The organism is Streptomyces sp. NPDC019396 (assembly GCF_040632375.1).
Taxonomy (GTDB): Bacteria; Actinomycetota; Actinomycetes; order Streptomycetales; family Streptomycetaceae; genus Streptomyces.
Map to the genome: position 1 here is coordinate 1 of NZ_JBEYBS010000036.1, position 47418 is coordinate 47418.

Annotated in this window: 35 protein-coding genes and 1 other RNA gene; 10 read left to right on the forward strand and 26 right to left on the reverse strand. The window is 70.4% G+C overall.

All coding sequences use genetic code 11. The features are described from left to right. Positions 1-140: 140 nt before the first annotated feature. The 13 genes from ABZ532_RS28670 to ABZ532_RS28730 all read right to left on the reverse strand — a co-directional run bounded on the left by ABZ532_RS28670 (position 141) and on the right by ABZ532_RS28730 (position 17363). Positions 141-422, reverse strand: a complete 282-nt coding sequence (locus ABZ532_RS28670; RefSeq protein ID WP_004571953.1) for an HU family DNA-binding protein — start codon at positions 420-422, stop codon at positions 141-143. Positions 423-809: 387 nt separating this feature from the next. Continuing rightward, the gene (locus ABZ532_RS28675; RefSeq protein WP_361289946.1) at positions 810-2267 is read right to left on the reverse strand and encodes an NAD-dependent malic enzyme; all 1458 of its coding nucleotides are present in this window, start codon (positions 2265-2267) and stop codon (positions 810-812) included. A gap of 449 nt (positions 2268-2716) precedes the next feature. Next, on the reverse strand, positions 2717-5059 hold the full coding sequence (locus tag ABZ532_RS28680; protein WP_361289949.1) for a UvrD-helicase domain-containing protein: 2343 nt from the start codon (positions 5057-5059) through the stop codon (positions 2717-2719). Between the two features lie 76 nt (positions 5060-5135). Next, a complete protein-coding gene (locus ABZ532_RS28685) occupies positions 5136-6095 on the reverse strand; it encodes a zf-HC2 domain-containing protein (protein WP_361289952.1) in 960 nt (319 codons plus the stop codon). After that, a complete protein-coding gene (locus tag ABZ532_RS28690) occupies positions 6092-6679 on the reverse strand; it encodes a sigma-70 family RNA polymerase sigma factor (protein WP_361289956.1) in 588 nt (195 codons plus the stop codon). Before ABZ532_RS28690 ends, ABZ532_RS28685 begins: the two co-directional genes overlap by 4 nt. 248 nt (positions 6680-6927) lie before the next feature. Further along, on the reverse strand, positions 6928-7497 hold the full coding sequence (locus ABZ532_RS28695; protein WP_361289959.1) for a CGNR zinc finger domain-containing protein: 570 nt from the start codon (positions 7495-7497) through the stop codon (positions 6928-6930). A gap of 149 nt (positions 7498-7646) precedes the next feature. Then, a complete protein-coding gene (locus tag ABZ532_RS28700) occupies positions 7647-8801 on the reverse strand; it encodes a uroporphyrinogen-III synthase (RefSeq protein WP_361289962.1) in 1155 nt (384 codons plus the stop codon). A 75-nt stretch (positions 8802-8876) separates the two neighbouring features. Next, positions 8877-10235: a nitrate/nitrite transporter gene (locus tag ABZ532_RS28705; protein WP_361289965.1), complete on the reverse strand. Its 1359-nt coding sequence runs from the start codon at positions 10233-10235 to the stop codon at positions 8877-8879. A 139-nt stretch (positions 10236-10374) separates the two neighbouring features. Continuing rightward, the gene (locus tag ABZ532_RS28710; RefSeq protein ID WP_361289968.1) at positions 10375-11721 is read right to left on the reverse strand and encodes a cytochrome P450; all 1347 of its coding nucleotides are present in this window, start codon (positions 11719-11721) and stop codon (positions 10375-10377) included. A 234-nt stretch (positions 11722-11955) separates the two neighbouring features. Further along, positions 11956-13137, reverse strand: a complete 1182-nt coding sequence (locus tag ABZ532_RS28715) for an acyltransferase (protein WP_361290034.1) — start codon at positions 13135-13137, stop codon at positions 11956-11958. Positions 13138-13220: 83 nt separating this feature from the next. Beyond that, positions 13221-15344, reverse strand: coding sequence for a bifunctional polysaccharide deacetylase/glycosyltransferase family 2 protein (locus ABZ532_RS28720; protein ID WP_361290038.1), 2124 nt, complete (start codon positions 15342-15344; stop codon positions 13221-13223). Between the two features lie 60 nt (positions 15345-15404). Then, positions 15405-16160, reverse strand: coding sequence for a hypothetical protein (locus ABZ532_RS28725; RefSeq protein WP_361289971.1), 756 nt, complete (start codon positions 16158-16160; stop codon positions 15405-15407). Positions 16161-16391: 231 nt separating this feature from the next. Beyond that, on the reverse strand, positions 16392-17363 hold the full coding sequence (locus ABZ532_RS28730) for a LysR family transcriptional regulator (protein WP_361289974.1): 972 nt from the start codon (positions 17361-17363) through the stop codon (positions 16392-16394). Between the two features lie 141 nt (positions 17364-17504). Between ABZ532_RS28730 and ABZ532_RS28735 the strand changes: the two genes are divergently transcribed. Further along, positions 17505-18755, forward strand: a complete 1251-nt coding sequence (locus ABZ532_RS28735; protein ID WP_361290041.1) for an MFS transporter — start codon at positions 17505-17507, stop codon at positions 18753-18755. 61 nt (positions 18756-18816) lie between these two features. On the opposite strand, the gene ssrA is transcribed toward ABZ532_RS28735, so the two are convergent. From ssrA to ftsE, 5 genes are all read right to left on the reverse strand, one after another. After that, positions 18817-19186: a transfer-messenger RNA gene (gene ssrA / locus ABZ532_RS28740) on the reverse strand. Positions 19187-19300: 114 nt separating this feature from the next. Further along, on the reverse strand, positions 19301-19780 hold the full coding sequence (gene smpB, locus ABZ532_RS28745) for an SsrA-binding protein SmpB (RefSeq protein ID WP_361289977.1): 480 nt from the start codon (positions 19778-19780) through the stop codon (positions 19301-19303). Between the two features lie 18 nt (positions 19781-19798). Beyond that, entirely contained in the window at positions 19799-20986 is a 1188-nt protein-coding gene (locus ABZ532_RS28750) for a S41 family peptidase (RefSeq protein ID WP_361289980.1), read from the reverse strand. A 67-nt stretch (positions 20987-21053) separates the two neighbouring features. Beyond that, positions 21054-21971, reverse strand: coding sequence for a permease-like cell division protein FtsX (gene ftsX, locus ABZ532_RS28755; protein WP_361289983.1), 918 nt, complete (start codon positions 21969-21971; stop codon positions 21054-21056). Between the two features lie 18 nt (positions 21972-21989). Beyond that, entirely contained in the window at positions 21990-22679 is a 690-nt protein-coding gene (gene ftsE / locus ABZ532_RS28760; protein WP_361289986.1) for a cell division ATP-binding protein FtsE, read from the reverse strand. 297 nt (positions 22680-22976) lie between these two features. Here ftsE and ABZ532_RS28765 point away from each other — a divergent pair, with 297 nt between their 5' ends. After that, the gene (locus ABZ532_RS28765; protein WP_361289989.1) at positions 22977-23177 is read left to right on the forward strand and encodes a hypothetical protein; all 201 of its coding nucleotides are present in this window, start codon (positions 22977-22979) and stop codon (positions 23175-23177) included. 142 nt (positions 23178-23319) lie between these two features. On the opposite strand, the gene ABZ532_RS28770 is transcribed toward ABZ532_RS28765, so the two are convergent. The 4 genes from ABZ532_RS28770 to ABZ532_RS28785 form a co-directional block, all read right to left on the reverse strand. Continuing rightward, positions 23320-24225, reverse strand: a complete 906-nt coding sequence (locus ABZ532_RS28770) for a hypothetical protein (protein ID WP_361289992.1) — start codon at positions 24223-24225, stop codon at positions 23320-23322. A gap of 358 nt (positions 24226-24583) precedes the next feature. Further along, positions 24584-25690: a peptide chain release factor 2 gene (prfB, locus tag ABZ532_RS28775; RefSeq protein ID WP_361289995.1), complete on the reverse strand. Its 1107-nt coding sequence runs from the start codon at positions 25688-25690 to the stop codon at positions 24584-24586. Between the two features lie 273 nt (positions 25691-25963). Next, positions 25964-27184: a serine/threonine-protein kinase gene (locus ABZ532_RS28780; protein WP_361289998.1), complete on the reverse strand. Its 1221-nt coding sequence runs from the start codon at positions 27182-27184 to the stop codon at positions 25964-25966. 129 nt (positions 27185-27313) lie between these two features. Beyond that, positions 27314-29038, reverse strand: a complete 1725-nt coding sequence (locus ABZ532_RS28785) for a serine/threonine-protein kinase (protein ID WP_361290044.1) — start codon at positions 29036-29038, stop codon at positions 27314-27316. A gap of 496 nt (positions 29039-29534) precedes the next feature. Between ABZ532_RS28785 and ABZ532_RS28790 the strand changes: the two genes are divergently transcribed. From ABZ532_RS28790 to ABZ532_RS28805, 4 genes are all read left to right on the forward strand, one after another. After that, positions 29535-32750 carry an FHA domain-containing protein gene (locus ABZ532_RS28790; protein WP_361290001.1) on the forward strand — a complete coding sequence of 1072 codons (3216 nt, stop codon included), beginning with the start codon at positions 29535-29537 and terminating at the stop codon, positions 32748-32750. Between the two features lie 174 nt (positions 32751-32924). Further along, on the forward strand, positions 32925-34316 hold the full coding sequence (locus tag ABZ532_RS28795; RefSeq protein ID WP_361290004.1) for an ABC transporter substrate-binding protein: 1392 nt from the start codon (positions 32925-32927) through the stop codon (positions 34314-34316). A 7-nt stretch (positions 34317-34323) separates the two neighbouring features. Continuing rightward, a complete protein-coding gene (locus tag ABZ532_RS28800) occupies positions 34324-35673 on the forward strand; it encodes a sugar ABC transporter permease (protein ID WP_361290007.1) in 1350 nt (449 codons plus the stop codon). Further along, positions 35670-36611 carry a carbohydrate ABC transporter permease gene (locus ABZ532_RS28805; protein ID WP_361290010.1) on the forward strand — a complete coding sequence of 314 codons (942 nt, stop codon included), beginning with the start codon at positions 35670-35672 and terminating at the stop codon, positions 36609-36611. Before ABZ532_RS28800 ends, ABZ532_RS28805 begins: the two co-directional genes overlap by 4 nt. 30 nt (positions 36612-36641) lie before the next feature. Here ABZ532_RS28805 and ABZ532_RS28810 read toward each other — a convergent pair whose 3' ends face one another. Beyond that, the gene (locus ABZ532_RS28810) at positions 36642-37253 is read right to left on the reverse strand and encodes a TetR/AcrR family transcriptional regulator (RefSeq protein ID WP_361290013.1); all 612 of its coding nucleotides are present in this window, start codon (positions 37251-37253) and stop codon (positions 36642-36644) included. A gap of 116 nt (positions 37254-37369) precedes the next feature. On the opposite strand from ABZ532_RS28810, the gene ABZ532_RS28815 reads away from it, so the two are divergent. Together ABZ532_RS28815 and ABZ532_RS28820 are read left to right on the forward strand one after the other, a co-directional pair. Next, a complete protein-coding gene (locus ABZ532_RS28815) occupies positions 37370-38287 on the forward strand; it encodes an ABC transporter permease (RefSeq protein ID WP_361290047.1) in 918 nt (305 codons plus the stop codon). Continuing rightward, positions 38280-39089 (forward strand): ABC transporter ATP-binding protein, encoded by an 810-nt coding sequence (locus ABZ532_RS28820; protein WP_361290016.1) that lies wholly within the window; start codon positions 38280-38282, stop codon positions 39087-39089. Before ABZ532_RS28815 ends, ABZ532_RS28820 begins: the two co-directional genes overlap by 8 nt. Positions 39090-39170: 81 nt before the next feature. On the opposite strand, the gene ABZ532_RS28825 is transcribed toward ABZ532_RS28820, so the two are convergent. Next, positions 39171-44117: an NAD-glutamate dehydrogenase gene (locus ABZ532_RS28825; RefSeq protein WP_361290019.1), complete on the reverse strand. Its 4947-nt coding sequence runs from the start codon at positions 44115-44117 to the stop codon at positions 39171-39173. A gap of 529 nt (positions 44118-44646) precedes the next feature. On the opposite strand from ABZ532_RS28825, the gene ABZ532_RS28830 reads away from it, so the two are divergent. Continuing rightward, the gene (locus tag ABZ532_RS28830; protein WP_361290022.1) at positions 44647-45213 is read left to right on the forward strand and encodes a DJ-1/PfpI family protein; all 567 of its coding nucleotides are present in this window, start codon (positions 44647-44649) and stop codon (positions 45211-45213) included. Positions 45214-45341: 128 nt separating this feature from the next. Here ABZ532_RS28830 and ABZ532_RS28835 read toward each other — a convergent pair whose 3' ends face one another. Beyond that, positions 45342-46004, reverse strand: coding sequence for an HAD family hydrolase (locus tag ABZ532_RS28835; RefSeq protein ID WP_361290025.1), 663 nt, complete (start codon positions 46002-46004; stop codon positions 45342-45344). Between the two features lie 50 nt (positions 46005-46054). Next, positions 46055-46561: a hypothetical protein gene (locus ABZ532_RS28840; RefSeq protein ID WP_361290028.1), complete on the reverse strand. Its 507-nt coding sequence runs from the start codon at positions 46559-46561 to the stop codon at positions 46055-46057. Positions 46562-46824: 263 nt separating this feature from the next. On the opposite strand from ABZ532_RS28840, the gene ABZ532_RS28845 reads away from it, so the two are divergent. Continuing rightward, complete coding sequence (locus ABZ532_RS28845; protein WP_361290031.1) at positions 46825-47262, forward strand: Rv3235 family protein; 438 nt, start codon at positions 46825-46827, stop codon at positions 47260-47262. Positions 47263-47418: the final 156 nt, after the last annotated feature.

The following is a 47418-nucleotide window of genomic DNA, read 5'->3' on the forward strand; positions in this document are numbered from 1 at the left end:
CGTGCCCCGTTCCCGCCCCGGGGCGCGCGCGGCGGCGGCCCCCGGGACCGGGCGCGGGCGGCCACCCGGAACCGGGTGGCCGCCCTCGCACGGTGCGCGCGGACGCGTCACGCGCGCATCGTGAGACGTCGTGTGGCGTCTTACTTGCCCTTGGCGGCTTCCTTGAGCTTGGAGCCCGCGGAGACCTTCACGCTGTAGCCGGCCGGGATCTGGATCGGGTCACCGGTCTGCGGGTTGCGCGCGGTGCGAGCGGCACGGTGGGTGCGCTCGAAGGTGAGGAAGCCGGGGATGGTGACCTTCTCGTCGCCCTTGGCGACGACCTCGCCGACGGTCTCGGCGAGAGCGGCCAGCACGGCGTCGGCGTCCTTGCGGGTCACCTCGGCGCGGTCGGCCAGCGCGGCCACCAGCTCACTGCGGTTCATGTTCTTACTCCCGTGTTCTTCTTGCCTATGAGGCGTGCCAAGCGGCGGAGCCGCATATCGGACACAGCGAAGCCGATGCTGCCAGGGTGCTCGGACATCCCCGGACCCGGGTCTGTTCGGCAGACCCTCCGCGTCCATGGGTTTCCCCCTAGGGCGCAGGCCCTCAGGGGAGCATCCTGCCCCCACCACCGGCGGGAAAGCCAATCCGGCACCCTCCGGAGTCACACGAAAAGCGCCACTGCTCGTCGTGGTGACGTTCCGTCGACTCCCTGGCGACTCCCCGGAGCCACGGGTTGCGACCATCCGCACGGCCGACCGCGGGCTCATGACCCGCCACCCTAGAGGGGCTCACCCGGCCCGCGACCCGCGACGCGCCGGACGCGCAGGTCAGACCGACGTGGGTTCCGTCACAGCCACACCCGTGGCAGTACCGGCTGTCGCACCGGCCGCCTTCGCGGCCTCGCGCACGGCTCCGGCCACCGCGCCCGCGACCTTGTCGTTGAAGACGGACGGGATGATGTAGTTCGGATTCAGCTCGTCCTCGGTGACGACATTCGCGAGGGCCTGGGCCGCCGCAAGCATCATCTCCGTGTTCACCGTACGCGACTGTGCATCGAGGAGACCACGGAAGACTCCGGGGAACACCAGCACGTTGTTGATCTGGTTGGGGAAGTCCGAGCGCCCGGTGGCCACAACTGCCGCCGTCTGGCGGGCGATTGTCGGCTCGACCTCCGGGTCGGGATTCGCGAGCGCGAACACGATGGAGTCGTCGGCCATGGCGGCGACATCCTCGGCGCCCAGCAGGTTGGGCGCCGAGACACCGATGAACACATCGGCTCCGACGACGGCCTGCTTCAGAGTGCCGGTGACACCTTCGGGGTTGGTGTTGTCGGCGATCCAGCGCAGTGCCGTGCCCGGTGCCGCCTCCACGAGGTCCTCGCGGCCGGCGTGCACCACACCGTGGATGTCGGCGACGACGGCGTGCTTGACGCCCGCCGCGATGAGCAGCTTGAGGATGGCCGTACCGGCCGCGCCCGCACCGGACATGACGACCCGTACGTCCCCGACCGCCTTGCCCACCACGCGAAGTGCGTTGGTGAGCGCGGCGAGCACCACGATGGCGGTGCCGTGCTGGTCGTCGTGGAACACGGGGATGTCGAGGGCCTCGCGCAGCCGTGCCTCGATCTCGAAGCAGCGGGGTGCGGAGATGTCCTCGAGGTTGATGCCGGCGAAGCCGGGCGCGATGGCCTTGACGATCTCCACGATGGCGTCGGTGTCCTGGGTGTCCAGGCAGAGCGGCCAGGCGTCGATTCCGGCGAAGCGCTTGAAGAGGGCCGCCTTGCCCTCCATCACCGGCAGTGCGGCCTTGGGGCCGATGTTGCCGAGGCCGAGCACGGCGGAGCCGTCCGTCACGACTGCGACGGAGTTGCGCTTGATGGTGAGGCGGCGGGCGTCCTCGGGATTCTCGGCGATCGCCATGCAGACCCGGGCCACGCCCGGCGTGTAGATCATGGACAGGTCGTCACGGTTGCGGATGGGGTGCTTGGACTGCATCTCGATCTTGCCGCCGAGGTGCATCAGGAACGTCCGGTCCGAGACCTTACCGAGGACGACACCCTCGATCCCCCGCAGCTTCTCGACGATCTCGTCGGCGTGCGTGGTGGAGGTGGCCGCGATCGTGACGTCGATGCGCAGCTTCTCGTGACCGGATGCGGTGACATCGAGGCCGGTGACCGAACCACCCGATGACTCGACCGCCGTGGTGAGCTGGGAGACCGCGGTTCCGCTCGCGGGCACCTCCAGCCGGACCGTCATCGAGTACGAGACGCTGGGCGCCGTTGCCATGGCCGACTTCCTCTGCTTTTTCCCTAGCCGGCTTCATTGCCGGCTTCAATGCTCGCCCGCCCGGCGACGGCCGGGCAGGCCTTCCGATCGTCGCACCTACCTGCGAGTAGCTGGTAATACTGGTCCTTTTGTTTTCGGAAAGTATTTTCCACGATACGAGAACGTCCGGGAAACGGGAAACGGAGAGGCCCGCGCCACCTGAGGTGACGCGGGCCTCTCCGAACGAACTCTCAGTGGCACCGACCCGCCATGCTCGCCTCGCGGCAAGTGGTCCCTCTAAGGGACGAAGGTTGGGCCCGGGGGCTTGGATCGAGCCGGTGCCACAGACAGGCTAACAAAGAGTCCCAGACGGTGATTCCCCCTGCGGGGAGTTGACCCCGAACGGAGCTGCGGCAGGCTCCGTACGGCCCTGCGACCCTGTCGTCCGCGGTCCCCCCGCAGTCTCCGTCTCAGCCCCTGAGCAGCGCCGGAACCCCGTCCGCGTCCGGCCGGTCGGGCTTCGCCGACACCACCGTGAGCTGCTGGGTGGCCCGGGTCAGCGCGACGTACAGCACCCGCAGACCCGCGGCGCTCTCGCCCCCGGAACCACCCCCGGAGCCGCTGTTCTGGGAGCTGCCCGCCACGATCTCCGCGGGCGACACCACGATCGTCGCGTCGTACTCGAGCCCCTTGGCCTCCAGCGAGCCGAGCGCCACCACCCGGTCGCCCAGGCCCTCCAGCCAGCGGGCCGCCTCGGCGCGCCGGCCCATCGCCACGACCACGCCGACGGTGCCGTCGACCTGCTCCAGCATCCGGCGCGCCTCCTCGCGCACCGTGCGCTCCAGATCGTCCCGGACGACGGTGAAGCGCGGCACCACACCGGTGGAGCGGACGGCGCGCGGGGAGCGTGCCCCCGGCATCGCGAGCGCCAGCACCCGGGCGGCGAGCTCGGCGATCTCCGAGGGGTTGCGGTAGTTCACCGTCAGCTCGAAGCGGCGGCGCGGACGGCTGCCCAGTGCCTCGTCACGGGCGGCAGCCGCCTCGTCGGGGTCCGGCCAGGAGGACTGCGCCGGGTCGCCCACGATCGTCCAGGTGGCATGGCGTCCGCGCCGCCCGACCATCCGCCACTGCATGGGCGTGAGGTCCTGCGCCTCGTCCACGATGACGTGGGTGTACTCGGTGCGCTCTGCCGCGAGCCGTTCGGCCCGCTCGCGCTGGGTCTCCTCGCGCTGCGGCATCAGCTCCTCCAGACCGGTGAGCTGGTCCAGCGGGTCGAGCTCGCGCTTCTTCCTCGGCCGGGCCGGGGTGCCGAGCAGCATCTGGAGTTCGTCGAGCAGCGCCACATCGTGGACGGAGAGTCCCTCACGGCCGAGGCTGCGGGCGAGTCTGCGCACCTCACCCGGATTGAGGATCCTGCGCGCCCAGCGCCCGAGCCGCTTCTCGTCGGCCATGGCGTCCAGCACGGAGGACGGGGTGAGCTCGGGCCACCAGGCGTTGAGGAACCCGAGGAAGCTGTCCTCCGAGGCGACGTCCTCGTCGAAGGAGGCCCGCAGCTCGGCGGCGAGTTCCGGGTCGCTGTGCCGGCCCGCGGAGCCGGACTGCGCGTACAGCGCGTCCAGCAGCAGCCTGCGGGCCCGCGGGCGCAGCAGGTTCACCGGCGCGGTGCCGCCCAGCACGTTGTGACGGATGCGCTGGAGTTCCTCGGCCTCCAGCTCCAGGCGCCGCCCGAAGGCGACCACCCGCAGCCGCTCGGGGGCGTCTCCCAGCTCCAACGCGGCCCGTGCGGCCCTGCGCAGGACCTTGAGCATCCGTGCGGACCCCTTGAGCCTGGCGACGGCCGGGTCGTCGTAGGCCGTGGCCTCCGTGCCGTCGACCAGGGAGCCGACCGCGCGGATGGCGACCTGCCCCTCCTCGCCCAGGGACGGCAGCACGCCCTCGGTGTACGCGACGAGCAGCGGGGTCGGCGAGACGATCAGGATGCCGCCCGCGTATCGCCGGCGGTCCTGGTAGAGCAGATACGCCGCGCGGTGCAGCGCGACGGCCGTCTTGCCGGTGCCGGGCCCGCCCTCGACGTAGGTCACGGAGGCGGCGGGTGCCCTGATCACCAGGTCCTGCTCCGCCTGGATGGAGGCGACGATGTCCCGCATGGTGTGGCTGCGGGCCTGGCCGAGCGCGGCCATCAGCGCCCCGTCGCCGATCGCGGGCAGCTCGGCGCCGTCGAGCAGCGCGGTGACCTCGGGGCGCATCAGGTCGTCCTCGACACCGAGCACCCTGCGGCCCTTGGAGCGGATGACCCGGCGGCGTACCACCCGGCCCGGGTCGATCGGGGTCGAGCGGTAGAACGGCGCGGCGGCCGGTGCGCGCCAGTCGATGACCAGCGGCGAGTAGTCGGCGTCGAGGACCCCGAGCCGGCCGATGTGGAGGGTCTCGGCGATCTCGGCGGTGCTGTCGTCGCCCACGGCGTCGTCGGCGGGTTCGACCGAGGTGTAGGCGCCGTCGGGGCCCTTCTGGCCGGTCTTGCCGCGCAGCAGATCGATCCGGCCGAAGAGGAAGTCCTCGAACTCGTTGTTGAGCCGGTTCAGGTGGATACCGGCGCGGAACACCTGGGCGTCCCGCTCGGCGAGCGCTCCGGGTGTGCCGACCTGGCCGCGTTTGGCGGCGTCATACATCAGGAACTCGGCCTCGTGGATCTTCTCCTCGAGGCGGCGGTAGACCTGGTCCAGATGTTCCTGCTCGACACCGATCTCGCGGTCGCGGACCGTGTCGACTCCGGTACCAGCCGGTCTGGTACCAGCAGCTTCCTGCGCGGACACCAAGGCCCCCTTCTGACGTGCACTGGGCAGCCGTCAACCGTACGCGAAGGGGGCCTCTCGTGTCAGGTACTGAAGGTCAGCCGTCGACCTCCACCAGGCGTTTTCCATCGAACGTACGGATCTCGAAGTGATCGATCTCGTTGCGCTCCATGGCTGTGACACCGTTGACGTACAGCGGCTTCTGCGCCTTCTCGTCCGTGGCGTCCGCGATGCCATATCCCCACTCGGGGACGTTCCAGGAGCCGACGACCTCTTCCTTGCCGGCCTTGGAGACGACGACGAGCTGGCACTTCTCCGGGCCCTCGACGTTCTTGAGCTCCATGACCGTACGGGTGCCGTACGGCTTCTGCTCCAGCCCGATGGTGGCGCTGACCTTGGTGGCCGCGTCGGTGTTCTGGACCTTCTCCTCCACCTGGTTGAAGAAGGCGTCCTCGGCGGGGCTGCTCGGATTCGGTGCGGCGACCACGCCCGCCTCCGCGTCGTCGTCGGTCACGACGACGGCGATGGCCGGACCACCCAGGATCAGGACCGCCGATGCGGCGATCATGAACATGCTCCGCTGCCGCTTCCTGGCCCGCTTGACGGCGACCTCGCCCACGAGCTTGTCCAGCATCTGGGGACTGGGCGCGGTCGGCACCACCGGGGCCGCGGGGCGACGCGGCGGCTCCATGAGGGTGCTGGAGAACGGCAGGTCGGTCACCGGTGGCTGCGAGGCACTCGACTGGCGCTGACGGGGCACCGCGCTCGGGGCCTCCGCCAGCATGGCCAGCATCGGCGCCATCCCGGCGAACTCCTCGAGATGGGCGGCGCAGATGTCGCAGCCCGCAAGATGCGCCTCGAAGGCGGTGGCTTCCGCGTCGTCCAGGATCCCGAGGGCGTACGCCCCGACGGTCTCGTGGATCGAGCCCTGCTCGGATGGTTCGGGCTGTGGGGGCCGACCGGAATGCCCGGACTGCCCGGGCTGATCAGACTGATACCCGTACTGACCGAACTGGCCGGACTGCCCGAACTGTTCGTATGGTTCCTGTGTGTTCATGCCGTGACCCCCCTCTCCTCCAGAGCGAGCTTCATGGAACGCAATGCATAGAAGACACGGGACCGGACGGTCCCGCTCGGTATGCCAAGCGTCTCGGCCGCTTCGTTGACCGTACGCCCCTTGAAGTACGTCTCGACGAGTACTTCCCTGTGCGCCGGGGTCAAATCATCAAGCGCATCCGAGAGCGTCATCAGCCACAACGCCTTGTCGATCTCGTCCTCCGCAGGCATGACCTCCAGCGGCGACGGGTCGACCTCCTGCGGCCGGGCCTGCCGGCTGCGGTGACCGTCGATGACGATGCGGCGTGCGACCGTCACCAGCCAGGGTCGGACAGAGCCGGTTGCCCTATTGAGCTGACCGGCGTTCTTCCAGGCACGAATGAGCGTCTCCTGCACCACGTCCTCGGCGCGCTGGCGATCGCCGGCGACGAGACGCAGCACATAGGCGAGGAGGGGTCCGGCATGCTCCTGATACAGCGCGCGCATCAGCTCCTCGTCGGGGACGGAGGAACTGGCGCTCGATGTCGCAGCTCGATGCCGGGCCTGCCTGGAACGGTCATCGGCCACGGCGGCATCCTTGCGCACCTGAACCTCCTGGTCGAGACCCTGTTGGATGTCTGGACTGCTTCCCTGTCGCTACTCACTACGCAGGCGCGCGATGTTCGTCTCAACGCAAACGCGATTTTCTTCCAGGATTTTTCGGCGAGGCGTCACGGGAGGGTGTCGTCGCAGGTCACAGCGACCGTCCGGGGACCACTGAATCCCCTGGTCACACAGCGCCCCGGCGACCCGTCCGGACTCGGCCCCGGAACCGCCGAGTTGAGGCCCCTGCCTCAGGTCCGCGCGAGAGCGGCCCTGCGCCGGTGCCGAGCCACGCGCTCCCGGTTGCCGCACATCTCACTCGAGCACCAGCGCCGCCGACGCCCGCGCGAGGTGTCCACATAGACCCGCCGGCAGCCGTCGCCTTCGCAACGGCGCAGTCCCGAGCGGGCCACGGGATCAGTGAGCAATTCCACAGCGTCGCGAGCCACGGCGGCGAGCAGCCCGGCGCACTCCGGCCGCGCGAGCGGGGCCCGCACCAGGCCCCCGTCGGCGGCCCGTACGGCCCTGACGGCGGGCGGGGCCGCTCCGGCGGCGAACGCGTTGAGCCGGGCGAGCGCGATGTCATCTGCACGGCCCTCGATATGAGCGTGCACCAGGCTCGCCACACAGGCACCCAGTTCGAGGAACGGCTGGACCCAGTGGGCGGTCACCGCGTCCAGTGGCGTCCCCGGCGGCAGCAGCCCGGCTTCCGCTAGCCAACGCCCGAGCGTCCCGGCCCTCTCCGGTACCACCGCCACCAGATCCAGGCAGACCCGCCCGGAGTCGAACCGCGCCTCACACCCAGCTGCCTCCGCGCCCATGACAACAGAGTGCCCCCGGCGCGGCGGCGCGGGAACCCCGCGTACCGGTCGGGCCGGGGCAGTGCCACGGCGTCCTACGCGTCGGCGTCCTGGGGGTCCGCGTGCGGCACGTCCGCGTCGCGGGTGCCCGCGCGTGGCGCGTCGGTGTCCTACGTGTCCGCGTACTTCGCGTCCGCCGCCGGGTCAAGTGCCAGCCGGTAGCCCCGCTTCACCACCGTCTGGATGAGGTTGGGGGTGCCAAGTGCGGTACGCAGCCGGGCCATCGCCGTCTCCACCGCGTGCTCGTCGCGACCCGCGCCGGGCAACGCGCGCAGCAGGTCGGGGCGGGAGACCACCCAGCCGGGGCGGCGGGCAAGAGCGTTGAGGAGGGCCATGCCCGCCGGAGGCACGGGGCGCAGCTCGGTGTCGACCAGGACCGCGTGGCCACGGATCTCGACGCGCCGGCCCGCGACGGGCAGAGTACGGGCGCGGGCGGGGAGTTCGACGCAGAGGAGCTGGACGAGCGGGCCGAGGCGGAAGCGCTCGGGCTGGACGGTGTCCAGGCCGAGCGCCTGGAGCGGCAGAGCGGTCACGGGGCCCACGCAGGCCGGGAGCACATCGTGGCGGAGGGCGTCGAGCAGCTCCGGGAGCAGGCCGCGTTCCTCGGCGCGGGAGAACAGCGAGGCGGCGGCAGGTGCGCTGGTGAAGGTCACCGCGTCGACCTGGCGGGCCACGGTGGTGTCCAGCAGCCGGTCCAGGGGAGCGAGGTCCTCCGGCGGCATCCAGCGGTAGACCGGGACGACGACGACGTCCGCTCCCCCGGCCCGCAGCGCCTCCACGAAGCCGGGCAGGGGCTCCCCGTGCAGCTGGAGGGCGACGCGGCGTCCTTCGACGCCCTCGGCGAGCAGCCGGTCCAGCACCTCGGCCATCGACTCGGACGAGGGCGACCACTCCTCGGTCAGTCCGGCCGCCCGGATCGCGCCCTTCACCTTCGGTCCGCGCGCCAGGAGTTCGACGCCGCGCAGACAGCCGAGCAGTTCCTCGCCGCAGCCCCAGCCGTCCGCCGCCTCCACCCAGCCGCGGAACCCGATCGCGGTGGTGGCGACCACCACGTCCGGTGCGTGGGCGATGAGTTCCTTGGTCGCGGCGAGCAGTTCACCGTCGTCGGCGAGCGGCACGATCCGCAGGGCGGGGGCGTGCTGCACCGCAGCGCCGCGGCGCTGGAGCAGCACGCCCAGTTCGTCGGCGCGCCGGGCCGCGGTGACGCCCACGGTGAAGCCGGCCAGGGGACCCACCGTGGGGACGTCGCGCTGTTCCTCGTACATGCCGACCGAGCCTGGCAAGGGAGCGTGACAGGCTCGGATCGGCGGTATTTCCGCGCCGTTACGGGGCACCTCGGCTCACACCTCGGCGTAGCTGAGCTGGGGCTTGGCCTCGGCACTCGCCACCGGTGCGGGCGCGGCGGCGGGTCGCCGAAGGTATACCGCCCAGGTGACGGTGAAGCACACGGCGTAGCAGAGGAGGAAGGCGACGAACGCGCCGGTTCCGGTGCCCGCCGTCAAGAACGACTGCCGGAAGGCGAGGTTGATGGCCAGCCCGCCGAGCGCGCCGATCGCCCCGATCAGCCCCATCGCGGCGCCGGACAGCCTGCGTCCGTATGCCTCGGCTGCCTCGCCGGCCATGCCCTTGGCCAGGGCCTTGGCCTTGAAGATCCCGGGGATCATCTTGTACGTGGAGCCGTTGCCGAGCCCGCTGAGCACGAACAGGGCGATGAAGCCGACCAGGAACACCGGCAGGGACCTGGCCATCGAGGCGTAGATGACGACCCCGGTGGCTGCGGCCATCGCCGCGAACGTCCACAGGGTGATCCTGGCCCCGCCGAAGCGGTCCGCGAGCGAACCGCCCACCGGCCTGATGAGTGAGCCCAGGAGCGGTCCGATGAAGGTCAGCGACGCGGCCTGGAGGGGCGTACGGCCGAACTGGGTCTGGAGGACCAGGCCGAAGGCGAAGCTGTAGCCGATGAAGGAGCCGAAGGTGCCGACGTAGAGGAACGACATGATCCAGGTGTGCGGGTCCCTGACGGCCTCCTTCGCCGCCCCGGTGTCGTTCTTCACGGGCGCCAGGTTGTCCATGTACAGCGCGGCGCAGAGCGCGGCCAGCACGATCAGCGGCAGATAGATGCCGAGCACGAGCCTCGGATGGGCGGCCCCCGCCATCCCGATCACCAGCAGCCCGGCGAGCTGCACCACGGGCACACCGATGTTCCCGCCGCCCGCGTTGAGCCCGAGCGCCCAGCCCTTCTTACGCAGCGGGAAGAAGGCGTTGATGTTGGTCATGGACGAGGCGAAGTTCCCCCCGCCGACCCCGGTGAGCGCCGCCACGGCGAGGAAGGTCCCGTACGACGTCCCGGGCTCCATCACCACAAAGGCGGCACCGGTCGGCAGCAGCAGCAGCAGCGCGCTGAAGACCGTCCAGTTGCGTCCCCCGAACCGCGCCACGGCGAAGGTGTACGGCACCCGGATCACGGCCCCGACCAGGGTCGCGGTCCCGATCAGGAAGAACTTCCCGGCCGGGTCGATCCCGTACTCGGGCCCCATGAACAGGACCATCACCGACCACAGGGTCCAGATGGAGAACCCGATGTGCTCGGAGAGCACGGAGAAGACGAGATTGCGCCGGGCGATGCGCTCGCCCTGCTCCGCCCAGAAGGACTCGTCCTCCGGGTCCCACCGCTCGATCCACCTGCCGCCACGGGCCATGTCACGCCTCCCTCGATCTCCCCCGCTGCTCCGGGTCGTGGCTTTGAAGGTAGGGAGGGCGGGTTTCAGGCCCGTGGCATCAGGTGACCGGTGTGGAACCTTGCTCTCACCGGGGGTGGGGGCCGGGTGTGAGCGCCGCTCATACCCGGGCTTCGCGCCGGCGGACGACCATCGGCACCCTCGTGGGGTGGGCCATGGACGACGTCGCCTCCCTCGGAGGCTTGCTGCCCGGCACCGGGCGCAGCTGCCAGCGCGGCAGAAGGGTGGCGAGCGTGATCGCGGCCTCCATCCAGGCGTACTTGTCACCGATGCACTTGCGGTTGCCCGCTCCGAACGGCACGACATGCTCACGCGGCCGGGCGGCGACCCGATCAGGCAGCCAGCGGTCGGGGTCGAAGCGGTCCGGATCCGGGTAGAGATCGGGGTTGCGATGCAGGGCGTAGAGGCTGAAGAGCACTTCGGTGCCGGCCGGGATGGGGTAGCCGGCGATGGTGACCGGCTCGGTCGTGCGGCGCATGACGATGACCACACCGTGCAGCCGGATCACCTCGTCCAGGACGCGGGTGACGGCGGGCAGCCGGGCCACGTCGGCGAAGCGGACGGGGCGGTCACCGACGGCCGCCTCTATCTCGGCGAGCAGCTCCCGTTCGACGTCGGGCCGCCGGCCCAGGTGGTACAGGGCCCAGGCGAGGGTGGAGGCAGTGGTCTCGGTCCCGGCGAACAGCATCGTGGTGAGCTCGTCGTGGATCTCTTCGTCGGTGAGTCCGGCTCCGGTCTCGTCACGTGCCGCGAGCAGCAGCGAGAGCAGATCGGTCCCCTCCGTCCGCGCGGCGCGGGTGGCGGTGATGACGTCGTGGATGACGGAACGCATCCGCGCCGCGGAACGGTCGAAGGCCCGCCACACGGGCAGGCCGTCGAACGCCTTGGGGGCGAGCGCCCGCCGCAGCATGGCTCTCTGGATGACCGGGAGGTCCTCCCGTACGGACTCGACGGCCCGGCCGCCGACCTCGGCGCTGAAGAGCGTGGCCGCCAGGGTCTCGATGCAGTGGGTGCCCATCACCTCGATCGCGTCGATCTCCTGACCGTCGCCCCAGGAGTCGGCGAGTGCCCCGGCCCGCTCGCTCATCACCGTCGCGTAGGCCTCGAGCCGTTCCTTGTAGAACAGCGGCTGGATCAGCCGGCGGTTGCGCAGGTGCTGGGGACCGTCGGAGTTGGCGAGGCCGTTGCCGACCAGCGGGCGGACACGGTCGAACATCCGGCCCTTCCGGAAGGACCTGGCGTACCTGGTCATGACCTCGTTGACGGCCTCGGGGCTGGTGGCCACGACCGTTGGCATGGTGCCGATGTCCAGCCGCACCAACGGGCCTTCGCTGTGCAGGGATCTGAGCATTCCCAGCGGGTCCCGCAGCAGGCGCAGCGCATGGCCGATTCCGGGCAGGCCGCCCTTGGCACGGGGTACGGCTTCCAGTGACGCTTCCAAAGACACAGTGCGTCCTCTCGCATGGCGATCGCACGCCACTGGGCCGACTCGCCGACCGGTGGCGTGGGTGGGGGGAAACGCAGGGCCGGCGCCGGTGGGTGGGGGGTGGGCGCGGGCCGACACGATCAACTAAGCGGTCGGCATGGTAGGCACGCCGGTCGTATGAAAGCCAGGCCGGCCGGATCCGGTCTTCGACCGGCCCCGGGCCGGCCGGTGCTGGGCCCTGGCAGGCGACGGGGGCTACTGGGACCTGGCGCGGCGCCGCTTCTTGCCCACTGCGCCGTTCGGCCACATCCGGGGCCGGCGCTTGGCCGCCACGTCCTCGAGCCAGCCCACGGAGACGATCATCAGGCCGATCAGCGGCCAGACCACGAGCAGCATCAGGTATTCGTACACCGACTCGACGAAGCCGCCCAGATGCGCGTCCACGTACGGGATGTCCCACAGGAGGTCGATGACCGGGATCGTCGCCATGATCAGCATGTTGTGCCAGAGGTAGATCGTCACGGCACGGTTGTTGGCGAGGGTGACCAGGCGGTCGAAGCGGGCCAGCTTCCCGGGCAGTTCCTGCCAGGACGGCGAGTAGACCAGCAGGATCACGCAGAAGCCGAACGACCAGGTCGCCTGCGCGAGCGGGATGTCGTTGAGGTCCCAGCCGTCCTCGCCCAGATGCCCCGAGGCCCACCACAGCCCGAAGGCCATGATCAACGAGGAGCAGGACACGATCAGATAGCGCGGGACCTTTTCGAACATGCCCTCCTGGTGGGCGAATCCGAGCACCCAGCAGGAGCCGAAGCAGGCGAAGTCGGTGATCGCGTTGCCGGTCTCGCCGGGGATCGTGAAGAGCCCCGAGCCCACGACCGCGGTCAGTCCGAGCGGCGCGAGGAGCGTCGCCCAGGGTGCTCTGCGGAAGGCCCACAGCAGCAGCGGCGAGGCGATCACGAACCACAGATAGGCACGGATGTACCAGAGGGGTCCCGCTGCCTGGACGGCCCAGGTCTCCTCGAGCAGTCCGGCGTTGTCACCGCTGGACCAGGGAAACGGGGGTGCGCCGACCGGGACGACGTACCAGGCGAGCTTCACGAACCACCAGACGCCCTCTTCCTTCAGCGGCTTCCAGCCGAAGTAGAAGATCAGCGGCAGCACGACGGCGGAGAAGGCCCACATCGGAGGCAGCAGTCGCCGTACGCGCCCCCGGATGACCTCCAGGGCGGGCCGGGAGAGCGAGCGCGCCATCAGCGAGCCCGCCAGCGCGAACATCACGCCCATGGACGGGAAGAGGATCGTCAGCCAGGCCCAGCCGAAGATGTGGTAGACCACGACGCGACCCAGCGCGATGGTACGCAGCAGGTCCAGGTAGCGGTCCCGGCCGGGCCGCTTGGGCTCCGTCGCGGGGACAGGGGCCGGGGTAGGGGCTGGCACTGAGGCCCGGTGCCGGGGTCCGTCCTGGAGCCCGCCCCGGGGGCTGCCCTGGGACAGACCGCCCAGGTCGATGGGCTGGGTGGTCACGCGACGGGCCTCCGGTTTTCACTGCTCTGCCGCGGGCTCGGAATCGAGCCGGGCGCCTCCACCACACCCGTGCGGCGAAGCTTCTGCCAGCGAAGCCGGCCGCCGGTGAGCGCGGTGATCCAGGACTGGAGCAGCACGACGTACATGAGCTGCCGGTAGAGGATCTGCTGGAGGGGCAGCGCGATCAGGTGCACCATGCGTTCCTTGTCCAGCCGGAACGCGTACGCGGCGCAGGCGACCTGGATGGCGAGCACGCCGAGCCAGGCGACCACGGTCTTCTGGGTGGGGCCGAAGACCAGTCCGTAGAGCAGGAACACGTCGATGAGCGGTGCGAGCAGCGGGAACAGCACCATGAAGAGCGAGACCAGCGGCAGGCCGACCCGGCCGAAGCGGCCGGAGGGGCCGCTGTCGATCACGGCCCTGCGGTGCTTCCAGATGGCCTGCATCGTGCCGTACGACCAGCGGTAGCGCTGGGACCAGAGCTGCTGCACGCTCTCCGGCGCCTCGGTCCAGGCACGTGCCCGCTCGGCGTAGACGACCCGCCAGCCGTCGCGGTGCAGCGCCATCGTGATGTCGGTGTCCTCGGCGAGGGTGTCGTCGCTCATGCCGCCGACCCGCTGGAGGGCCTCGCGCCGGAAGGCACCGACCGCGCCCGGGATGGTGGGCATGCAGCGCAGCATGTCGTACATCCGGCGGTCCAGGTTGAAGCCCATCACGTACTCGATGTGCTGCCAGGCGCCGATGAGGGAATCGCGGTTGCCGACCTTGGCGTTGCCCGCGACGGCGCCGACGTTCGGGTCGCCGAACGGCTGGACCAGTTCGCGGACGGTGGACGGTTCGAAGACCGTGTCGCCGTCCATCATCACGATGATGTCGTGGCGGGCGTTGCGTATGCCGTTGTTGAGGGCTTCCGGCTTTCCGGCGTTGGTCTGGCGGATCACCCGGACGTTCGGCAGCCACATGTCGTCGACAAGGTCGGCGGTGTCGTCGGACGAGCCGTCGTCGATGACGATGACCTCGATGGGGTGATCGCTGGCCATGAGCGAGCGCACCGTGTTCTCGATGCACTCCTTCTCGTTGTACGCGGGGACGAGCACGGTCACCGGTTCGGTGACGGCCGGACCCCAGCGGAAGCGGCGGCGGCGCACCTTGCGGGCGTGGCCGAAGGAGAGCAGCAGCATCATCCCGAAGCGCACGAAGACGAGCACGCCGATCACGGCGAGGCCCACGGTCAGGGCGCTGGTGGTGCGCTCCGAGACGGCGACCGCCCCCACCCAGGCCTTGCCCTTCCACAGCTCCGGTCCGGTGACCTTGGTGTGGGCACTCGGTGCGCCGAGTGCCTCGGTGAGGTTGGTGAAGGCGTAGCCCCGCTTCTGCATCCGGGGCAGGAAGCGGTCCAGCGCGGCGACGGTCTGGGACCGGTCACCACCGGAGTCGTGCATCAGCACGATGGAGCCCTTGGTGCCCTTGGGCGTGGCGCGCTCGATGATCGCGTCGGCGCCGGGGCGCTTCCAGTCCTCGCTGTCGGTGTCGTTGAAGGCCGTGATGTAGCCCTGGCTGCCGACGTACTCGGTCACCGGCCAGGAGTGGTCGTCCTGGGCTGACGAGAACGAGGAGTACGGCGGCCGGAAGAGGGAGGTGCGGATCCCGGCCGCACCGGCCAGGGCGAGCTGGTTCTGGGTGAGTTCCCAGTCGATGCGGCTCTTCGACTGGAAGGAGAGGTCGGGGTGGTTGAAGGTGTGCAGCCCGATCTCATGGCCCTCGGCCACGATCCGCTCGACCAGCTCGGGATAGCGGGAGCTCATCGTGCCGGTCACGAAGAAGACGGCGTGGGCGTCGTACTTCTTCAGCTTGTCGAGTACCTGGGGCGTCCAGACGGGGTCGGGCCCGTCGTCGAAGGTCAGCACCAGCTTCTTCTCGGGGACGCTCAGCGCCTTGGGCTGGATTCCGGCACGCGCGTCGATGACCGGGCCGCCCTTGAGGATGTTCGCGGGGACGTGGTCGCTCGAGTCCGGGGGCCGTACGCGGTGGTCGGCGAGGATCTCGCTGTGGACGTAGCCGCGCAGCATCAGCATCGCGAGCAGCGCGACGAGGAACAGCGAGGGCAGCAGATAGCGCATGGGCAGCCTGCGCCTGACGGCCGTGCGCTGTCTGCGCGCACGCCTGCCGGAGGTGGTCATTTACTGTGCGCCTTCCAGGCCCTGCTGGCCGCCGTCACCCGCGGGGGGATCGGTGGGTGGTTCTTCCGTGGGTGCCGTCTCGGTGTCCGTCGGAGGGGCGGGCGGCTCCTCCGGCTCGGGCTCCTCGCCTCCCGCTCCGCCGTCGACGGGCGCGGAGACGGTGGGGCGCGTGACGGGTTTTCCGGTGCCCGCGGTGGCGCCGCCCTTGCCGGGCACTGTGTCGCTGGGGCCGGTGGTGGCGCCGGGGTCGGCAGAGGCGCTGGCTCCCGCGCTGCCGCCGGCGCCGGTGCCGTCCGGCTGCTGCACGGGGGCAGCGCCGGTGGAACCGTCGAGGGCCGGGGCTCCGGGGCTGCTCCCGGGGGCGGCCGGATCCGTGGGGGAGCCGGTGGGAACGGGCTGCTCCTGCACGGTGCCCGTGTTCTGCTCGCCCTCGGGACCGGGTATCAGCAGCCAGGGTGCCCTGGAGTTGCCGCCGATGAGGGCGGCGACGAGGGTGATCGCGTAGCAGGCGCAGGCGATGGCGAGCACCCAGCCGATCCGGCGGAGCTTCCGGCTGCGCCGGCCGCTGGCGTCGACGAACACCGGGCCGTCGGAGGAGTCCTGCGCGGATGGGGCATCCGGCCGTTCCGTGTCCGCCGAACCCATGAGACGGTTACGTTCCGTGAGCTGTCGGCCAAGGCCGTCGAGCTGGACGGTGAGTTCGTTAAGGTCATCGAGCCCGCGCAGTTCACCGAGCTCGGTGGCAGCGAGCTGCACCGTGACCTCGTTGCCCCCAGCCTCGTTGGGCTTACGCGTAGGCCCGAAACGGGCAGCTTCTCGCCAATTTTCCACTGCAGAACGCACATCCCCCACTGAACGGAACCGGGCGCACGTATGGCCGGATCTCGGTCACCCGACGCGGTCCCCATCGCGTCCAAGCACACGTCAACCCATGTGGCACCCGGGACCATGAATGTAGCGCACAGTGCTTCCGCTTGGGTCGGTGTATCAGCGGTTGTCCGTAATAAGTGACCGGTCTGTGTCCGGGAGCCAGGCTCCAGGGATCATTTTCAGCCAGCCCTCTTCGGCGGCGAGCTGGGTGGCCGCGAGCCGCAGGGCGTCAAGGCCCGGATGCCTCAGTCCCCTGCGCCAGACCAGGGAAAGCGGCGACAGCGGCACGGGTGCGACGAGGGGGCGCAGCACGGTGTCCGGCATGGGCGGGAACTCGGTTACTGCGAGTACAGGGCTACGGGTTTTGGCCATGATGCGGCGGAACTCCTCCTTCCCCAGGGCCACCGGTGCCGGCGGGGCGATTTCGATCCCGCGCCCTTCGAACAGCCGTCGTGCCAGGTCGGTCCACTCCAGCGTCCTCGGATTGCCCGCACCGGCGTAGATCCGCTCGCCCGCCAGGGCATCCAGCTCCAGGCGCTCACATCCCGCCAGCGGATGGTCGGCGGGCAGCAGGACCGCCATCGGCTCGAACCGCACGAGCTGGTGTTCCAGATGCGAGCGCATGGACGATTCGAGTCCGGCGTACCGTCCGAAGGACACATCGAGCCGGCCGGCGACGATCTCCGCCGCCGCTCCGGTCAGCCCGCTCTCGAAGCGGGCCATCAGCTCGCTCCCGGGCGCGAGCGCACGGGCACGCTCCAGCACCCGCCCCGTCGTCATCCCCTCGCTGTTGAGATCGACGAGCAGCGGCCGGCTCGCGTCCGCGAACACGGCGGCCAGCTCGTCCTGGGCGTCGAGCACCCGGCGCGCGTACGGCAGCAGCCGCTCCCCGTCGGCGGTGAGCATCACCTGCCGGGTGGTCCGTACGAACAGCTCGGCGCCCAACTCCCGCTCAAGGCGCCTGATGTCCCGGCTCAGGGCTTGCTGGGCGATGAACAGCCGGGCAGCGGCGCGGGTGAAGTGCAGTTCGGTGGCGACGGCGACGAAGGCGCGCAGCAGCCGGGGCTCGATGTCCTGGGCCTGGGGCATGCGGGGGAATTTACAACAGAGATGCGTCAATGGGCTCCGAACAGGTGTTGGACCGCGGTGACGGCCCGCGGCGAACCTTGATCCATGCCTCAGACGACCACTCGGCACAGCACCGCACGACGCACCACGACCGCCCCGCGGATGACCACGGCGGGAGGCACGCTGGTGCTGGCGCCGCCCTACCGGGAGCCGGGCCGTTCACGTCCAGCGCGTCCGGCGGGACCGTACGCACGCCTCTTCCGTATCCCCGGCGCCCGCGCCTTCACCACCGGCAACCTCATCGCGCGCCTCCCCATGGGGATGTTCAGCGTGAGCGCCGTGATCATGATCGCGGGGGCGCGGGGCTCCTACGCCCTCGCCGGGGCCGTCACCGCGACCGGCCTCGCCGCCACCGCGCTGGTCGCGCCCTGGACGGCACGGCTGGTCGACCGGTGCGGGCAGGCGAGGGTCGCCGTACCGGCCACCGCCCTCGCCGTGCTCGGTGAGCTCGCCCTGGTGCTGTGCGTGCGGTACGACGCTCCCATCTGGACGCTGTTCGCCTCCTACGCGGCAACCGCCACCATGCCCAACACCGGTGGTATGTCCCGGGCCCGCTGGGCACACCTCCTGAAGGACGACCCCAGGGCGCTGCACACCGCCAACGCCTTCGAGCAGGCCGCCGACGAGCTGTGCTTCATGCTCGGTCCGGTGCTCGCGGCCCTGCTCTGCTCGGCCCTCTTCCCGGAGGCCGGCACACTGGCGGGGGCGCTCCTGCTGCTCACGGGCGTGCTGCTGTTCGCGGCTCAGCGGTCCACCGAACCACCGGTGGCGCCCCGCACCTCGGCAGGGTCACCCCTGCGGACCCCGGGGATGGCCCCACTGCTGGCTGTGTTCCTCGCGACCGGCGCGGTGTTCGGATCCATGGAGGTCGTGACGATCGCGTTCGCGGACGGCCCTGCGGCCGGTCCGGTGCTGGCCCTCCAGGCGGCGGGCTCGTGTGCCGCGGGGCTCGTCTACGGCAGGGCGCGGCGCGGCGCCGGACTGCGGGGGTGCCTGGCGGCGATGACGGGCCTGATGGCCCTGCCGCTGCTCGCCGCGGTGGCGACGGGTTCACTGGCCACCGTGGCGGCTGCCCTCCTGATCGCGGGCATGGCGACGGCCCCGACGATGGTGACGGGCATGGGCACGGTGCAGCGCCTGACTCCCGCGGGGCAGCTGAACGAGGGCATGACCCTCGCCGTGACAGCGCTGCTCGGGGGTATCGCGGTGGGGTCGGCGACGGGCGGCTGGACGGTGGAGCACGCGGGTGCGGCCTACGGCTACGCCGTGCCGGTCGCCGCGGCGGGGCTCGCGCTGGCGCTCGCGCTCTCAGCCCTGTCGCCGAAGGCGGGGACGGCAAAGGCCCGGCTGTGACAGCCGGGCCTTTGCCCACATGGGGTCCGGGATCCGGGGGTGACCCCCCGGAATCCTTCGGTGGTGGAGATGGCGGGAATCGAACCCGCGTCCAACGGTGCGGAATCAGGGCTTCTCCGTGTGCAGTCCGCTGCGCTTTTCTCAGCCCCGGAGATCACGCGGACAAGTCTCCGACGGGCTCAGTCACTGTGTGTTTTCCCTCTACACCCCGTGACCGGGCCTAGAGGTTGAGTTCCCTAGCTGATGCCAGGATCCGGGTCGGGAACAGCCCCGGGCTGACACTTCGCAAGTCGCTACTTAGGCAGCGAGGGCGAAGGAATCGCGCTTGGTGTTGGCGATTATTGGTTTCGGCGCGTGGTTTACGAGATCATTGCCGCTTCCTCGACACGCTTCCCCTGCTTCGACATCCGCTGTCGAAACCGATCATCCCCATGTTGTCACTATTGAATTAGGTACTGCTCAAAGCCGCCCCCTCGGGGAGGGCAGATGCCATCGTACGTGACCAACGCACCACGGTGCCAGCGTATTCCCCCGGCAGGGGCAGCTCAGGCCCGCTGGCGGCGGCGCGCCGCGGACATCGCACGGTCCGACTCGCGGCGATCCTGCTTCTCGCGGAGCGTCTGCCGCTTGTCGAACTCCTTCTTGCCCCTGGCAAGCGCGATCTCGACCTTGGCACGCCCGTCCTTGAAGTACAGGGCGAGCGGCACGATGGTGTGCCCCGTCTCCTGGGACTTGGACTCCAGCTTGTCGATCTCGGTGCGGTGCAGCAGCAGCTTCCGCTTGCGCCGGGCGGTGTGGTTGGTCCAGGTGCCCTGGCTGTACTCCGGTACGTGCACGTTGTGCAGCCACGCCTCGTGTCCGTCGATCTGGACGAACCCGTCCGCCAGCGAGGCCCGCCCCTGGCGCAGCGACTTGACCTCGGTACCCATCAGCACGAGACCGCACTCGTAGGTGTCGAGGATGTGGTAGTCGTGCCGCGCCTTCTTGTTCTGCGCGATCAGCTTGCGCCCTTTTTCCTTAGCCATAGTGCGGCCATTTTCGCACTACGAGCCGGTGCCGAGGCCACTCAATACTGTGCGGGCCCGCTTCTGTGCCTCTTTGCCCGCGGCGAGGTCCGGGGTGATGCCCTTGCCCTCCACATCGCGTCCGGCCGGGGTGCGGTAGTGGCCGACGGTGAGCTCGGCGACGGAGCCGTCCGGCAGCTTCTCGGGCATCTGGACAGAGCCCTTGCCGAAGGTGCGCGACCCCACGGTGACCGCACGGCCACGGTCCTGGAGGGCTCCGGCGACCAGCTCGGCCGCGCTCATGGTGCCGCCGTCGACCAGGGCGACCACGGGTCTCTCCGTGTCGCCCCCCGGGCGGGCGTACACGGCCTTCTGCTCCCCGTGCACGTCATACGTGGCGACCAGACCGCCGTCCAGGAACGCGGACGCGGCCGTCACTGCCTCGGACACCAGTCCGCCGCCGTTGCCCCGCAGGTCGAGCAGCACGCCCGCGCCCGCCGGAGCCTTCCTGACGGCGTCCCGCACCCGCTCGCCCGAGCCCTTGGTGAAGGCGGCCACCTTGATCATCACAGCGTTGCCGTCGAGCTTCTGGACCGTGACCGCCTCGGTGGCCAGCCTGGCCCTGCGCAGGGTCTGCGTCCAGGTGCGCTCACCGCGCTGGAGGCCGAGGGCGACGACCGAGCCCGCCGGGGCCTCCTTGCCGTCGCCGCGCAGCAGGGCGACGACCTCGCTGACCGGGCGCCCGTCTATCCGTGCCCCGTCGATGGTGCGCACCTGATCCCCGGTCCGGACGCCGGCACGCTCGGCGGGGCCGCCGCGCTGCACCCGGGCGACCTCGACCCGGCCGTCGGGCCCGCGCCTGGCCCAGAGCCCGACGCCGGTGTACGCGCCGTCGAGGGCCTGCGCGAACTCCTCGTACTCCCCCTTGTCGTACACCGCGCCCCAGCGGTCACCGCTGCGGCTGACGACCTCCTCGGCGGCGTCCGCCACGGACTTGCCGTCCGCCATGGCCCGAGCGGCGGCACGGGCCACTTCGTCGCGGTCGGCCATGGTGGCCGCGGCAGCGCGGGCCGCGGGGACGGGGTCCGGCTCAACCTCGCCGCGAGGCAGCAGACCGGTGGCCGAAGCGGTCGCGAGGACACCCGCGAACACCATGGTCAGGGCCGCCCCACGGCGGAATCCACGCGGGACTCCACGGGGCATCAGAGGTGATTCGGGGCCCAACATGGCGCCCACTCTAGGACAAGCGAAGGGCGCCGTACGGCCGTTGACCGTACGGCGCCCGGGGCGCTTGTCACACCTTGAGGTACTTGCGCAGCGCGATGAAAGCGGCAAGGGCGGGCATCAACAGGCCGATCACCAGCACCAGAGGCAACTTGGTGATCACGGCATCCCAGCCGATGAAGTTGACCAGTTGCATCTTCTCGGACAGTGCGAGGCCGTGGTCGATCAGGAAGTACCGGCCCACCAGCAGCAGCACACAGGCCACCAGACCGCCGAGGAGCCCCGCGAAGGCGGCCTCCATGATGAACGGCATCTGGATATAGAAGCTGGAGGCGCCGACGAGCCGCATGATCCCGGTCTCACGCCGACGGCTGAACGCCGAGACACGCACGGTGTTGACGATCAGCATCAGCGCGATGACCAGCATCAGCGCCATCACGAACAGCGCGGCGATGTTCATGCCGTTCATCAGGTCGAACAGGTTCTGAAGGATGTTGCGCTGGTCCTGTACCGACTGCACACCGTCCCGGCCCGCGAAAGCGGTGGCCACCACCTGGTATTTCTCGGGGTCCTTGAGCTTGACGCGGAACGACTCCTGCATCTGGTCCGGGGTGATCGTCGCGGCGATCGGGGTGTCGCTGTACTGCTCCCGGTAGTGCTTGTACGCCTCGTCGGCCGACTCCTGGTGCACGGTGTCGACGACGTCCATCTTCCCGAGGTCCGCCTCGATCTGCTCCTTCTGCTCGGCGGTCACCGCGCCCTTGGAGCACTTCTCGTCGGATTCCGCGTCGTTCTTGTTGCAGAGGAAGATGGAGACGTTGACCTTGTCGTACCAGAAGTCCTTCATGGTGCTGACCTGCTCACGCATGAGCAGCGCACCACCGAAGAGCGCGAGCGACAGGGCCACGGAGACGATCACAGCGAAGGTCATCGTGAGATTGCGGCGGAGACCGACGCCGATCTCCGAGAGTACGAACTGGGCGCGCATGGCGAGTCGTTCAGCCTTTCAGTGCTGGTAGCCGTAGACGCCGCGCGCCTGGTCACGTACGAGCCGGCCCTGTTCGAGCTCGATGACACGCTTGCGCATCTGGTCGACGATGTTCTGGTCGTGGGTCGCCATCACCACTGTGGTGCCGGTCCTGTTGATCCGGTCCAGCAGCTTCATGATGCCGACGGAGGTCTGCGGGTCCAGGTTGCCGGTGGGCTCGTCCGCGATCAGCAGCATGGGGCGGTTGACGAATGCCCGGGCGATGGCCACACGCTGCTGCTCACCACCGGACAGCTCACCGGGCATCCGCTCCTCCTTGCCACCGAGCCCGACGAGGTCGAGCACCTGGGGCACGGACTTGCGGATCTCACCGCGCGACTTGCCGATGACCTCCTGCGCGAAGGCCACGTTCTCGGCGACCGTCTTGTTGGGCAGCAGGCGGAAGTCCTGGAAGACCGTGCCGAGCTGGCGGCGCATGTTCGGCACCTTCCAGTTCGACAGGCGGGCGAGGTCCTTGCCCAGGACGTGGACCTGACCGTGGCTGGCACGCTCCTCGCGCAGGAGCAGCCGCAGGAAGGTCGACTTTCCGGAACCGGACGAGCCCACGAGGAAGACGAACTCCCCCTTCTCGATCTCCAGGGAGACGTCGCGCAGGGCTGGGCGGTTCTGCTTGGGGTAGCTCTTGGAGACGTTGTCGAATCGGATCACGAGTGCACCACGGTCAGCCGGGAGTAGGTGTGCGTGACCATACGCGAATGAGGATGGCCCGCGCAGTTACCGACCGGCGTTGCGGCCTTTGTCCGGCTTTGACTGTCGGGGCAGGGCGGGCCCGGGGCACGGCCACCCAAGGGGACGCGCCGAATCCCGCGGGAGCTGGCACAGTGGGAGGGGGAACGGACGCGTCCCCGTGCACGTTGAGCGGAGAAGACCACTGAGAAGCATCACCGGGAAACCCCGGGAGTACGACTCGGCCGACGGCTCCGCCGTGCGGGAGGAGGAGAGCGCATGACCTACGACCGACTGGTGTGCGCCAACTGCGCGGCACCCGTCAGCGAGGGCCGGTGCCCCGTCTGCCGCAGCAGCCGTGAGCGCCTGCAGCAATCGACCGGCGGCCCCCTGGCGGGCATGAGCCCGGTGGCTCTGCTCGCGCTTCTGGCGGTCCTGGTGGCCGCTGTGGCGCTGTTGGCGGCTCACCAGACCGTGTAAGACCGTGTAAAGCGCCAGACAGAGCCCCAGCAGCCTCAGAGCGCCCCAGACGCACCAAGGGGTCCGGACACCATTCGGTGTCCGGACCCCTTGGTGCGTACTGTTACGTGCGGTTACACCGCTCGCGTACGGCTACGGCCACTCAGGCAGCAGAACGACCGTTGCCGACGAGGCGCGGCAGCATGCGGAAGCCGATTCCACCCGCGATCATCGTCGCGGCGCCGACCAGCAGGAACGTGGTCTCCGTGGCACCGGTCTCGGCGAGCTCCTCCTTGGCCTGGCCCTGCTCGACCGGCGTGGAGCCCGCGTTGTTGGTGTCGGTGTTGTCGGCGCACTCGGCACCCTCGACGTTCACGGTGCAGTCGCCGGAGCCACCGACGGTGCCATTGCCGTTACCACCGGCGGTGCCATTGCCGTTACCACCGGCGGTGCCGTTGCCGTTCCCACCGGCGGTGCCGTTTCCGTTCCCACCGGCGGTGGTGGCGGAGCCGCCGGACGTGGTGGCGGAGCCGCTGGTGTTACCACCGTCCGTGGCTCCACCATCGGTGGCGCCACCATCAGTGACACCACCATCAGTGACGCCACCATCCGTGACGCCACCATCCGTGACACCACCATCAGTGACACCACCATCAGTGACACCACCATCAGTGACGCCACCATCCGTGACACCACCATCAGTGACGCCACCGTCCGTGACACCACCATCAGTGACGCCACCGTCCGTGACACCACCATCAGTGACGCCACCATCCGTGACACCACCATCGGTGGTCCCGCCGTTGGTCGGGTCGGTCGGGCAGGAGGCGTCACCGGGGATGCACGGGTCGTCGCCGTTGCCCCCGTTCTTGTTGCCTTCGGAGTCACCGCCGACGCCGAGGCCGACCTCGACGCCTTCCCTGGAGACCCCGGCCTCAGCCTTGATCCCCACGACGTCCACACCGATACCGGCGGCCTGAGCGGCACCCGCGGCAGTCAGGGACGCACCGGCGGCGATCACCGCACCGGCGGCTATTCGTGCCACACGGACCCGCGTCTTCTTGGTCATCTGTGTGCTACCCCCAGTAGCTCTATGTCATTGATGCAGCGTCGAGGGGCATCGGCCGCTGGGGGCGCTTTCGCGTTCCCCACACACACGCCCCGGAAACACGCGTGCCGCGCCAGCCTTCCCCAGTTTTCCCGAACACGTCAAGGACGTTGCGCGTGCGATGCCCGGAATAGGGGGAGTTGACTGAGGCCAGGGCCTGTAACTGTGACGTAAAAGGGGAACTGGCGCCTCGAAGAGGGCAGTTCCCTTGTCGACAAAGCGAGTGAACGGCTCCCGTTCCGCTTGCTCCAGCGAACGAACGGCGCCGGATCCCAGAGGACCCGACGCCGTTCGGTCATACGAGAGTGCCGAGGAGCGGCTACTTCTCCTGCTGCTTGCGCCAGCGAATACCCGCCTCCAGGAAGCCGTCGATCTCGCCGTCCAGCACCGACTGAGGGTTACCGACCTCGTGCTCCGTGCGGAGGTCCTTGACCATCTGGTACGGGTGCAGGACGTACGAACGCATCTGATTGCCCCAGGAGTTGCCGCCGTCGCCCTTGAGGGCGTCCATCTTGGCCTGCTCTTCCTGGCGGCGGCGCTCGAGGAGCTTCGCCTGGAGGACGTTCATCGCGCTCGCCTTGTTCTGGATCTGGGAGCGCTCGTTCTGGCAGGAGACCACGATGCCGGTCGGGATATGGGTGATGCGAACCGCGGAGTCCGTGGTGTTGACACCCTGGCCGCCGGGGCCGGACGCACGGTAGACGTCCACACGCAGCTCGGTCTCGTCGATCTCCACGTGGTCGGACTGCTCGACGACGGGGAGCACCTCGACACCCGCGAAGGAGGTCTGGCGGCGGCCCTGGTTGTCGAACGGGGAGATACGGACCAGGCGGTGCGTGCCCTGCTCGACGGAGAGTGTGCCGTAGGCGTAGGGCGCCTTGACCACAAAGGTGGTCGACTTGATGCCGGCCTCTTCCGCGTACGAGGTCTCGTAGACCTCCGTGCCGTAACCGTGGCGCTCCGCCCAGCGCAGGTACATACGCTGAAGCTGCTCGGCGAAGTCGGCGGCGTCGACGCCGCCGGCCTCGGCGCGGATGTTCACGAGCGCCTCACGCTCGTCGTACTCGCCGGACAGGAGGGTGCGGACCTCCATCTCGTCCAGTGCCTTGCGGACGGCCTGCAGCTCGGCCTCGGCCTCCACGAGGGTGTCCGGATCGTCCTCGGCCTCGGCGAGCTCGAAGAGCACTTCGAGGTCGTCGATACGCCCGCGCAGCGCCTCCGTCTTGCGGACCTCGGCCTGGAGGTGCGAGAGCTTGCTGGTGATCTTCTGCGCCGCCTCGGGGTCGTCCCACAGGGACGGTGCCGCCGCCTGCTCCTCGAGCACGGCGATGTCTTCCCTCAGCTTGTCGAGGTCCAGGACGGCCTCGATCGACCCCATGGTCGAGGAGAGGGACTTCAGCTCTTCGGATACATCGACGACTGCCACGGGTCCAGCGTAACGGCTGGGCGGAGCGTACCGTCCCGCCCGTCCGGGACAAACAGGTTCTTCAGGGTGCTAGGGCGTGTTGCGAAAGTAGCGCCGTCCGCCCGGAGGGCGGGGCTCGCGGCGTCTGGTGCGTGCGATCGCAAGGCGGAGGGTCGTCCTCGTACTGGACGTACTTGGATGAGTCCGACAACGCAGCGAGTGTGCGTGCTGGGGGCACCTCCCAGGCGAAGCTCTGGGGGAGTCGCGTGCCAGGCGGGACTTTCGCAACACGCCCTAGGGGGCCGACTGCTTGGAGTCCTGGGGCGGCACGCCTTCGTCGTCACCGCCGGTCGCGAGCCAGCCGCCGACCCCGACGGCCGCAGCCAGCGCCAGGCCGGCGATGCCGAGGGTGATCCGGCGTCTGCGGACCACCTTGTGGCGGGCGGAGCCGGGGCGGCGCTGGCCCGGGGTCCGCGGGGCGCGGGCCGTGCCGCGGGCGCCGCCGGCGAGCTCGTCCGGGCCGGGCACACGCATGGAGGTGTGGGTGTCCCGGTTGGAGTCCGTGGCCGCGCCGGGCACCAGCGGGACGGCCGCCCTGCGGGGCGTGCTGGGGATGGCGGGGTAGCCGGGTTCGTCGTCGGCGTCGAAGGACGGTTCGGCGTCCGGCTCGTCGACGTCGAGCGGGGGCATGCCCTTCAGCAGCGGCTGGAGGTCGTGCAGCCGGGCTGCGAGCTCGGATGCGCGCAGCCGGGACGCGGGCGCCTTGGCCAGGCACTGCACGATGAGCTGCCACAGCTCGTCGGGGATGCCGGGCAGGGGCACCACGGTCTCGGTGACGTGGCGCCGCAGGACCGCTCCCGGGTGGCCGCCACCGAACGGGGTGAAGCCCGCGAGCAGCTCGTAGAGGACCGTCGCGAGGGCGTAGATGTCGACGGCCGCTCGGGGCGGCAGGCCCTCGACGATCTCCGGGGCCAGATAATCGGGTGTCCCGATGATCCTGGTGGCCCGGGTGCGGCGCGGGGTGTCGATGAGCTTGGCGACGCCGAAGTCGGTGAGCAGCGCCGGGTGGGCGCCGCCGGGACCGAGCGGGCCCTCCATGTCGAGCAGGATGTTCTCCGGCTTGACGTCGCGGTGGACCACCCCCGCGGCATGGGCGGCTGCGAGGCCCTCGGCCACATCGGCGGCGATGGCGACCGCGGCAGCGGGCGCGAGCCGTCGCTCACGGTCGAGGCGGGTCCGCAGGTCCGTGCCGCGCACCAGGTCCATCACCAAGGCGAGGTCGTTGCCGTCCACGACCAGGTCCCGGACCCCGACGACCCGCGGATGGTCCAGCCCGAGCAGAGCCGTGCGCTCCTGGACGAAGCGCCCGACGAGCTCCTCGTCGGAGGCCAGGTCCTCACGCAGCAGCTTGATGGCGACAGGACCCTCGGGCCCCTCGCCCAGCCACACCGTGCCCGCGCTGCCCCGGCCAAGGATCTGGTGGGCGGTGTACCGGCTGCCGATATTCCGTGCCAAAACTGCTCCCTCAGCGGCTGGCGTTGCCCACAAACTACGCGGGTGTCGGGGGGTTCAGTGCCCCGAATGGCGTCAGCCGTCACTTCTGCGGGGCTATTTCCCAGCACGGATGTCGACAAAGCGACAGAGTCACTGCCCGGTGGTGCCCGTCCCGCCGTTGCCGCCCGTGCCCGGGTCCGAGCCCACGAGCTCCCCGATGAAGTCGCTCACCTTGCCGATGCCGTCACCGATGGCGTTCCAGTAGCTCGTGCCCGTGCCGATCCACTGCTGGAGGGGGGTGAGTTCCCAGATCAGCCAGCCCGCGACGAACAGCAGCACCAGGGTGAACAGGCAGCCCTTGAGACAGCCCAGACCGGGAATCCGCATCGGGTTGGCGCCGCGCTGGCGTGGCGGGCGCGGTTCGCGCTGCGGACGCTGGGCCGGCTGCTGGGGCGCCTGAGGCTGCGGCGGGGCGTACTGCTGCCGCTGCGGCGGGTAGTGCCGGGGTGGTACGGGGGCGTACTGCTGCGGAGGGGGCGCGTACTGCTGGCCGCGCTGCGGCTGCGGCTGGCCCTGGGGGCGCTGCCTCGGTCGCTGCGGAGGCTGAGGCGGTGGCGCCTGGCGCTGCGGGCGACGGCGCAGCGGGTCCTCACCCGGGTCCAGGTACTGGATCTGGGTCTGCTCGTTGCGGTCCCGGGCCGCCTGGAGCTGGGACTGCCACGGGTGCGGGTCCTCGGGTCCGGGCCCCTGGGGAACGGGTGGCATGACCGACGTCGGATCGGGCGCGCCGCCGTAGCCGCCGTTGCCGCCGCGCGGCAGGACGCTGGTCGGGTCGGCGTCGCCGCCCGGCCCACCGGTGTGCGGCAGGACGCTGGTGGCGGCCCCGGGGTCGTACTGCGCGGCGTTGCTGGGCAGCACCTGGGTGGGGTCGGCGGCACCCGGCGTCTGCGGGACGGCGGCGGGGTCGGGGTCGGGTGCCAGCAGCGCTCCGACGCCTTCCGCGGCCTCGATCTGCGCGGGCGTGGAGTGCACGCCGATCCCGGCGGCGACGGTACGCAGCCCGCGGGCGAGGTTCTCGGCGCTGGGCCGCTCCCCCGGCTCCTTGCGCAGACAGCGTTCGATGACCGTCCACAGCGGTCCCGGGACGGTCGAGGGGCGACGGGGCTCCTCGCTGAGGTGGCGGTGAAGCACCTCGAGCGCCGTGCCGCCGGCGAACGGCGGACGCCCGGTGACCAACTCGTACAGCAGAATCCCGGCACCGTAGATGTCGACGGCCGAGGTCTGCGGACGGCCCTCGGCGGATTCGGGGGCGACATAGGCGGGCGTGCCGACGAACTCGTGGGTACGGGTCAGGCCCGGGGAGTCCGCGAGGCGCGCGATGCCGAAGTCGGTGAGCATCGGGTGCATCTCGCCGTGGCGCTCGGCCAGCAGCACGTTCGCCGGCTTGAGGTCGCGGTGCACGACGCCGTCGGCGTGGCTGGCGGCGAGCGCGTCCGCGATCTGCGCGGTGAGCAGGGATGCCCCCACCGGGGAGAACGGGCCGCTGTCCCGGAGGTAGCGGTGCAGGTCGGGGCCATCGATCAGATCCATCACCAGGGCGAGCAGATCGCCCTCGACCACCAGGTCGCGCGTGCGGACGATGTTCGGGTGGGTGAGCCGGAGCAGCACGGAGCGCTCGCGCAGGAAGCGCATCACCACGTCCGCGTCGTTCGCGAGCTCTTCCTTGAGGACCTTGATCGCCACGGTCTCGCCCGGCTGGCCGGCGACGGCCGCCTCGGCTCCGGCGGTCTCCCGCTGGCGGGCTCGCCAGACGGTGCCCGTGGCACCGCGGCCGAGCGGTTCCTCGAGCAGGTACTTGCTGCCTACCGGCCGCACGTCATGCGCTCCCTGCTGATCGTGGTTCTGGTCGTACGGGTCGTACGAGTAGTACGGGTGGTACTGGTCACACTGGCCCCCGACCGCGTGTCCGACCCACTGTAGTGCCGCTGATCGGGTCAACGGCGGGCTCACCGGATGTGGACGGTGGGCCGGGTAAGACGCACCCCACGGGCCGATGGTTGCCGGGGGAGCACCGGGTCACCGCCGGGTCACTGCCTGGTCACCGCCGGGATCACCACCGCGTCGACCGCCGAACAGCTGTGCCGATGGCGGCAGAGGCGATCCCAACCAGGCACTTTTGCACCCAGAGCTGACCAATCAAGATCACTTGAGGCCGGGTGGCGGGCAAGTTGTCAGCGGCAGGTGCGAGGATGCCTCCAGCACGCCGTATGGGGTGGGGAGTACCCCGCGGCCGTGCCGACCTGCCGGGTGGGGGGATTCACAAGGCCGCTCCCCTGCCGGGCACCCCGCGCAGAAGGGACCGCTGACGGCGATGCAGATCCGGCTGACCGTCCTCGCGCCGCGCAGCGGCCAGTCCACACCATCCACGCCCCCCGCGCAGTCCGCCGCCACGCCAGGCCCGGCGTCCGCGCCGGAAGCCGCGAGACGCGCGTGTGACGTGCTCGTCACCGCTCCGGCCGGCACGGCGCTGGCCGCGGTGGCCTCCGGCCTCGCGGCGGCCGTGGCCGGTCAGGACGTCGGTCAGGTCGTGCTGTACGCGGGCGGCGAGCGACTGGACGCCCAGCGCTGCGCACTGGGCGAGCCCCCGCTGGTGGACGGGGCCGTGCTGGCCCTCCAGACCCCCGTCGAGGGCGACGCGGACGGCGAAGCCGATGCGGCGGCCCGGCTTCATGTGATCGCGGGCCCGGACGCGGGCGGTGTGCATCTCCTGCACAGCGGCCGGATAGTCATCGGGCGCGCGGCCGAGGCGGACGTCCCCCTCGACGACCCGGACGTCTCCCGGCTCCACTGCGCGGTGACCGTGGCCGACGACGGCCGGGTCACCGTCGCGGACCTCGGCTCCACCAACGGCACCACGCTGGACGGCTCCCCCGTGAGCTCCGGTGCGGTCAGGCTCTCCCCCGGCGCCCTGCTGCGCCTCGGTGAGTCCACTCTGCGGCTGGCACCGACGGCCGCGCCGGAGGCGCTGACCACCACCCCGGACGGAGAGGGGCACCTGCGGGTGCGCGGGGAGCCGGCCAGTGGTGAGGCGGGTGCCCCCACCCCCGAAGCGGAGCAGACCCATGACCCGGGCCCGTACGGCCATGACGGTCGTGAAAGCCATGATGGCCGTGAGCAGGGGGAAGCAGCCGCCGGGCGGCGGCCGGTCCCGTCCTGGGTCCGGGACGAGGTGACGATCCCCGGGCAGGTCCGGCGCGACACCGGCAGCGGGGCGCAGGGCGTGCCGCACGGCGACACCACCCACGGCAGCGGCATCTGGGCCGTCCCGACGGAGCCCGAAGCCCCGCTATCCGGTGATCGGGAACCAGCCGACGAGAGCCCCCCGGGCGGAAGACGCGGCCGGGGGGACGGCGGGTCGCGACGGCGCGGGATAGGGGCGTGGGCGCGACGGTTCACCGGCACCCGGGACGGGGTCGCCGCCGAAGGCGCGGCCGAGCCCGGAGAGCCGGTGGCTGCCGTCACCACCCCGCTGCTGGAGACCTGGCCCGACCCCGCCACCGTGCTGCTCAGCGCGCTGGGCCCCGGGCCCCGTCTGTGGGAGCGGCAGCCAGGGCACCCGGAGGAGCTCGTGGTACGGCTGGGCACGGTGGATCGCGCGGACACGCCGTCCGTACCGGTCACCGTGGGGCTGCGCGAGGCGGGATCGCTCGGTCTCGCGGGGCCCAGGGCCCGGCTCACCGGGCTCGCCCGGTCCGTCGTGGCCCAGCTCGCCGCGCTGCACGCACCCACCGGGCTGGAGATCGTGCTGGTCTGTGCGGACCGCGCGAAGGCGCTGGAGGAGCGCAAGCGGGACTGGAGCTGGCTAGGCTGGCTGCCGCATCTGAGGCCCGCGCACGGGCAGGACTGCCGGCTGCTGGTCGCCTTCGACCGGGACCAGGCCACCGCCCGGACCGCTGAACTGACCCGGCGGCTGGACGACGGCTCGCTCGGACCCGGCTGGCCGAGCGCCGACCGCCACGCGGTGGACGAGGCGGCGGCCCGCCACAGCGGTCCGCGCACCGTGCTGCTGCTGGACGGCGACCCTGGTTCGGCCGCGCTCCGTGAGACCACCGCGCGGCTGGCCGGAGCCGGAGCGGCCGCGGGCATCCATGTGATCTGCCTGGCCGAGACCCCGGCCGCGTCCCCGTCCTCGCCGGTCGCCGCCACCTACGAGGAGGCGTGTGCGGTGTCCCTCGCCTTCCGGGAATGCGGGGCGGTCGCGCTGCTGAGCGGTGATGTGGCGACGGCGCTGCGGCTGCTGCGTACGGCAGGAGGGCAGCCCGCGGGCCATGGCACGGTCGCGGCGGTGGACGCGGTCTCCACGGCCTGGGCCCAGCGCTTCGCCCGGGCGCTGGCGCCACTGCGCGCGGCCGAGCCGCACGGCGGGGGTACGGACTGCCCGGGCGCGCGGCCCATAGCGGCCCCGCTGCCGCGGTCGGCCAGGTTGCTGGACGAATTGGGCCTTGCCCGGGCCACGCCGACCTCGCTGATGGCCCGCTGGGCATCGGCCTCACCCGGCGCGGCGGTGCTGGGCGCGGGCCCGCGCGGACCGCTCGCGGTGGATCTCACCGCCGATGGGCCCCACGTGCTGATCGAGGGCCCGGCCGGCAGCGGCCGTACGGAGCTGCTGCACGCGATCGCCGCTTCACTGGCCGCCGCGGGCCGCCCTGACCAGCTCGGTCTGCTGCTCGTGGACGGCGCCGGCGGCGAGCGAGGTGACGGGCTGGCCGCCTGCACCGACCTCCCCCACGTCGGCGAGCATCTGGTCGCGGCCGATCCGGTCCGCATGCGCGCTTTCGCCCAGGCGCTCGGAGCGGAGCTGAAGCGGCGCGCCGAGCTGCTGGACGGCGAGAGCTTCAGCGAGTGGCACACCCGCCGCGCGGTCCCGGTGCGGCTGGTGGGCCAGCGTCAGCAGGGTCCGGCCGACGGCGGCGGCGCAGTCGGCGCCGGGAGCACTGGCACCCCTCAGGGAGGCGGGACCGCCGACACGGCAGCCGGACGGGCCGCGCCAGCCCCTTCTCTGTCCCGGCTGGTCGTGCTCGTCGACGACTACGACGCGCTGGTCGCCCCCGCGCTCGGCAGCCCCGGCCGGCCCGCTGCGGGTTCCGTCGTACGGGCGCTGGAGGCCGTAGCCAGGGACGGGGAGCGGCTCGGTGTCCATCTGGTCGCGACGTCCGCGCGTCCCGACCGCACTGCGGACACCCAGCTCGCGCGCGGCGTCCGGCTGCGGGTGGAGCTCGACGCCCCCGCGGTGTCGCCTGGTCCGGATGACCCCGTCCCGGGTCGCGGTCGCCTCGCCCATCCCGACGGTGCCACGACCCCGTTCCAGGCGGGCCGGGTGACGGGCCGTATCCCTCGTACGGCGACCCAGCGGCCCACCGTCGTGGAGCTGGAGTGGGAGCGGATGGGCGATCCGCCCACCCGTCGCCCGGTCCGCGAGCTGGGCAACGGCCCCACCGACCTGGCCCTGCTGGCCAGCGCCCTGGACCGCGCCGCCCGCTCGGTCGACGCCGCCCGGCTGCCCCGGCTGACCTCGTCCCCTGCCTGAGAGAGTCACCTGACTCTACGTCACGAGCCCATCACGATCGGCGGCTTGACGGCGATGGCGCTCTTGCCTCCCCTGGGCACCGGGCGTAGACCTGACAGCACGGGACGAAAGCGGTGCTGCCCGCGTCACGGCCGGGCGCGCCCTCCGGAAGCGCACGGCAGAGACGGGGCAGTGATGCGCTCAACGCGGACAGTCGCACGTGGTCGTACGCACAGGGGCACCAGGACGGCCAGGGCCGCCACCGCACTCGTCGCCACGGGGGTGCTCGCGCTCACCGGCTGCGGCGGCGACAGCGACGGCAGCAGTGCACCGGACCGGACAGGCGGCAGCGACTCCGCGCCCACGGTCCAGCTGCCCAGGCTGAACGGCCAGAAGCTCGAGGTCGCGGCGGTCTGGACGGGTCCCGAGCAGGAGAACTTCACCAAGGTCCTCAAGGAGTTCGAGAAGCGCACAGGCGCCAAGGTCACCTTCGTCCCCGCTCAGGACCCGATCGTGAACTTCCTCGGTACGAAGATCGCAGGGGGCAGCCCGCCCGATGTCGCGATGCTTCCGCAGGTAGGCGCGATCCAGCAGGCCGTGGACCAGAAGTGGGCCAAGCCGCTCGGTCCCGAGGCCAGGGCCCAGCTCGGCAGGAACTACGCCAAGGGCTGGCAGGACCTCGGCTCCGTCGACGGCACTCCCTACGGCGTGTACTTCAAGGCCGCCAACAAGTCGCTCTTCTGGTACAACAACGCGGTCTTCGAGAACGCGGGTGCCACCGTGCCCACGACCTGGAACGACCTGCTGAAGACCGCCGAGACGATCTCCGCCTCCGGAGTCACCCCGGTCTCGGTCGGCGGGGCCGACGGCTGGACGCTCACCGACTGGTTCGAGAACGTCTATCTCTCCCAAGCGGGCCCGGAGAAGTACGACCAGCTCGCCAAGCACCAGATCAAGTGGACCGACCCCTCGGTGACCCAGGCCCTGTCGACGCTCGGGGAGCTGTTCGGCAAGCCGTCCCTGATCGCCGGTGGCGCGGATGGCGCGCTCCAGACGGAATTCCCCAAGTCCGTCACCCAGACCTTCACCGGCGGCGACCAGCCCAAGGCGGCGATGGTCTTCGAAGGGGACTTCGTCACCGTCAACATCGCGCAGACCGACGCCAGGATCGGTACGGATGCAAAGGTGTTCCCGTTCCCCAGGGTCGGCGCGGAGCCGCCCGTGGTGACCGGTGGCGACGCTGCCGTCGTGCTCAAGGACTCCAAGGGCGCGCAGGCGCTGCTGACCTTCCTGGCCTCGCCGGACGCCGCGAAGATCTGGGCCGAGTCCGGTGGTTTCATCTCCCCCAACAAGAAGCTGGACCCGGCCGCGTACCCGAACGGTGTGCAGCGGGAGATCGCGAAGGCTCTGATCGCCGCGGGCGACAACTTCCGCTTCGACATGTCGGACCAGATGCCGCAGTCGTTCGGCGGGACTCCCGGCAAGGGTGAGTGGAAGGCGCTCCAGGACTTCCTGAAGCACCCGAAGGACATCGCGGGTACGCAGGCGCGGCTTGAGGCCGACGCGGCCAAGGCGTACAAGGACTGACGCCGCCGTGACCGCTCAGCCAAGCGAAGGGCCACGACGGGAACGGCGCTCGCCGAAGGCACGCAGGAGCGTGACCGGGACCCGGAGGCTGGTCGCCGCCGGCTTCCTGCTGCCGGCACTCGTGCTGCTGGGTGCGCTCGTGGTGTATCCGATCGGGTACTCGGTCTACCGCTCGTTCTTCGACAGGTCCGGGAGCGGGTTCGCCGGGCTAGGCAACTACGTCGAGATCTTCACCGACGACACCATCTTCACCGCCGTCAAGAACAACGCGATCTGGGTCGTGGTCGCTCCGACCGCGGCCACCACGCTCGGTCTGGTGTTCGCCGTGCTCACCGAACGGGTCCGCTGGGGCACCGCGTTCAAGCTGGTGGTCTTCATGCCCATGGCGATCTCCATGCTGGCCGCGGGCATCATCTTCCGGCTGGTGTACGAGCAGGACCCGGAGCGCGGCGTCGCGAACGCGGTCTGGGTGGGGGTGCATGACACCTTCGCCGAGTCGGCCGGCTTCCCGAACGCCCACCCCCTGCCCGCCCATCCGCTGGAGGCTGCGGGTGGCGGGGCGTTCATCACGAAGGACCCGGTCCCGGCGGGCGGAGCCGCGGTGCTGCTGCCTCTCGTAGGGGTGGCCCCCGCGAAGATGCCGGCCGACGCCCGGCCGGCCCGTACCCCTGCCCCGGAACCGGGGAAGATCACCGGCACCGCCTGGCTGGACTTCACCCGGGGCGGGGGCGGCAGGCCCAACACCGTCGACCCGCAGGAGCTGGGCCTCAGCGGCATCAGGATCGAGGCGGTGAAGGACGGCAAGGTCGTCGCCACGGCCACGGCGGGCGCCGACGGTACGTTCACTCTCCCCGCACAGGCGGACGGTGCCCGGCTCCGGCTGCCGGAGAGCAACTTCCGGGAGCCGTACAACGGAGTCGACTGGCTCGGTCCCTCTCTGGTGACCCCGGCGATCATCGGCTCGTACCTCTGGATGTGGGCGGGCTTCGCGATGGTGCTGATCGCCGCAGGGCTGGCAGCCGTGCCACGGGAGCTGCTGGAGGCCGCCCGGGTGGACGGGGCCAGTGAGTGGCAGGTCTTCCGGAGGGTGACCGTTCCGCTGCTGGCGCCGGTCCTCGCCGTGGTCATGGTCACGCTGATGATCAACGTACTGAAGATCTTCGACCTGGTCTTCATCATCGCGCCCGGCTCGTCCCAGGACGATGCGAACGTGCTGGCGCTCCAGCTCTACCGGTCCTCCTTCGGCACCGATGCCGACCTCGGCGTGGGCAGTGCGATCGCGGTACTCCTCCTGCTGCTGGTGATTCCGGTGATGCTGTTCAACATCCGCAGGATGCGAAGGGAGACGCGCCGATGACCGCGACGGGCCCGGACGGCGCCGGTGGCACGGCCGAGGCGGCCCGGAAGACCCATGCGTCCGCAAGCGCCCGGTCCGGGAGCGGGAGGCCCTCGCTCGCCTCGCGGATCGCCGCCCGCACGGGTGGTGGCGCCCTGCGGGTCGTCCTCGTCCTCGCCGGGCTGTTCTGGCTGATACCGGCGATCGGCCTGCTGCTCTCCTCGCTGCGCTCACCCGCCGACATCAATGCGAGCGGGTGGTGGGAGGTCTTCGCCCAGCCCGCCCAGCTCACCGCCGAGAACTACACCAGGCTGCTCCAGAACGACACCATCACCCACTCGCTGCTCGCCACGGTCCTGATCACCGTCCCAGCGACGGTCCTGGTCGTGGTGATCGGCTCGCTCGCCGGTTATGCCTTCGCCTGGATGGACTTTCCCGGGCGTGACTGGTGGTTCCTGGCAGTGGTCGCCCTGCTCGTGGTCCCGGTGCAGGTCGCCCTGGTCCCGGTCTCGAGGCTGTTCGGCGAGATCGGGATCTTCGAGACGACGGCCGGGGTGGTGATCTTCCATGTCGCCTTCGGCCTGCCCTTCGCGATCTTCCTGCTGCGGAACTTCTTCGCGGAGATCCCGAGGGAGCTGCTTGAGGCGGCCCGGCTCGACGGGGCGGGTGAGATCCGGCTGTTCACCCGGGTGGTGCTGCCGCTGGGCGCTCCGGCGATCGCCTCGCTGGGCATCTTCCAGTTCCTGTGGGTATGGAACGACATGCTGGTCGCACTGATCTTCGCCGACTCCGAGTCACCGCCGATCACGGTCGCCCTTCAGCAGCAGGTGCGGCAGTTCGGCAACAACATCGACGTACTGGCCCCCGGGGCGTTCGTCTCGATGGTGATCCCGCTGGTGGTGTTCTTCGCGTTCCAGCGGCAGTTCGTGTCCGGGGTGATGGCAGGGGCGGTGAAGTAGGGAGCGGGTCCCCGCCGGCCGGGCAGGTCCTCAGCTCTGGCGGGTGAGGGCCGCCACAGCCGAGGCCGCCAGGTCGTCCAGATAGCCCTCGGGCAGGTCACCCCGCACCACCACCAGCCGCCAGTACAGCGGTCCGACGATCAGGTCGAGGGCGCGGTCGGGGTCGGCCGACTCCGGGAGTTCGCCGCGCGCCACCGCGTCGCGAACCACGAGCGCCGCGACTCCCTGCTGGCTGTCGAACAGCGCTGCCCTGACCGCCTGGGCGATCTCCGGGTTACGGGCGGACTCGACCAGCAGATCGGGGATGACCTGGGACGCCACCGGGTGGCGCAGGGCGTGCGAGGCGACTTCGAGCAGCGCGCGGACGTCCCCGTACAGCGAGCCGGTGGCCGGGGCGGGCAGCCCCTGGGCGGCGAACGCCGAGACGAGGTCCAGGACCAGGGACAGCTTGGACTTCCAGCGCCGGTAGACCGCGGTCTTGCCGACTCCCGCCCGCCGGGCGATGCCCTCGATCGACATCCGGGCGAAACCGACCGTCGCCAGCTCCTCGAAGACGGCGGAGCGAATCGCCTCGGTGACGTCCTCCCGGAGCACTGCGGCTCCCGCGGGGGTGCGGCGTGGGTGTCCCGGCTCCGTGGTCATGTCCACGAGCATAACCCGTGACGACGAGACGGTTGCGTTGCGACGTCGTAACGCCCTACTGTCGCCGTAACGACGATACGGTTGCGTTGCGACGGTGAGGGAGCGTGTACGTGAGCGTGGGCAGCAGCCAGACGATCTCCAGACCGCCCGGGGCACCGGCGCCCGGCGACAGCCTGAGCGCGCTCGCCGCCCGGCACGGGCTGAAGGTCAGCGGCGCCCGCCCAGCGCTCCCCGAGTACGTCCGGCAGCTCTGGTCGCGTCGCCACTTCATCACTGCGTTCGCGACCGCCCGGCTCACCGCTCAGTACAGCCAGGCGAAGCTGGGCCAGGTCTGGCAGCTGATGACCCCGCTGCTCAACGCGGCGGTCTACTACTTCATCTTCGGAGTGCTGCTCAAGACCAGCCGCCATGTGTCCGACTTCGTGCCGTTCCTGGTCACCGGGGTCTTCATCTGGACCTTCACGGCCAACTCGATCACGACCGGGACGAGGGCCATCTCCGGCAACATCGGCCTGGTACGGGCCCTGCACTTCCCACGTGCCGCCCTGCCCATCGCGCTGGCGCTCCAGCAGCTCCAGCAGCTGCTGTTCTCCATGGGCGCCCTGATCGTGATCCTGATGGGCTTCGGGCAGTTCCCCAAGGCGTCCTGGCTACTCGCGCTGCCCGCGCTGCTGCTCCAGGCGCTCTTCAACACCGGGGTCTCGATGGGCATGGCGCGGCTCGCCGCGCGTACCCCCGACATCGCGCAGCTGATGCCGTTCATCCTGCGCACCTGGATGTACGGGTCCGGTGTGATGTGGAGCATCCACGCCGTGCTGAAGGGCCGGCACCTGCCGCACGCGGTGGAGCTGGCAATCCAGTGCAACCCGGCAGCCGTCTATATCGACCTCGTCCGCTTCGCGCTCATCGACAGCTACACGTCGGCCCAGCTGCCACCGCATGTCTGGGCGGTCGCCCTCGGTTGGGCCGTGGTCTTCGGGGTGGGCGGATTCGTGTACTTCTGGAAGGCAGAGGAACAGTACGGCCGTGGCTGACCACATCGCAGGGGATCCGCGGACACGGGACAGGATCCCCACCGTCGTCGTCGACGGTGTCCACATCACCTATACCGTCAACGGCGCGAAGAGCGCCCCGGGCCGTGGCGCCGCCACCGCCGCGCTGAGCCGGCTCCTCTCCCGGCGCCGGGACCCCGACGGCGGCGGGCGCAAGGTCCACGCCGTCAAAGGAGTCAGCTTCACCGCCTACAAGGGCGAGGCCATCGGCCTGATCGGCTCCAACGGCTCGGGCAAGTCCACCCTGCTGAAGGCCATCGCGGGGCTGCAGCCCACCGCCAAGGGCAGGGTCTACACCCACGGCCAGCCGTCGCTGCTCGGCGTGAACGCCGCCCTCATGGGGGATCTGACCGGCGAGCGCAATGTGATCCTCGGCGGTCTCGCGATGGGCATGACCCGCGAGGAGGTCCGCGAACGCTACGAGGAGATCGTCGAGTTCTCCGGGATCAACGAGAAGGACGACTTCATCTCCCTGCCCATGCGGACGTACTCCTCCGGTATGGGCGCCCGGCTGCGCTTCTCCATCGCGGCGGCCAAGAACCACGATGTGCTGCTGATCGACGAGGCCCTGGCGACGGGCGACGCGAAGTTCCAGCGCCGCAGCCAGGAACGGATCGCCGAACTGCGGGAGCAGGCGGGCACTGTGTTCCTGGTCAGCCACAGCAATGGCGCGATCACCCAGACGTGCGACCGCGCGCTGTGGTTGGAATCGGGGACGCTACGGATGGACGGGCCCGCCGCGGAGGTCGTCGCCGCGTACGAGGCGTTCACTCGCAAGAAGTAGCTCCCGGCACACGTACGGGCACACGTACTGAGGGGGCGCCCACCGCCGTGGTGGGCGCCCCCTCAGTCACTCCGAGCAGCGTCAGGTGTGTGCCCGCAGCAGCTGCCGCATCGTCCGCATCGCCACCGACAGGTTCGCCAGGTCGAACGTGTCCGAGCCCTGGATCTCCTCCAGCGTGGTCCGTGCCCTGCCCAGGATCGCCGCGTTCTTCTCCTCCCAGGCCGTGAAGCGCTCCTCAGGCGTGGCACTGCCGTTGCCCGCGGCCAGCACGTCCGAGGTGAGCATCGCGTGCGCCGCGTACAGGTCCTCGCGGATGGACGCCCGGGCCATGGACTGCCAGCGGTCGGCCCGCGGCAGCTCGATGATCCGGTCCATCAGCTCGGTGATCCGCAGCCGGTCCGCCAGGTCGTAGTAGATCTCGGCGACGGCCAGCGGGTCCTTGCCGGTGCGGTCGGCGATCGCCACGATGTCGAGCGTCGGGAAGGCCGAGGAGAACCCGGCGACCCGTGTCGCCAGCTCGTCGGGCACGCCCGCGGCCGTGAACTCCTCCAGCAGCCCCTCGTACCACTCCAGGTCGTCGCCCCGGAGCATCTTGGGCAGCTCGGCCCAGACCTGCTCGACGCCCGCAGCGAAGAAGTCGATCGTCTCCGTGAGCTCGAGCGGCTGCGGACGGTTGCCCAGCAGCCAGCGCGTGCCGCGCTCGACGAGCCGGCGCGAGTGGAGCCGGATACGGGTCTGGACGTCCGCCGCGACCTGGTTGTCGAGCGCCTCGACGGCGTCCCACACCCCACCGAGCCCGAAGATGGCGCGGGCCGCGGTCTGCGCCCGGACGATCTCCTCGATCGAGGCCCCGGTCTCCTCGCGCAGCCGGTGGAGGAAGGTCGATCCGCCCGTGTTGACGGTGTCGTTGACCAGGACGGTGGTGACGATCTCGCGGCGCAGCGCATGGCCGTCGACCGCGTCGGTGAACTTCTCGCGCAGCGCCTTCGGGAAGTACGCGTACAGCAGGCGCCGCAGATACGGGTCGTCGGGCAGCGAGGTGCCGATCAGCTCCTCCGCCACAGTGATCTTGGTGTAGGCGAGCAGCACGGCGAGCTCGGGCTGGGACAGGCCCTGCCTGTTGTTCAGCAGGTCCCGGATCTGCCGGTCGTTCGGCAGGAACTCCAGCGCCCGGTCCAGTGCCCCGTCCCGGCCCAGCCTGCGCATGAAGCGCTGGTGGGCGTGGAGCAGGCTCGGGGACTGTGCGACGGCGTTGGACAGGGCCACGTTCTGCGCGTAGTTGTTGCGCAGCACCAGCCTGCCGACCTCGTCGGTCATCTCGGCGAGCAGCTTGTTGCGCTGCTTGACGGTCATGTCGCCGTCCGCGACCAGACCGTTCAGCAGGATCTTGATGTTCACCTCGTGGTCGGAGGTGTCCACGCCCGCGCTGTTGTCGATGGCATCGGTGTTGACCCGTCCGCCGCCCCGGGCGAACTCGATCCGGCCGAGCTGGGTCAGGCCCAGGTTTCCACCCTCACCGACCACCTTGGCCCGCAGTTCGTCGCCGTTGACGCGGATCGGGTCGTTGGCCTTGTCGCCGACGTCGGGGTTGGACTCGGTGACGGCCTTGACGTACGTGCCGATGCCGCCGTTCCACAGCAGGTCCACCGGGGCCTGGAGGATCGCCTTCATCAGCTCGGCCGGGGTCAGCTTGGTGACGCCCTCGTCGATGCCGAGGGCCTCCCGGACGTGCGAGTTGACCGGGATCGACTTGGCGGTTCGGGGGTGGATGCCGCCGCCCGCCGAGAGCAGTTCCTTGTTGTAGTCGGCCCAGGAGGAGCGGGGCAGCTCGAACAGCCTGCGGCGCTCGGCGTACGAGACGGCCGCTTCCGGGTCCGGGTCGATGAAGATGTGACGGTGGTCGAAGGCCGCGACCAGCCGGATGTGCTCGGACAGCAGCATGCCGTTGCCGAACACGTCACCCGACATGTCGCCGACCCCGACGACGGTGAAGTCCTCCGTCTGGGTGTCGTGCCCGAGCTCGCGGAAGTGCCGCTTGACGGACTCCCAGGCGCCGCGGGCCGTGATGCCCATGCCCTTGTGGTCGTAGCCCGCGGAACCGCCGGACGCGAACGCGTCGCCGAGCCAGAAGTTGTAGGCGACCGCGACCTCGTTGGCGATGTCCGAGAAGGTGGCGGTGCCCTTGTCGGCGGCGACGACGAGGTAGGTGTCGTCCTCGTCGTGGCGCACCACGTCGTGCGGCGGCACGACCTCGCCCGCCACCAGGTTGTCGGTGATGTCGAGCAGCGCGGAGATGAAGGTCTTGTAGCAGGCGATGCCCTCGGCGAGCCAGGCGTCGCGGTCCACGGCCGGGTCCGGCAGCTGCTTGGCGACGAAGCCGCCCTTGGCGCCGACCGGCACGATCACGGTGTTCTTCACCATCTGCGCCTTGACCAGGCCGAGGATCTCCGTACGGAAGTCCTCACGCCGGTCGGACCAGCGCAGACCGCCGCGGGCGACCTTGCCGAAGCGCAGGTGGACACCCTCGACACGCGGGGAGTACACCCAGATCTCGTACGCCGGGCGGGGCGCGGGCAGGTCCGGGATGGCCTGCGGGTCGAACTTCATCGACACATAGCCGTGCCGTGTACCGCCGCCTGCCTCCTGGAAGAAGTTGGTGCGCAGGGTGGCCTTGATGAGGGTGAGGAAGGAGCGCAGGATCCGGTCCTCGTCCAGCGAGGCGACCTGGTCGAGCGCGAAGTCCAGCTCCTCGAGCAGTCCGTCGATCAGCTCCGTACCGGCGTGCTGGCGGTCCGGTGACATCCGGGCCTCGAACAGGTTGATCAGCAGCCGGGTGGTGTGGACGTTGTTGAGGAGGGTGTCCTCCATGTAGTCCTGGCTGAAGGTCGAACTGGCCTGGCGCAGGTACTTGGCGTAGGCGCGCAGCACCACGGCCTCGCGCCAGTTGAGCCCGGCGCGCAGCACGAGCGAGTTGAACGAGTCGTTCTCCGCGGCGCCCGTCCACACGGCGGCGAAGGCGTCCTGGAAGCGCTCGCGGGCGTCGTCGCCGAGGAAGTCCCCACCGCCGTTGCCACTGGGGAGCGGCATCCGCAGACCGAAGTCGTAGATCCAGGCGTGGGTGCGGTCGGCGCAGCGCAGCTCGTACGGGCGCTCGTCGATGACCTCGACGCCGAGGCGGTTGAGCACCGGCAGCACGACGGACAGGGAGACCTGCTCGCCGAGCCGGTAGATCTTGAAGCGGCGCTCACCGGGGGCGGCGCCGACCGGCTCGTAGAGGGAGAGCGAGAACTCCTTGCCGGAGCTGCTGAGCTGGTCCAGATGGGAAAGGTCGGAGACAGCGGCACGCGGGGAGTGGTCGGCCTTGTAGCCCTCGGGGAAGGCGTTGCCGTACTTGCGCAGCAGCTCGGCGGCGCGCTCCTCGCCCGCCTCGGCGTTGAGCGCCTCGGCGAAACCGTCGGCCCAGGAGCGGGCGGCCTCGACGAGCCGGGCCTCGATCCGGTCCTTGTCGGTGTCGGTGAGGTGGGTGAGCTCGCTGCCGGGTGCGACGCGCACGACGAAGTGCAGCCGGGTCAGCACCGACTCGGTGCTCATCAGGGTGAAGTCGACGCTGCTGCCGTCGAGCTCCTCCTTGAGGATTCCGGTCAGACGTTCCCGGACGGTGGTGTTGAAGCGGTCGCGCGGCAGGTAGACCAGGGCCGAGTAGTAGCGGCCGTACTCCTCCTGGCGCAGGTAGAGCCGCAGCCTGCGGCGCTCCTGGAGGTAGAGCACGCTGGTGACGATCTCACGGAGCTGGTCCGGCGGAGTCTGGAACAGCTCGTCGCGCGGGAAGGTCTCCAGGATCTGGAGCAGGTCGCGGCCGTCGTGGCTGTTCGGCGAGAAGCCGGCGCCCTCCAGGACCTCGACGACCTTGCGCCGGATGACCGGGACACGGCGGACCGACTCGGTGTAGGCGGCCGAGGAGAAGAGCCCGAGGAAACGCCGCTCACCGATGACGTTGCCCTTGTCGTCGAACTTCTTGACGCCGACGTAGTCGAGGTAGGACGGGCGGTGCACGGTGGAGCGGCTGTTGGCCTTGGTGAGGATCAGCAGCTTGTGCTCGCGGGCCTTGGCGCGGGCGTCGGCGGGGAGCCGGTTGAAGGAAGGGCTCACCGGGTGGCCGTGGGCGTCGTCGCCGCTGTGGTGCGGGTCGGAGCGGAGGATGCCGAGCCCGGTGCCGGGCACGGCGGACAGCGCGTCACCGTCCACGAGGTTGTACTCGCGGTAGCCGAGGAAGGTGAAGTGGTCGTCGGCGAGCCAGCGCAGCAGCTCACGGGCCTCGTCGACGTCCTCGTTGCGGATGTCCTCGGCGATGGGCTCGCGGGGCAGTCCTTCCGCGATGCGCAGCGCGGCCTCGCGCATCTTCTCCCAGTCCTCGACGGCCTCGCGGGCGTCGGACAGCACCCGCAGCAGGTCGGTGGTGATCTGCTTGAGGTCGGCGCGATCGGTCTCGCGGTCGATCTCGACGTGGATCCAGGACTCGACGAAGGCGTCGTGGGGGAGCGTGGCGCCGTTGGACTCGGCGCGGAGCACCTCGATGAGCTTGCCGGTGACGTCGCGGCGGACGGTGATCTGCGGGTGGATCACGACATGGATGCCGCGGCCCTGGCGGGTGAGCTCGTTGGTGACCGAGTCGACCAGGAAGGGCATGTCGTCGGTGACGACCTCGACGACGGAATGGCTGGAGGTCCAGCCGTTCTCCTCGACCGTCGGGGTGTGCACCCGGACGTTGGCCGTGCCCTGCGGGCGGTTCTCCGCCAGCCGGAAGTGCGAGACGGCGGCGCCGTAGACATCGACCGGGTCACGGTCGGTGAGGTCCTCGGGCGCGGTGTGCAGGTAATAGCGCTGGAGGTACGCGAGGAGCGTGGCCCGGTCAGGGCGCTCCCCGCCGTCGGACCCAGTCGGAAGTTGCCCCCCGCCCGGGCTGTTCTCAGCTACCCGAGCGGCCCTCTCGAGCAACTCGGCCTTGGCTTCGTCCAGCTTGGTCTGCATGTCCTCTGGCTCCTGTCGCGCGCCGTTGCGTGACGTAGGTGGAAACGTAGGCACAACGCCACGACGCGGGGTGTCCGGTCAGGGTCGACGCTATGCCGAAATGAGAGATGCCCGAGCCGCGTTCGGCCGATTCCGGCTGCGACGGGCCCGGGGTGTACCGCGGGCCGCGACTATGCGGGCCGCAGGGAAGATCAGCTCGCACCCGGCCGCTGTGGCGTCCCGGGCGCGGTCCCCCAGCTGTCACTGGGCGGAGCCCGTCGGGGGCTGCACTGCCCCCGCGGCGTATCGCGCTGATCACGGGACAAGGCTATCGCCCCCGACCCCGTAGCCGTCATGAGCCGTATGTGTACAAAAGCGGGGCCGGAAGTTTGACACTCTGGACAGCGACACATGGCCTCTTGGCAAACCCGCCGCGGATGGGCAGGTTGACCCCGTGGACCAAGGACCACAATCAACCCTGAAGCATTGAACAACCTCAGACCCGAACGATAGCGACAAATCAATACATCGATTCCGGGGAGCAGCAGCCATGACTGTGCAGATCCTGATCGTCACCGGCGACGCGGCCGAGTCACTCGAAGTGCTGTATCCGTACCAGCGACTCCGCGAGGAGGGGTACGAGGTCCATATCGCGGCCCCCTCGCGCAAGAGGCTCCAGTTCGTGGTGCACGACTTCGAGCCCGGCTTTGACACGTACACGGAGAAGCCGGGGTACACCTGGCCCGCCGATCTGGCGTTCTCCGAGGTCGACCCGGGCCACTACGCGGCGATCGTCATCCCGGGCGGCCGGGCGCCCGAGTACCTCCGCAACGATCCCGAGCTCCGCAAGATCCTCAAGTCCTTCTTCGACGCGGACAAGCCCGTGGCGCAGATCTGCCACGGCCCCCTGCTGACGGCGGCCGTCGGCAGCCTCACGGGCCGCCGCGTCACGGCATATCCGGCACTCGAACTCGACATGCAGTCGGCCGGCGCCTCGTTCCGCGACTCGGAGGCCGTGGTGGACGGCACCCTGGTGTCATCCCGGGCCTGGCCGGACCACCCGGCGTGGATGCGTGAATTCCTGAAGGTCCTGCGGGAGAAGGCCCCGCTGAGCTGACACGTCATGCGACACGAGGTCCGGCCGCCGTGCCCGCCGGTGGCCGGACCGGGCGCCGCGGGCCCGCCGAGCGGCGAACACGTGACGACCGGCGAAGGCCATGGCCGCCGTGCGGCCCGTCGCCGCCGTTACGCCAGCAGCTCCTCGGCCACCAGCACGGCCTCGGCGAGGGTGTCCACCACCGGGACCCCGGCCAGCCGCAGGCTGGCCGTACTGTGCGACCCACCGGAGTACAGCACCGCCCGGGCCCCCACATGATGGGCGGCGACGGCGTCGTCCACCGCGTCGCCGATCACCACGATCCGGTCCGCTTCGATGCCTTCCAGCGCCGCCAGATGGCGCACCATGTGCTCGGCCTTGCCGGTATGGGAACCGCCGATCCGGCCGTCGACCCGCGTGAAGCGCGCCTCGATGCCGTGCCGCCGCACGATGGGTATCAGGTGCTCATGCGGGGCCAGCGAGAGCAGCGACTGCGTACGGCCCGCCGCCTGGCGCCTCGCGAGCAGCTCGGCGGCACCCGCCGCGAGTCCGCAGGCGTCCGCGCGCTGCCAGTAGTGCCGGTGGAACACCTCGTCCATGACGGCCCACTCGGCATCCGAGGGGAGCCGGCCCATGAGACGTTCGTAGAACCGGGGCACCGGCACGCAGTACAGGTCCCGGTAGCGCTCCAGCGTGATCGGCTCCAGGCCGATCTCCGCGAAGGACGCGTTGGTCGCCTCGATGACGGCGTGGATGTCATCGAGGAGTGTGCCGTTCCAGTCCCAGACCAGATGCTCGCTGTGCTTCCCCATGGCAGGAAACGGTACCTTCCGGGTCCGACAGCGGCCTCCCCGTGCCGGTGTCAGCCAATGAGTCCGGGGATCTCCTGCACGCCGAACCACAGCAGCTCATGGTCCTCCGCGCCGTCCACGATGAACTGCGCGTCGTCGTCCCCGTGGTCGGCCGCGCCGAGCGCGCCGGCCGCCGCTGACACATCGGCTTCCGCCTCGACCGAGTCCACGTGCACCGACGCCGCCTTCTTCAGGGGCACCGCCGAGGCGATCCGCACCTCACCGAGCGAGGCCGAGCCGAGCCCGTGGTCCGGGTCGGCGACGGCGTCACCATCGGACACGTCGACGGCCACCACGACCCGGCGCCGGGGTGTACCCGGGTCTCCGGCCAGCAGTCGCAGCGAGGCGGCGGCGGCCCTGCTGAGCGCGGCGTACTCGAGCTCCTCGATGTCGTCGGAGACGTACCACTCCCGCAGCGCCGGCGTGACGGCGTAGGCCGTCAGCGGCCCGGAGCCCAGTTCACCCACTTTGTACGCCTCCGCGAGACCCGGGATGGTCAGGGGTACGTAGACGCGCATGGCCGGCCGCTTTCGTCGTCGGGTGAACACCTAAGGATACGTGCGCGATCCCCCGTCAGAGTGCCCCCGAGCCCGCCCCCCGGGGTCAGTCCGGCACCCTGGAAACCCCTTCCCTCAGGCTTCGCACAGGCCTCTGATCACCCTGATAGGTGATTCCCCGCGCCGCCGCGGGGAGAGGGGGCACCGCTTGCGACAGGTCCGTGACTCCGCGTAGACAACCCGCGACTGAAAGTTACTTGCGGGTATCGGAAGGAGCGACAGCCATGGACCACACCTCGGCCCTGAGTCACCCGCCCGGCAGGCGCCACGACAGCCGCGGCCCGGGCCGTCTCACACCACGCCGCACGGGGGTGGCTGGAGCGAGATCCCGGCTCCCCCGCTACTGGTTCGCGGAGCGCCTGCTCGCGGTGCTCAGTGGCACCCGCCCGGTCCACTGGATGCTCGGCCACACCGTGGGGGACGGCTATGAGCATCTGGTACGCCTCGCCCCGGGCACCCCGCTGGCCGCGAACGGTGTGCGGCCGGTGCTGCGGCACTGCGACGAGTACATCCCGCGGCCCGGAGTCATCGAGGCCTTCGCCCGGATCGGCACGGGCGACCGGGTGTCGGCCATGGCGTTCCGCCTGGAACGGGGCCCCGACCTGCGCTGGCGCTGCGCGGCGATTGAGCTCGGCGGCGAGCGGATCGTCGTCGATGCGTAAGACGTAGGAAGGGAGCGTGAGGCAAGGGCAGTGACGGCCGTGGGCCGGACACCGGCTGCCCCGCCGCCGCAAGAAGTAGTCCCGCACGGGGATCCAGTAACGGGACCCGTGAAGGGCAGTGACGGCCGTGGGCCGGACACCGGGCAGCCGGTGTCC

Coding starts and splice junctions, on each gene's coding strand:
- ABZ532_RS28670 (WP_004571953.1), bottom strand. CDS start 422: ATGAACCGCAGTGAGCTGGTGGCCGCGCTGGCCGACCGCGCCGAGGTG.
- ABZ532_RS28675 (WP_361289946.1), bottom strand. CDS start 2,267: ATGGCAACGGCGCCCAGCGTCTCGTACTCGATGACGGTCCGGCTGGAG.
- ABZ532_RS28685 (WP_361289952.1), bottom strand. CDS start 6,095: ATGAACACACAGGAACCATACGAACAGTTCGGGCAGTCCGGCCAGTTC.
- ABZ532_RS28695 (WP_361289959.1), bottom strand. CDS start 7,497: ATGGGCGCGGAGGCAGCTGGGTGTGAGGCGCGGTTCGACTCCGGGCGG.
- ABZ532_RS28700 (WP_361289962.1), bottom strand. CDS start 8,801: ATGTACGAGGAACAGCGCGACGTCCCCACGGTGGGTCCCCTGGCCGGC.
- ABZ532_RS28705 (WP_361289965.1), bottom strand. CDS start 10,235: ATGGCCCGTGGCGGCAGGTGGATCGAGCGGTGGGACCCGGAGGACGAG.
- ABZ532_RS28720 (WP_361290038.1), bottom strand. CDS start 15,344: ATGCGCTATCTGCTGCCCTCGCTGTTCCTCGTCGCGCTGCTCGCGATG.
- ABZ532_RS28730 (WP_361289974.1), bottom strand. CDS start 17,363: ATGCCCCAGGCCCAGGACATCGAGCCCCGGCTGCTGCGCGCCTTCGTC.
- ABZ532_RS28735 (WP_361290041.1), top strand. CDS start 17,505: ATGACCACGGCGGGAGGCACGCTGGTGCTGGCGCCGCCCTACCGGGAG.
- smpB (WP_361289977.1), bottom strand. CDS start 19,780: ATGGCTAAGGAAAAAGGGCGCAAGCTGATCGCGCAGAACAAGAAGGCG.
- ABZ532_RS28750 (WP_361289980.1), bottom strand. CDS start 20,986: ATGTTGGGCCCCGAATCACCTCTGATGCCCCGTGGAGTCCCGCGTGGA.
- ftsX (WP_361289983.1), bottom strand. CDS start 21,971: ATGCGCGCCCAGTTCGTACTCTCGGAGATCGGCGTCGGTCTCCGCCGC.
- ABZ532_RS28765 (WP_361289989.1), top strand. CDS start 22,977: ATGACCTACGACCGACTGGTGTGCGCCAACTGCGCGGCACCCGTCAGC.
- ABZ532_RS28770 (WP_361289992.1), bottom strand. CDS start 24,225: ATGACCAAGAAGACGCGGGTCCGTGTGGCACGAATAGCCGCCGGTGCG.
- ABZ532_RS28790 (WP_361290001.1), top strand. CDS start 29,535: ATGCAGATCCGGCTGACCGTCCTCGCGCCGCGCAGCGGCCAGTCCACA.
- ABZ532_RS28795 (WP_361290004.1), top strand. CDS start 32,925: ATGCGCTCAACGCGGACAGTCGCACGTGGTCGTACGCACAGGGGCACC.
- ABZ532_RS28805 (WP_361290010.1), top strand. CDS start 35,670: ATGACCGCGACGGGCCCGGACGGCGCCGGTGGCACGGCCGAGGCGGCC.
- ABZ532_RS28810 (WP_361290013.1), bottom strand. CDS start 37,253: ATGACCACGGAGCCGGGACACCCACGCCGCACCCCCGCGGGAGCCGCA.
- ABZ532_RS28825 (WP_361290019.1), bottom strand. CDS start 44,117: ATGCAGACCAAGCTGGACGAAGCCAAGGCCGAGTTGCTCGAGAGGGCC.
- ABZ532_RS28830 (WP_361290022.1), top strand. CDS start 44,647: ATGACTGTGCAGATCCTGATCGTCACCGGCGACGCGGCCGAGTCACTC.
- ABZ532_RS28835 (WP_361290025.1), bottom strand. CDS start 46,004: ATGGGGAAGCACAGCGAGCATCTGGTCTGGGACTGGAACGGCACACTC.
- ABZ532_RS28840 (WP_361290028.1), bottom strand. CDS start 46,561: ATGCGCGTCTACGTACCCCTGACCATCCCGGGTCTCGCGGAGGCGTAC.
- ABZ532_RS28845 (WP_361290031.1), top strand. CDS start 46,825: ATGGACCACACCTCGGCCCTGAGTCACCCGCCCGGCAGGCGCCACGAC.